Below are 56026 nucleotides of genomic sequence, written 5' to 3'. Positions count from 1 at the left end.
CAGAACCCGCCGAATGCCTTCGTGGCTTCGTTCCTCGGCAACTCGAACTTCCTCCGTGCCCGTGCCCATGGCAACGCCGCGGCGGAATTCGAAGGCCGCGCCCTGGCCATCCGCCCGACTGCGAACCTGCGCGAAGGCCAGGACATCCTGCTGATGGTGCGCCCGGAAAAAGCCCAGGTCCTGAGCCCTGCGCAAGCCTCCGCCACGCAGCTGGCAGCCGGCTGGAACGAGATTCCGGCGAAGGTGGCCGAGACGGTGTTCCTCGGCGAGAGCCTGACCTGCAGCGTGGTCACCGCCAGCGGCGCGACCCTGACGCTGAAGGAGCTGTCCGGCAACACCCAGCCACTGGCCCCCGGCAGCGAAGTCCGCGTGCGCTGGGCCGCCGCCGATGCGTGCGTGTATGACCAGTGGAACGAGAGCGACCTGACCAAGGGCGCGCATTGATTCGATTCTGACGTTTCATCCCTTGAACCCCCGGTTTCCCTCGTGGAGCCGGGGGGCTTTTTTTGCCCGGTTTTTTTTCTGGTGGGGGTGGCGTCTGTATTGACCGTCGGCCCTGCCGACGGATCGCGGGCATGGCCCGCTCCTACAGGTTGGAATCGGGTGACGGGTTTGTTGTTCGCCGCAGCGTTGGGCGTTAGCGGATGAAGTGCACCTTGCCGGTGTCGTCGTTGCCCATGTAGATGCCGTACACCCCCGCCTGGCGCTCCTCGATGTAGCGTTCGAGGATCTGCCGGATCGCCGGGTAGTAGATGCACTCCCAGGGGATTTCTTCCGGGGCGAAGAATTTCACCTGCAGGGTCTCGGGGCCGTGTTCGCCGGTCTCCTCGATCACGCTGGCGCGGAAGATGATGTAGACCTCGCTGATGGTCGGCACGCTGAAGATGGAGTAGGGCGAGACGATGTCGGCGCGTACGCCGGTCTCTTCCCAGACTTCGCGCAGGGCCGCCTGCTCGGTGGTTTCGCCGTTTTCCATGAAGCCGGCCGGCAGCGTCCAGGTGCCCGGGCGCGGGGGAATGCCTCGCTGGCAGAGCAGGTACTTGCCGTCGCGCTCGATGATGCAGCCGGCGATGACCTTGGGGTTCTCGTAATGGATGTAGCCGCAGCCCGCACAGGTGAGGCGCTCGTGGGTATCCCCCGGCGGGCACTGGCGGCTGAGGCCGCCACTGCCGCAGGCGGGACAGAAGCGCGGGGCGGGCATGGCGTCAGCGCCCTATGCGCGGCTCTTTGAGCGCGATGGGGGTGGCGATGTCGCGCACCTTGCCGGCGCCGTCCTGCTTGGAGCGCAGGTAGTCCAGGGCGACCTTGGCGGCGGCACGTACGTGGTCGACCGAGGCCTGGTGAGCCGCGACCGGGTCGCCGCTCTTGATCGCCTCGACCATGCGTTCCATTTCCTGGTTACTGGCGGCGCGGCGGTTTTCCTGGGACACGGAAGTCGCCCGCAGGTAGCTGATGCGCGCCTGCAGCTGGCGCAGCTGGGTGGCGGCGGTGCGGTTGCCCGAGCCTTCGAGCAGCACGTCGTAGAAGCCCTGCACCGATTCGATCACCTGCTGCAGTTCACCGTCTTCCAGCGCCTGGCGGTTCTCTTCCAGCGCGCGCTCCAGGTTGCGGATGTCGCGGGCCTTGGCGTTGAGGGTGAAGAGCTGGACGATCAGGCCTTCGAGCACGCAGCGCAGCTCGTAGATGTCGACGGCGTCTTCCAGGGTAATGATGGCGACGCGCGGACCCTTGGCATCGGCGAACTCCACCAGGCCCTCGGACTCCAGGTGGCGCAGCGCTTCGCGCACGGAGGTGCGGCTGACGCCCAGGCGATCGCACAGATCGCGCTCCACCAGGCGGTCACCCGGCAGCAGCTGGAAGTTGAGGATGGCGCCGCGCAGCTTGTCGAGGACGATTTCGCGCAGGGTGACGGGGTTGCGATTGACCTTGAAGCTATCGTCGAGTGGCAGGCGTTTCATGGGGTCCGCTCTGTGTTCAGGCTGTCCATAGGAAGAACGATGGAGCACCCTGGGGTACCCCATCGTCAAGTCGGGCCAGCAATCAACCACGTTCCTCGGCGTCGGCCTCGGCGAAGGCTTCGCGGGCGAGGCGGAAACTGTCCACCGCCGCGGGAACCCCGCAATAGATGCCGACCTGCAGGAGGATCTCGCGGATCTGCTCGCGGGATAAGCCGTTACGCAGAGCGCCGCGCACGTGCAGCTTGAGTTCGTGGGGGCGGTTGAGTGCCGAAATCATCGCCAAGTTTATCATGCTGCGTTCCTTGAGCGATAAGCCGTCCCGGCCCCAGACATGGCCCCAGCAGTACTCGGTGACCAGCTCCTGGAGCGGGCGGGTGAAGTCGTCGGCGTTCTGGATCGACTTGTTCACGTAGGCCTCGCCCAGCACCTGAGTGCGGATCGCCAGGCCTTTCTCGTATTTCTCGTTGCTCATCGGTAGCTCCTTTCTGTTCCTGTAGGGGCGAGGGGGACGCCATCGTTATTGCTCGCGAACCCGCCCAGCTTCGGAGTCGCCGGGTAATCTGTTCGCGAGCAAGCTCGCTCCTACAAAAGACAGTCGTGCATGCGTACAAATAAAAAAGGCCGCTGCCGAGGGTGATGGCGAGCGGCCTTGGAAAGCGTCAGCTGGCTATCTCCGGCAGCGCGCCGAGCTTGCCGCGGTGATAGACCATCGGGGTGACTTCCTGATCGGGCAGGATCAGGTTCTTCACCGCGCCGACGATGATCGCGTGGTCACCGCCGTCGTATTCGCGCCACAGCTCGCACTCGATGATCGCCGTGGCCTTGGTCAGCAGCGGGTTGCCCAGCTCGCTCAGGCGCCACTCGATGCCCTTGGCCTTGTCCTGGCCCTTCTTGGCAAAGGCGTAGGCCTCGGCCTGCTGGTCGGAACACAGCAGGTGGATGGCGAACTGCTTGCTGTCACGCAGAACCGGGTAGGTGTCCGATTCGTAGTTGGGGCAGAACAGCACCAGCGCCGGGTCGATGGACAGCGCGCTGAACGCGCTGGCGGTGATGCCGACGATCTTGCCGTCGGCATCCAGGGTGGTGACCACGGTGACGCCGGACGGGAAGGAGCCCATCACTTCTTTGTAGATGCCAGGTTCGATCATCTCGTCGCTCCTCTTTAGCGCATCACGAAGGGATCGGGCATGGGCGCCTGCGAGAGGTTGATCCACACCGTCTTCAGCTCGGTGTAGGCCAGCACCGAATCGATGCCGCTCTCGCGGCCGTAGCCGCTGTTGTGGAAGCCGCCGATGGGCGCCATGGCGGACACCGCGCGGTAGGTATTGACCCAGATGATCCCGCTGCGAACGCCGCGGGCCATGCGGTGGGCGCGGCCCAGGTCGCGGGTCCAGATGCCGGCGGCGAGGCCGAACTGGGAGTCGTTGGCCATGGCCAGGGCTTCGGCCTCGTCCTTGAAGCGAATGACCGAGGCGACCGGGCCGAAGACTTCTTCCTGCATGATCTTCATCGAGTGGCTGTCGCACTCGAACAGGGTCGGCTCGTAGAACCAGCCCTCGGAGTCGATCGACGGACGCTTGCCGCCCAGGCGCAGGCGGGCGCCTTCGGCGAGGGCGTCGGCGACCAGGCCTTCGACCACGGCGAGCTGCTGCGCGGTGGCCATGGGGCCCATCTCGCTCTGCTCGTCCTGCGGGTTGCCGATGCGGATGCGCTGGGCGCGCTCCACCAGGCGGGCGACGAACTCGTCGTAGATCTCGTCCTGCACCAGCAGGCGCGAACCGGCGACGCAGCTCTGCCCGGAGGCGGCGTAGATGCCGGCCACGGCGCCGTTGATGGCGCTGTCCAGGTCAGCGTCGGCGAAGATGATGTTGGGCGACTTGCCGCCCAGCTCCAGCGACAGCTTGGCGAAGTTCTCCGCACTACTGCGCACCACGTGGCGTGCGGTGGCGGCGCCGCCGGTGAAGGCGATCTTGCGCACCAGTGGGTGGCGGGTCAGTGCCGCGCCGGTGCTCGGGCCGAAGCCGGTGACCACGTTGACCACACCAGCCGGGATGCCGGCCTCGGTGGCCAGGCGGGCCAGTTCGAGGATGGTCGCCGAGGCGTGTTCCGAGGGCTTGAGCACGATGGTGTTGCCGGCGGCCAGGGCCGGGGCCAGCTTGATCGCGGTCAGGTACAGCGGGCTGTTCCACGGGATGATCCCGGCGACCACGCCCAGCGGCTCGTGCACGGTGTAGGCGAACAGGTCGGGCTTATCCAGCGGCAGGGTGCCGCCTTCGAGCTTGTCCGCCAGGCCCGCGGTGTAGTGGAAGAACTCCGGCAGGTAGCCGACCTGGCCGCGGGTCTCGCGGATCAGCTTGCCGTTGTCGCGGCTTTCCAGCTGCGCCAGGTGTTCCTTGTTCTCAGCGATCAGGTCGCCCAGGCGGCGCAGCAGCTTGCCGCGGGCGGTGGCGGTGAGGCCACGCCAGGCCGGGTCGTTGAAGGCACGCTGGGCGGCCTGCACGGCGCGCTCGACGTCGGCTTCATCGGCATCGGGCAGTTCGGCCCAGGCTTGTGCGCGGGCCGGGTCGAGGCTCTCGAAGGTCTTGCCGGAGACGGCGTCGACCCACTGGCCATCGATGAACATCTGGAAGCGTGCGAGGGTCATGCGACATTTCCCTGAACGTGATTCTTGGAAACCTGTGCCTGTTGCAGGAAGTCGAGCAGCATCTGGTTGACCAGTCGCGGCGACTCCACCGGCATCATGTGGCGCTGTTCTTCGAGCACCGTTGCCTTGGCGCCCGGAATGCGCTCGGCCAGCTCGGTGGCCATCTTCGGCGTCGAGCCCGGGTCCAGCTCACCGGTGGCGACCAGGGTCGGCACCTTGATGCTGCCCAGGTCGTCCACGCGGTACATGTCCTGCGTGGCGAACAGTGTGTAAGTAGTCAGATAGCCCTGCGGATCGTTGCTGGCAAGGGTCTGGCGAATCGCGGCGATCTGCGCCGGGTTGGCAGCCTGGTATTCGCGGCTGAACCAGCGCGACAGGGCGGCCTCGGCGTTGGCGTCCGGGCCGTGCTCGGCGGCCTGGCGGGTCCGCTCGATCACGCCGGCGCGCTGTTCGGCGCTGCGGTTGAACACGCTGTTCAACACCACAAGGCCGTCCAGGCGCTCGGGATGGTGCAGGGCGAAGGCCCGCGCCACCAGACCACCCATGGAGAAGCCGATGACCATGGCACTGGTCACGCCCAGGTGGTCGAGCAGCTCGCGCAACTGGTCGGCATAACCGACCAGCCCACAGTCCGGCTGCGGCAGCTGACTCGCGCCATGGCCAAGCATGTCATAGGCGATGACCTGGAAATGCGGGGCCAGACCGACGATCTGGCCGCCCCACATTTCCTTGTTCAGGCCGACGCCGTGGATCAGTACCACGGGGCGGCCCTGGCCGGTCGCCAGGTAACTGGTGCCGGCCGGTGTGCGTTCAGCGGTGAGCCGAATCATGGAGCGCTCCTGCACGGTGTGGATCACTGCGCCTGTTCGGCGGCCAGCTCTTCCAGGTCGATGTAACGGTTGCCGATGCGCGGGTGCAGACGGCCACCGTCGGCGGCGCCCAGAACCACGACGATCTCGTCGGCGCGCGGCGAATCTTCGATCTGCATTTCCAGGGTGATGTAGTGCGAACGCAGGCCTTCGTCGTCCTTGTGCATCATCGGAATCTGGATCGAAGTGCCCGGGCCGCCACGCTTGTTGGTGAAGCTCAGGTAGCTCTTGGCATCCACCGCCTGGCGGTAGTGGTTGCCGAAACGCAGGGTGTGGATGACGGCGGAGGCGTGCTCGATCTCGCCGTCAGCGCCGACCACGGCAGCCTTGCCGTAGGCCTGGATCTTGTCAGCGCCACCGATGGCGGCGGTCAGGCGCTCGACCATCAGCGCGCCCAGCTCGGAGCAGTTGGCCTTGATCTCGGGCTTCAAGTCTTCGACGAAGCCGCGACCGGCCCACGGGTTCTTGATCACCACGGCCAGGCCGACCATGGTCACCGGGGTGTCGGTGGCCTTGCCGGCTTCGATGAAGGTCTGCTCGCTGTAGGTGACGATCTTGCGAATCTCGAAACTCATGGGTCGCTCCAGTTGTGACTTCGGCTGGGTTGGGGAAGGGATTCGGTATCATGGTATACCATAATACAGTTTGCGCAAGGCGTATTTGCCGTGGGGATGCAGTGCCCGGAGCCAGCAATGGCGGGTGGTGCGCGGGGTAGTGGGGAGCTCAGGCGACCAGCGGTCGCGAGGCAAAACCGCCGTTTCGGTGGCTTCGGCGGCGCGGTATCCTTGGTGCCATCAGCCGGCGCGCTTGGCGCCGGAGCCTTGTTGGAGAGTCTTCGAGCATGAAACAGGAAATCGCCACCGTGACCGTCAGCGCCGAGCACTGGGGCCGCGAGGCCGAAGCGGTGGACAACGCCCGCGTGACGGTGACCCTCAGCGCGCCTCAGGAGGGTGTGATCGAGGTGAGCTTCAAGGGGCAGCTGGATGCGCCGGAAGAGCCGACCCACGTCTGTGTGACGCTGGAGAATGGGCTCTCTTATTACGGCGAGATCCAGGGCGGTGAGGCGAATGCGGAGGGTGGGTCGATTCGCTTCGAGGGCGAGCTGATCGATCTGGAAGGGTTCTGAGCCCGTCGTCTGCGATCGGGCTAATAATGTAGGAGCGGGCCATGCCCGCGATCCGTCGGCAGGGCCGGCGCCTTCCTTCGTTCCGATGTTGGTCCTGTATTGCTGCGTTGGCTTGGAGATTTCTGCGCCGCTTCGGCGTGCGCTCAGATTCCTGGTTTCGCCCCCTCGGGCGAGTTACTTTTCCAAACGCCGAAAAGTAACCAAAAGGCTTGCCCCGAACATCCGGTTTTTCGCTTAGGCGAAAAATTCCCTCGTTGAAGCGAAGTTTCAGGGGCACGCTGCGAAGGGCCATCCTTGGCCCATCGCAGCTCTCGCGGCATCCATGTCGCTCAACCCCTGAAACTCCGCTTCAACGAGGCCTCCTGAACGGGGCAGTCGGAGTGCGCTGGTATTTCTCTGGAAGTCTTAAGAGCCAGAGCCAGAGCCAGAGCTGGAGCTGGAGCGGGTGTCCGGCTCTTCGTAGGAGCGAGCTTGCTCGCGAACAGCTCTTGGCTCTTGCCCTTTCTTTTGAAGTCTTCCAGCGAACTATCCGCACGCGCCGAAGTGCCCCTTTCAGGAACCGAGGGTACTTTTCGCGAAGCGAAAAGCCGGATGTAGGGGCGAGACCTTTGCCTCCTTTGGGTGGGGCGGCCATCCGTCGTTTGCCAAAGGAGGTCGCCCGAGGGGGCGAAACCTCAGAGTCCGCGCGTACGCCAATGCGGCGCTGGAACACACGGGCCGAAGCAACAAATCTTGAGCACCGGAGCAGGGGCAGGCGCCGGCCCAGCCGGCGGATCGCAGGCATGGCCCGTTCCTACAGGTTGGCTCTGTGCTTGCCCAATAAAAAACCGGCCTCATGGGCCGGTTTTTCATTGCCTGTGGATAACCCTCACTGCTGCGGGACCATCCCCTCGATGCGCTTGGCGAAGGCATTCGCCAGCGGGCCGTCGGCGAGCAGCAGCAGGTAGTCGTGGTCGGACTTGGCCGCCGGGGCAATCTGGTATTTCAGGGTGCCCGAGGCGACCTGGCCGACTACCGGCACGGTCAGGGTGCCGACGCATTCCAGCACGCCGCTGTCCGGGTCCTTGTCGATGATCGCCACGTCCTTCAGCTCGGCCTTGCTCAGGGCGTCGGACTGGGCGGAAAGCGCGCCGGACAGGAAGATCTTCACCAGCTGATTCTTCACATCGTCCGAACCGCAGACCTTGGCCTGGTTGCCCCCGCAGGCGCTCAGCAGCGCGGCGGCGGCCAGCACGGCCGACAATTTCAATACGTTCATCTATCCACCCTGTGGCGTTCCATGATGGCCATTGGATAGGAAAAGGCCGGAAAAATTCCCCGTCCAACCTTCCCGTTTCGCCAAGCAGTTGGCGAAACGGGAGTAGGGCAGGAGAACGTCAGACCACGAAGCGCGCCACCATGCCGTTCAGGCCCACGGCCAGGCGCGACAGCTCCTGGCTCGCCGAGCTGGTCTGGGTCGCGCCGGCCGAGGTCTGGGTGGCCAGGTCGCGGATGGTCAGCAGGTTGCGGTCCACTTCACGGGCGACCTGGGCCTGTTCCTCGGTAGCGCTGGCAATCACCAGGTTGCGCTCGTTGATCAGCGACATGCGCTCGAGGATCACCTGCAGCGAAGCACCGGCCTCGCCGGTACGGCTGACAGTGCGTTCGGCGTGGGAGGTGCTGCTGAGCAGGGCGGCGACCGTGCGGTCGCTACCGTTCTGGATCGCCGAAACCAGCTCCTCGATCTCGCGGGTCGAGCTCTGGGTGCGCTGGGCCAGCGAACGTACCTCGTCGGCGACCACCGCGAAGCCGCGGCCGGCCTCGCCGGCGCGGGCGGCTTCGATGGCGGCATTGAGCGCCAGCAGGTTGGTCTGCTCGGCCACGCTGCGGATCACCTCCAGCACCTTGCCGATGTCCTGTGCCTGGTTGGCCAGGACCTCGGCCTGTTGCGAGGCCTGGCCCACTTCGCCGGCCAGGGTGCCGATGGCGTTGGAGGTTTCGTCCACCCGCTCGCTGCCGCTGCGCGCCGCGTCGATGGCCTCGCGGGAGGCGGCGGAGGTGGAAGCGGCGTTGCTGGCCACTTCTTCCACGGCGCTGGTCATCTGGTTGACGGCGGTGGCGGCCATCTCGATCTGGTCGCTCTGTTGCTGCAGCGCGCGGCTGCTTTGTGCCATGACGTTGTGCATTTCCTCGGCGGCCGAAGCCAGCTGACTGGCCGAGTTGCCGATGCCGCGGAGGGTCTCGCGCAGGCTGTTCTGCATGTCCGCCAGGGCATGGAGCAACTGCGCCGGTTCGTCGCGGCCCTCGACGGTGAAGCGCTGGCTGAGGTCGCCGCTGGCGATGGTCTGTGCCACGCGCACCGCTTGGCTGAGCGGCGCGACGATGCTGCGGGTGAGTTGCCAGGCCAGCAGCAGGGTGAGGCCGACGCTGATCAGCATGACCGCGCCGATCACCAGCCGGCCGCTCTGGAACTGCTCCACGGCGCGGTCGGCCGCGGCGGTGGCGCCATTGCGGTTGAGGTCGATCAGTGCGGTAAGGCGTTTGTTCAGCTCGGCGCCCTGCCGGGCGATGTCGTTGTTGAGGATGTGCAGCGCGCCCTCATCGTCGTTCTGGCGGATCCTTGCCACCATCTGGTCGACGAAACCGAGGTAGCCGTCCAGCGTCTCGCGCAGGGCGTCGGTGTCCTGCTGCTCTTCGGCGCTGAGGATCAGTCGGCGGTAGTCGGCCAGCACCTTGTCCTTGTCCTGCCGCGCTTCGGCGATCAGGCCCAGGCTGTGCTCACGGGCGGCGTTGTCGCGGTTGACCAGCAGGCGCATGGATTCCAGGCGGATCCGGGCGATATCGCCCGACAGCTGGTTCATGTGGTTGATGCTCAGCAGCCAGTTGCTGTCGATTTCTTCGGAAGCGGCGCGCAGGGTCGAGAGCTTGTACAGCGAGAACAACCCGAGAAACACCAGGAGCAGGCCTATGACGGCAAAACCCAGGGACGCGCGGCGGCCAATACTCATGCTTCTGAACATCGTGAAATTCCCTTTTCTTCATCCAGTGTATGGAGCCCTTGGGCTCCGCCATGTGCGGTAATGGCTCGGTGATATTACTTGGCGCCATTTTTTTGCAGCAGTGGCAAAACAGGACTAGCCGACGAAAAGCCTGTCCGCTTTTGGAAGGGGAATGATTCAGACGAGCGTCAGCCAGGCGAGCACCGCATAGCGCCCGACCTTGGCCAGCGTCACCAGCAGCACGAAACGCCAGAGTGGCTCGCGCATGACGCCGGCAATCAGCGTCAGCGGGTCGCCGATCACCGGCGCCCAGCTCAGCAACAGCGACCAACTGCCGAAGCGGCGGTAGTGGCGCTGGGCCTTTTCCAGGGCGGCATCGCTCAGCGGGAACCAGCGGCTGCCGTGCCAGCGCTCTATTCCACGCCCCAGCACCCAGTTCACCAGGGAGCCGAGAACATTGCCCAGGCTCGCCGCCAGCAGCAGCGACCACAACGGGTACTGGCCGCCCAGCAGCAGGCCGACCAGCACGGCTTCCGATTGCAGTGGCAGCAGGGTGGCAGCACCAAAGGCGGAGAGGAACAGACCTGCATGGGCGGCGAGGGCGAGGCTGAGCATCGGGTTGATCGTGAGGCGGGTATGGGCCGGCAGAATGACAAGAACCGGCGTGCTAAAAATTCGGAATAAAGAGATGAGGTTCCGGTATGTCCGGATACTATATGTCCTATCTTGCTGAAGACTTGGTAGGAATTTGCATTCGAGACGTGTCGCGTCTGAATGAAAAGTCTGTCGGCACGCCACAACTCTTCTGGGGAACGCTGTGAAGAACTGGACTCTACGCCAACGCATCCTGGCCAGCTTTGCCGTCGTCATCGCGATCATGCTGCTGATGGTGGTGATTTCCTACACCCGCCTGCTGCGCGTCGAAGCCAGCACCCAACGGGTCAATGAAGACGCCATGCCCGGCACCTACGCCCTGACCCAGGTGCGTTCGACCTGGACCGACAGCATCCTGCTGACCCAGGTGCTGGTCGGCCTCTCCAATGGCCAGGCGCTGGACGAGAAGCATCGCCAGGAATTCCGCGCCAACCACGACACGCTGATCGAGCGCATCGCCCAGTACGAGCGCACCGTCAGCGATGCCCGCGATGCCGAGATGCTCAGCCACTTCAAGCAGCAGGTGGGCCAGTACGACTCGCTGCTGGCCGATGTGCTGCAGCTCTACACCACCGACCGCGAAGGCGCGCGCAAGCTGCTGCTGGAACGCCTGGAGCCGCTGTGGGAAGACGGCCGCAAGACGCTGACCCAGCTCATCAGCCTGAACAAGGAAATTGCCGACGCCGCCGCCGGGAGCATCGTCAGCGAGGTCGCCACCGCCAAGGCGATCATGCTGATTTCCCTGCTGCTGGCCATCGTCGCGGCGGCGGTCTGCGGGCTGCTGCTGATGCGCGCCATCACCGAGCCGGTGCGGCAGGTGGTGAAGGGCCTGCAGGTCATGGGCGGCGGTGACTTCACCACGCGCCTGGCGATGGAGCGCAACGACGAATTCGCGGTGATCGAGACCGGCTTCAACGGCATGGCCGAGGAACTCAAGGGCCTGGTGTCGCAGGCGCAGCGCTCGGCCATCCAGGTGACCACCTCGGTGACCGAGATCGCCGCCACCTCCAAGCAGCAGCAGGCCACCGCCACCGAAACCGCCGCCACTACCACCGAGATCGGCGCCACCTCGCGGGAAATCGCCGCCACCTCGCGCGACCTGGTGCGCACCATGACCGAGGTGTCCTCGGCCGCCGAGCAGACCTCCACCCTGGCCGGCTCCGGCCAGCTGGGCCTGGCGCGCATGGAAGAGACCATGCACCACGTGATGGGCGCCGCCGAGCTGGTCAACGCCAAGCTGGCGATCCTCAACGAGCGCGCCGGCAACATCAACCAGGTGGTCACCACCATCGTCAAGGTGGCCGACCAGACCAACCTGCTCTCGCTCAACGCCGCCATCGAGGCGGAGAAGGCCGGCGAGTACGGCCGCGGCTTCGCCGTGGTCGCCACTGAAGTGCGCCGCCTGGCCGACCAGACGGCCGTGGCCACCTACGACATCGAGCAGATGGTCCGCGAGATCCAGTCCGCCGTGTCCGCCGGCGTGATGGGCATGGACAAGTTCTCCGAGGAGGTGCGTCGCGGCATCTCGGAAGTCGGCCAGGTCGGCGAGCAGCTCTCGCAGATCATCCAGCAGGTGCAGGCGCTGGCGCCGCGCGTGCAGATGGTCAACGAAGGCATGCAGGCCCAGGCCACCGGCGCCGAGCAGATCAACCAGGCGCTGGTGCAGCTCGGCGAGGCCACCGGGCAGACCGTGGAATCCCTGCGCCAGGCCAGCTTTGCCATCGACGAGCTGAACCTCGTGGCCAACGGACTGCGCAATGGCGTCTCCCGCTTCAAGGTCTGACGCCGCCGCGGCGGGCAGGCTGTACCTGCAGTTCCGCCTGGGCGCGGACCGCTACGCGCTGGACGTCCACGACGTCATCGAGGTGCTGCCGGTGCCGGCGCTCAAGCGCGTGCCGGAAGCGCCCGCCTGGGTCGCCGGACTGTTCCCGCTCCGCGGCGAACTGCTGCCGGTGCTCGACCTCTGCCAGATGGCCTTCGGCTACAGCGCGCCACGCCGCACCAGCACGCGCCTGGTGCTGGTGCGCTACCGCGCCGAGGGCGAAGGTCCGGAGCAGCGCCTCGGGCTGATCCTCGAACAGGCCACCCATACCCTGCGCCGCGATCCGGCGGCGTTCCGCGACTATGAGCTGGACAATGGCCGCGCCCGCTACCTCGGCCCCGTGCTGGAGGACGAGCAGGGCCTGCTGCAGCGCGTAGGCGTCGACCAGTTGCTCAGCGACGAAGCCCGCGCACGCCTGCTGCGTGATGCGGGGGGAGCGCCGGCATGACCGATCCGCGCTTCGCCCAGCTGCTCAAGGAACGCATCGGCCTGGATGCCGAGTCGGTCGGTGACGCCGTGATCGAACGTGCCGTGCGCCAGCGCTGCAACAAGGTCAGCGGTGGCAACGCCGAGCATTACTGGATGCAGCTGCAGGGCTCTGCCGAGGAAGTGCAGGCGCTGATCGAGGCGGTGATCGTCCCGGAAACCTGGTTCTTCCGTTACCCCGAATCCTTCGGCGCCCTGGCGGACCTCGCGTCACGTCGCGTGCTGGAACTGGCGGGCACCCGGCCGCTGCGTATCCTCAGCCTGCCGTGCTCCACCGGCGAGGAGCCGTACTCCATCGTCATGGCGTTGCTGGATGCGGGGCTCGCACCCGCTGCCTTCCAGGTCGACGCGCTGGACGTCAGCCGCGCGGTGCTGGAGCGGGCGGAAGAAGGGCGCTACGGGCGCAACTCCTTCCGTGGTTCCAGCCTGAGCTTCCGTGACCGCCACTTCAGCGCCGACGGCAACGACTACCAGCTCAGCGAGACGGTGCGCCGCAAGGTGCGCCTGCGCACCGGCAACCTGCTGGCGCCGGGCCTGCTGGCCGGCGAGGCACCCTACGACTACGTGTTCTGCCGCAACCTGCTGATCTATTTCGACCGACCGACCCAGGAGCAGGTGGTGCATGTGCTGCGCCGGCTGGCGCGCACCGACGGCGTGCTGTTCATCGGTCCGGCCGAGGCCAGCCTGATGTCCCGAGTCGGCCTGCGCCCGCTGGGCGTGCCGCAATCCTTCGCCTTCCCGCTGGAAGGGACCGAAGCGGCGCCGCGAGCGGCACCGCTGAACTGGACCGCGCCAGCACCGATTCCCCGGCCGGCGCCGCCCAAGCCTGCACCGGTGCCCCCGCGCGTGGTCGCCAGGCCCGAGAAGCCGGCTGCTGCGCCTGCCGGCAACGCACTGGCGGAAATCGCCCGCCTGGCCAACTCCGGCCAGTCCGCGGAGGCCCGTCGGCACTGCGAGGCGCTGCTGGCGGAGAAGGGCCCGAACGCCGAAGCCTTCTACTGGCTCGGCCTGCTGGCCGACGCCCAGGGCCAGAGCGGCGAGGCCCAGGCCTTCTACCGCAAGGCCCTGTACCTGCAACCCGATCACCAGGAAAGCCTGCAACACCTGGCCGCGTTGCTCGCGGCCCAGGGCGATGCAGCCGGCGCCCGCCGCTTGCAGGAGCGCGCCGCGCGAGGAGTGAAGCGCAATGGTTGAATCTGGCTATTCCTCCTTCGACGGCGACCTGCCGACAGTGGACGACTGCTGGAACCGCATCGGCGTGCGCGGCGACCGCAGCTGCCCGCAGCTGGCCGAGTACATCCATTGCCGCAATTGCCCGGTGCATGCTGCCGCCGCCATCAGCCTGCTGGACCGTTACGCGCTGGGCAGCGAAGGTGCGCACCTGGCGCCCGTCGAAGCCACCGAAGCGGCGGTCGAGGAAGGCCGCCCGCACCTGATCTTCCGCCTTGGCGAGGAATGGCTGGGCCTGCCCACCCGTGCCCTGGCCGAGGTCGCCCCGGCCTGCGTGGTGCATTCATTGCCGCACCAGCGCTCGCCCGCGCTGCTGGGCGTGGCGAACGTGCGCGGCACGCTGGTGGCCTGTATTTCCCTGGGCGAACTGCTCGGCCTCGACAGCCGCGCGGCCGCCCGTGACGACGCCCGCATCGTGCCGCGCATGCTGATCCTGGCGGCGGTCGGTGGGCCGATCATCTCGCCGGTGGACGAGGTGGACGGCATCCATGAGCTGGACGACAAGGCCATCGTCGAAGCCTCGTCGCAGAGCCACGCCGCCAACGACCGCTTCACCCGTGGCGTGATGCAGTGGCGCCAGCGCAGCATCCGCCTGCTCGACCAGGAAGCCCTGCTCGACGCCGCCACCCGGAGCCTCGCATGACCCCGGACCAGATGAAGGACGCGTCGATGCTGGAGCTGTTCTGCCTGGAGGCGGAGGCCCAGACGCAGGTGCTGGTGCACGGCCTGATGGCGCTGGAGCGTAACCCGACCCAGGCCGACCAGCTCGAAGCCTGTATGCGCGCCGCGCACTCGCTCAAGGGCGCGGCACGGATCGTCGGTCTGGATGCCGGCGTACAGGTCGCGCACGTCATGGAGGATTGCCTGGTCGGCGCGCAGGAGGGGCGACTGCTGCTGACTTCCGGGCACATCGACGCGCTGCTGGCCGGCACCGATATCCTCCTGCATATCGCCGACGCCCAGCCCGAGCGCGCCGAACAGGCCCAGCAGGGCGTGCCGGCCATGGTCGAGCGCCTGCAGGCGCTGGTGTCCGGCAAGGCGCCGGCCCGGCCTGCACCAGCCGTGCCCGCGCCAGTCGAAGCCGCCCCGGTGCTGGCTGAGCAGGCGGCACCGGAGCCTGCCCCGACGCCAGTACCCGCTGCACCCGCCGAACCCACGCCGCGTCGCCGCTCCAGCGACAGCGATGAAGCCGGCGAGCGCGTGCTGCGGGTCACTGCCGAGCGCCTCAACCAGCTGCTCGACTACTCCAGCAAGTCGCTGGTGGAGTCCCAGCGGCTGAAGCCGCTGCTCGATTCGCTGCAACGCCTCAAACGCATCCAGGCCAGCGCCAGCCGTGTGCTCGACGGCGCCCGCGATGCCGCCAGCACGGCGAATCTGGACGCCGAGGCGCAAGCCTATCTGGCCGACGCTCGTCGTCTGGTCGGCGAGTGCCAGCAACTGCTCAGCGAGCAGATCGCCGAGCTCGACGAATTCAGTTTCAAGGCCGGCCAGCGCGCCCAGTCGCTCTACGACACCGCGCTGTCCTGCCGTATGCGGCCATTCTCCGACGTGCTCTCCGGGCAGGCGCGGATGGTCCGCGACCTCGGCCGCTCGCTGGGCAAGACCGTGCGCCTGGACGTGCAGGGCGCCACCACCCAGGTCGACCGCGATGTGCTGGAGAAGCTCGAAGCGCCGCTTACCCACCTGCTGCGCAATGCCGTCGACCATGGCATCGAGTCCGCCGAAGTGCGCGCCCGCAGCGGCAAGCCGGAGGAGGGCACGATCCAGCTGCTGGCCCGTCACCACGCCGGCATGCTGGTGCTGGAACTGCAGGATGACGGCGGCGGCGTCGATCTCGACCGCCTGCGCTCGGCCATCGTGCGTCGCCAGCTGTCCACCGAGGAAACCGTGGCGCGCCTCACCGAGGAAGAGCTGCTGAGCTTCCTGTTCCTGCCCGGTTTCAGCATGCGCGAACAGGTCACCGAAGTATCCGGCCGCGGCGTTGGCCTGGACGCCGTGCAGCACATGGTGCGCCAGCTGCGTGGCGGCATCCGCATGGAGCAGGTGAGCGGGCAGGGCGCGCGCTTCCACCTGGAAGTGCCGCTGACGCTGTCGGTGGTGCGCAGCCTGGTCGTCAGCATCGGCGGTGAAGCCTACGCCTTCCCGCTGGCGCACATCGAGCGCATGCGCCGCCTGGCGCCGGACGAGATCGTCCAGCTCGAAGGCCGTCAGCAGTTCTGGCACGAGGGCCGGCATGTCGGCCTGGTGTCCGCCAGCCAGTTGTTGCAGCGCCCGGACGGCGAGGCCACGCCGGACGAGATTCCGGTGGTGGTGATCCGCGAGCGGGAAAGCGCCTACGGCGTGGCGGTGGAGAAGTTCATCGGCGAGCGCACCCTGGTGGTGGTGCCGCTGGATGCCCGGCTGGGCAAGGTGCAGGACGTGTCCGCCGGGGCGCTGCTGGACGACGGCACCCCGGTGCTGATCCTCGATGTCGAGGACATGCTGCGCTCCGTGGAAAAACTCCTGGCCACCGGCCGCCTGGAACGCATCGACCCCACCGGCCGCCTCAGCGGCCCGGCGCGCAAGCGTGTGCTGGTGGTGGACGACTCGCTCACCGTGCGCGAGCTGGAGCGCAAGCTGCTGCTCGGGCGCGGCTATGATGTCGCCGTGGCAGTGGATGGCATGGACGGCTGGAACGCCCTGCGCTCGGAGCATTTCGACCTGGTCATCACCGACATCGACATGCCGCGCATGGACGGCATCGAGCTGGTGACCCTGATCCGCCGCGATACCCGCCTGCAGTCGCTGCCGGTGATGGTGGTGTCCTACAAGGACCGCGAAGAAGACCGGCGGCGCGGGCTCGATGCCGGCGCCGACTATTATCTGGCCAAGGCCAGCTTCCATGACGAGGCCCTGCTGGATGCGGTGGTCGACCTGATCGGGGGGGCTCAGGGATGAAGATAGGGATAGTCAACGACATGCCCCTGGCGGTGGAGGCGATGCGCCGGGCGCTGGCTTATGAGCCGGCGCACCGCATCGTCTGGGTTGCCGCCAACGGCGCGGAAGCGCTGGAGATGTGTGCCGCGCAGAAGCCCGACGTGATCCTCATGGACCTGCTGATGCCGGTGATGGATGGCGTCGAGGCGACCCGCCGGATCATGGCCCAGAGCCCCTGCGCGATCATCGTCGTCACCGTCGATCTGGAACAGAACATGAGTCGCGTGTTCGACGCCATGGGCAATGGCGCTGTCGACGCGGTGAATACACCGACGATGGGCGCCGGCGATCCCGCCGAAGCGGCCCGCCCGCTGCTGCGCAAGCTGCAGAACCTGGCCTGGCTGAATGCCCCGCGCGACAGCCGCCCGGCCATCAGTGCGGTGCCGGCACGCAAGGGCAGCGGCGCGCGCAAGCTCATCGCCATCGGCTCCTCGGCCGGCGGTCCGGCGGCGCTGGCCGATCTGTTCGCCCGCCTGCCAGAAGATTTTCCCGCCGCCATCGTGGTGGTCCAGCATGTCGACGAGGTCTTTGCCGCCGGCATGGCCGAGTGGCTCTCGACCCAGTCGAAGATTCCCGTACGCCTGGCACGCAACGGCGAGCCGCCGCAGCCGGGCTGTGTGCTGCTGGCCGGCACCAACCACCATATCCGCCTGCTCAAGGGCGGCGAGCTGGCCTACACCGCCGAGCCCAGCGGCCACATCTACCGGCCATCCATCGACGTATTCTTCGACAGCGTGGTCGAGTACTGGGTCGGCGACGCCATCGGCGTACTGCTCACCGGCATGGGCCGGGACGGCGCCGAAGGCCTGAAACACATGCGCGAACGAGGTTTCCTGACCCTTGCCCAGGATCAGGAGAGCAGTGCCGTGTACGGTATGCCCAAGGCCGCTGCCGCCATCGGCGCCGCGGTGGAGATTCGCGCGCTGGGCGACATCGCCCGACGACTCGCTGAGGTCTGCGCCTGAGCGCGGGCTACGGAGCTGATTGCATGAACCCCTCACCCATGAACTCAAATCAGAGTGACTACCCCGTGAACACCCCAGGCGATTCTGCGGTCATGGTGCTGCTGGTCGATGACCAGCCGATGATCGGCGAAGCCGTACGCCGCGCGCTGGCGGACGATCCCAGCATCGACTTCCATTTCTGCTCCGACCCCCACCAGGCCATTGCCCTGGCGATCCAGATCAAGCCCACGGTGATCCTCCAGGACCTGGTGATGCCCGGCGCCGACGGCCTCTCGCTGGTGCGTGAGTACCGCGCCAACCCGGCGACCCGCGACCTGCCGATCATCGTCCTGTCGACCAAGGAAGACCCGGCGGTGAAGAGCGCGGCGTTCAGCGCCGGCGCCAACGACTACCTGGTCAAGCTGCCCGACGCCATCGAACTGATCGCCCGGGTGCGCTACCACTCGCGTTCCTACCTCGCGCTGCTGCAGCGCGACGAGGCCTACCGGGCCCTGCGCGAGAGCCAGCAGCAGCTGCTGGAAACCAACCTGGTACTGCAACGGCTGATGAACTCCGATGGCCTCACCGGGCTGTCCAACCGCCGGCACTTCGACGAATACCTGGAAATGGAGTGGCGCCGCGGCCTGCGCGAGCAGACTCAGCTGTCGATCCTGTTGATCGACGTCGACCACTTCAAGGCCTACAACGACACCTTCGGCCATGTGCAGGGCGACGAGGCGCTGCGTCAGGTGGCCGGGGCCATCCGCGCCAGCGCCAGCCGCCCGTCCGACCTGCCGGCGCGCTATGGCGGCGAGGAGTTCGTCATGGTCCTGCCCAATACCTCGCCCGGCGGCGCGCGCCTGCTGGCAGAGAAGCTGCGGCGCCTGGTGCAGGAGCTGAACATCCGTCACGAACTGCCCATCCCGGGCTCGTCGCTGACCATCAGCATCGGCGTGGCGACCCTGATTCCCCAGGCCGGGCAGGCCTGCCGCCAGCTCATCGAACTGGCCGACCAGGCGCTCTACAACGCCAAGCACGGCGGGCGCAACCAGGTGGCCATCGCCGGCTGAAGCGGCGGGGAGGGCGCGGAAACGGTGAGCGTGCTTTGTCGTAAAGCCTGAAAGGGCGGCGAAAAATCACGTATACTTGGCGGCTTTTCTACGCCCTTTACCCGTGAGAGCTTCCCGCCATGGAAATCCAACCGATCCTCAACAGCATCAAGGACCTCTCCGACCGTACCCATTCGATTCGGGGGTATCTTTGACTACGATCTGAAACATGATCGTCTGATCGAAGTAAACCGCGAACTGGAAGACCCGGCGGTCTGGAACAAGCCCGAATACGCCCAGAACCTGGGCCGCGAGCGCGCCATGCTGGCGCAGATCGTCGAGACCCTCGACGAGCTCACCGGCGGTCTGGCCGATTCCCGCGACCTGCTCGACATGGCGGTCGAGGAGAAGGACGAAGGCGCCGTCGGCGACGTCGAGGCCGAAGTCCAGCGCCTGCGTGAAATCCTCGAGAAGCTCGAGTTCCGCCGCATGTTCAGCGGCGAGATGGACCCCAACAACGCCTACCTGGACATCCAGGCCGGCTCCGGCGGCACCGAGGCCCAGGACTGGGCCAACATGCTGCTGCGCATGTACCTGCGCTGGGCCGACAAGAACGGCTTCAGCGCCGAGATCGTCGAACTCTCCGAAGGCGAAGTCGCCGGCATCAAGGGCGCCACCGTGCACATCAAGGGCGAGTACGCCTTTGGCTGGCTGCGCACCGAGATCGGCGTGCACCGTCTGGTGCGCAAGAGCCCGTTCGACTCCGGCAACCGTCGCCACACCTCGTTCACCGCGGTGTTCGTGTCGCCGGAAATCGACGACAACATCGAGATCGAGATCAACCCGGCCGACCTGCGCATCGACACCTACCGCTCCTCCGGCGCGGGCGGTCAGCACGTGAACACCACCGACTCCGCGGTGCGTATCACCCACGTGCCGACCAACACCGTGGTGGCGTGCCAGAACGAACGCTCCCAGCACGCCAACAAGGACACCGCCATGAAGATGCTGCGGGCCCGGTTGTACGAGCAGGAGATGCAGAAACGCAACGCCGCCTCGCAGGCGCTGGAAGAGACCAAGTCCGATATCGGCTGGGGTCACCAGATCCGCTCCTACGTGCTCGACCAGTCGCGCATCAAGGACCTGCGGACCGGCGTGGAACGCAGCGATTGCGACAAGGTGCTCGACGGCGACCTCAACGAATACCTGGAAGCCAGCCTGAAACAAGGCCTGTAAACAGCACCGCCGCGGGGCGGGCCGCACGGCCCGTTCCCGCCAGTAACCCCTATTGATCAAGACGCCAGGCAGATAGACGACCATGAGCGACCAACAACTCGACGCTACCGAACTGCAACAGGAAGAAAACAAGCTGATCGCCCAGCGCAAGGAAAAGCTTGCCGCCGTGCGTGAAGCCAAGGCCATCGCCTTCCCGAACGACTTCCGCCGCGAGAACTACTTCGCGGACCTGCAGAAACAGTACGAAACCGCGACCAAGGAAGAGCTGGAAGCAGCCGCCATCCCGGTCAAGGTTGCCGGTCGCATCATGCTCAACCGCGGCTCGTTCATCGTCCTGCAGGACAGCAGCGGCCGCCTGCAGGCCTACGTGAACCGCAAGACCCTGCCCGAAGAGACCCTGGCCGAGATCAAGACCTGGGACCTGGGCGACATCATCGGCGCCGAAGGCACCCTGGCCCGTTCCGGCAAGGGCGACCTGTACGTCGAGATGACCAGCGTGCGCCTGCTGACCAAGTCGCTGCGCCCGCTGCCGGACAAGCACCACGGCCTGACCGACACCGAGCAGCGCTACCGCCAGCGCTACGTCGACCTGATCGTCAACGAGGAAACCCGCCACACCTTCCGTGTGCGTTCCCAGGTGATCGCCCACATCCGTCGTTTCCTCTCCGATCGCGGCTTCCTCGAAGTGGAAACCCCGATGCTGCAGACCATCCCCGGCGGCGCGGCGGCCAAGCCCTTCGAAACCCACCACAACGCGCTGGACATGGCCATGTTCCTGCGTATCGCCCCGGAGCTGTACCTCAAGCGCCTGGTGGTCGGTGGCTTCGAGAAGGTCTTCGAGATCAACCGCAACTTCCGTAACGAAGGCGTCTCGACCCGGCACAACCCCGAGTTCACCATGCTCGAGTTCTACCAGGCCTATGCCGACTACGAAGACAACATGGACCTGACCGAGGAGCTGTTCCGCGAGCTGGCCCAGGCCGTGCTCGGCAGCACCGACGTGCCCTACGGCGACAAGGTCTTCCACTTCGGCGAGCCGTTCGCCCGCCTGTCGGTGTTCGACGCCATCCTCAAGTACAACCCGGAACTCACCGCGGCTGACCTGACCGACCTGGAGAAGGCCCGCGCCATCGCCAAGAAGGCCGGCGCCAAGGTCCTCGGCCACGAAGGCCTGGGCAAGCTGCAGGTGATGATTTTCGAAGAGCTGGTCGAGCACAAGCTGGAGCAGCCGCACTTCATCACCCAGTACCCGTTCGAAGTGTCGCCGCTGGCGCGCCGCAACGACAACGACCCGAGCGTCACCGACCGCTTCGAGCTGTTCATCGGTGGCCGTGAGATTGCCAACGCTTACTCCGAGCTCAACGACGCCGAAGACCAGGCCGAGCGCTTCATGCTGCAGGTCAAGGAGAAGGACGCTGGTGACGACGAGGCGATGCACTTCGACGCCGACTTCGTCAACGCGCTCGAATACGGCATGCCGCCCACCGCCGGCGAAGGCATCGGCATCGACCGCCTGGTGATGCTGCTGACCAACTCGCCGTCGATCCGCGACGTGATCCTGTTCCCGCACATGCGCCCGCAGGCGTAAGCGCAGGATCAGGAGAAAAAGGCCGCCCCCCGGGCGGCCTTTTTCGTTTCCGCGGCTTGGGGCACCTACGCTCGCCAAACGCCGGACACCCCTGTAGGAGCGCGCCATGCGCGCCATGCGCGCCATGCGCGCGATCGCGGGCATGGCCCGCTCCTACAGGTTGAACTACGCGCGTCCCGGCTGGCGTAGGAGTGGACTCTGTCCGCGATCGACTCGCCGCCGCTCCGACCCACCGATTGGCACCTGGCCCACCCATCGTTTTTTCGGTTCCGCAGCGGGCTGCTCTTCGTAGGAGCGAGCTTGCTCGCGAACCGATCCGCTCCGGTGCTGCCGGGTACTCTGTTCGCGGGCTGCTCGCTCCTACAGAATCTCTGGAATCCGGCGGTATACCATCCGACGAAATGCACCTCACGGCCGTGGCTCGGGCACTCTGTGGCACGTCTCACTCCCAGGCCTGATTCCCAGCCGCCTGCTCTGCCTCGCGGCTCGCTCTGTGCGCCGGCGTCGCAGCTGCAAAGCGGCAATTGTTTTCCCACAGAAAAGCTCGAACAATGCGCCATCAGGCCGCGCCGCCGGAGGTAATGCCAGTGACCCAAGTGTCCCCGCGAGACAGCGCAGCGCAAGTCGCCAGCGCCATCGCAGAAAGTGTCAAATACCAGGGCCGCAAGGCCAGCCGCCAGGGCAGCGAGCAGCGCCGCCAGGCGATCCTCGACGCCGCCCTGCGGATCATCGTGCGTGATGGCGTCCGCGCCGTGCGCCACCGCGCAGTAGCCGCCGAGGCCGGTGTGCCGCTGTCGGCCACCACCTACTACTTCAAGGACATCCAGGACCTCATTACCGACACTTTCGCGCTCTTCGTCGAACGCAGCGCCGAAGCCCTGTCGACCTTCTGGAGCAGCGTCGAGGGCGATCTGCAGGCCATGGCCGCCGGCCTCGCCCAGGACGACCCGCAGGCGCGCCGCGAGCTGACGGCCAATATCGTCGAGCTGGCGATCCAGTACGTCATGGTCCAGCTCAACGAACGCCGCGAGCACCTGCTGGCCGAACAGGCCTTCCGCCAGGAGGCGCTGCTCAACCCCAGCCTCAGCGATCTGGCCCAGCGTCATCGGCGGATTCTCTCCCTGGGCGTGGTGCATTTCTTCGAAGTGCTCGGTTCCAGACAGCCCGAGCAGGATGCCCGGGTGTTGACGGCCATCATCCTGCAGATGGAGTATCAGGGCCTGCTGGACGGGGCCGACCATCTGCAGACCGAGGAAATGCGTGCCATCCTTAGCCGCTATCTCGATCTGGTGATGGGCCTGTAGCCCCGGCTGCTGCATTCCAACCCCGCCATCCGGCGGGGTTTTCGTGTCGGAACTCCGGACGCCTTCGCGCATCGCATGCACAGGCATCCGGACCTAAGGAGGGCGTGATGAAAGTCTGGCGTGCACTGCTGCTGTTGAGCATCGGCCTGCTCAGTGGCTGTCTGGTGACGTTCAAGGACCCGATTCCGGCCAACGAGCCCGCGCCGGCTCACCTGCTGGGCCAGTGGTCGCGTGTGGACGAGTACGGCGAGGAGCAGATCCTCGAAGTCACCCGTTCCGGCTCCAACCTCTACCGCGCGGTCAGCTACGTCGACAGCAAGGACAACACCGACAGCGTCGAGGACTTCGGCTTCACTGTCGCCCACCACGGCAAGCGCTGGTACCTGTCGGCGGGCTTGCCGAAGAGCATGGGCGGCAACTTCGCCCTGGCCGGTTTCGAGATCACCGACAAGGACGAACTGGTGATCTATAACCTGGATGTCGAGCACATCCTGCAGGACATGAAGGAAGGCGCGCTCAAGGGCGAGAAGGTCGACACCGAACAGGGTGCCGCCGCGCTGGTGACCAGCCAGTTGCCCCAGGTGATCGCCTACCTCAACGATCCGGCCAATTCCGACGTGTTCGTCGAAGCGCTGCGCTTTTCGCGCGTGACCCCGGGAGACAAGCCATGACCCCAAGGCGCAGGAAGTCCACGCCCAACGAATACCAGCAGATCATCCGCGGCCTGTCCGACCGCATCGTCGAGGCGCAGACGCCGATCCGCGTGCTCGACGCCATCAAGTGGGACGACGGCGTTCGCGACGACTTCCTCAAGGGCCGCGGCAAGCACGCGCCCAAGGTCGACCGCGCCTACTACGACAGCCGCCCGCTGTCCTTCGACAGCAGCGCGAAGAAGCAGGAATTCCAGAACATCGAGCGTGACATCACCCGTCACCTGGGCCAGTTCAACCCCGTCGGGCAGATCATGCGGCGCATGTGCAAGGAATACCGCATGGTCATCCGCATGCTCGAAGCGCGCGGCACCCAGGACTTCGGCCTGATCTCCCAGGAGCTCTACGGCTCGGCCTCCGATGCCTTCCATGCCGGCGACCCGACCCTGGCGGACCTCGGCCTGATGCTCTCGGACTACCTGAACAACATCGCCGACCGTGGCGACCTCAAGGACGAGCCCAAGACCCTCACCGCCAGCGACGCGGTGAAGATGCTGCAGGAGCGCCTGAACAAGGTGTTCGACGGCAAGGAAGACACCATCCGCGTCTTCGAGTCCGACGGCATCGTCGCCGACGCCGCGGCTGGCGCCGACTACATCAAGGTGCGCGCCGACGCCATGTTCAACGAGCGCGACGTGCGCGCGCTGGAAGTCCATGAAGGCCTGGTGCATGTCGGCACCACGCTCAACGGCCTCAACCAGCCGATCTGCACCTTCCTCGCCAAGGGCCCGCCGTCCTCCACCGTGACCCAGGAAGGCCTGGCGATCCTGATGGAAGTGATCGCCTTCGCCTCTTACCCGACGCGCCTGCGCAAGCTCACCAACCGCACCCGCGCCATCCACATGGCCGAAGAGGGCGCGGACTTCCTCGAGGTGTTCCACTTCTACCGCGAGCAGAACTACAGCGTGGAAAGCAGCTACCAGAACGCCAGCCGCGTGTTCCGTGGCTCGACCCCGGTCGGCCTGCCGTTCACCAAGGACCTGTCGTACCTCAAGGGCTTCATCCTGATCTACAACTACATCCAGCTCGCCGTGCGCAAGGGCAAGCTGGAGCAGATCCCGCTGCTGTTCTGCGGCAAGGCAACCCTGGAAGACATGCGTACCCTGCGCCAGCTGGTGGACGAAGGCCTGGTGGTGCCGCCCAAGTACCTGCCGCCGCAGTTCCGCGACCTCAACGCGCTGTCGGCGTGGATGTGCTTCTCCAACTTCCTCAACCACCTCAGCCTCGACCGCATCGAGGCGGATTACGCCAATATCCTCTAATGACGGGAAGGCGTGTGCGGCTGGACGCGCCCTCTTCCTAACCCTCTCCCTGAAGGGAGAGGGGACCGTTCGCTGCAGGATGAAACCCTAGCGTCAGCCGGCACGGACAGCTCCCTCTCCCTTCGGAGCGGGGCGCGCAGCCAGGGCGGGGGAGAGGGGCTTTGATACCGCGCTATTGCCGATCCATTTGAAGGATGGCCCCAAGGATGACTAGCCTATGATCCGTTGCTTCAAGGCCGCCGCTCTCACGCTGCTGTTCGCACTCGGGGGCTGCAGTTCGCTGCTGTTCTATCCCAGCGACGATGTCGCCATCACCCCGGCCCGCGCCAAGCTCGACTACCGCGACGTCACCCTGACCACCGCCGACGGCGTGAAGCTCGCCGGCTGGTGGCTGCCGGCGAAGGCGGGCGTGCCGGTGAAGGGCACCGTGCTGCACCTGCACGGCAATGGCGGCAACATGGCCTGGCACCTGGGCGGCGCCTACTGGCTGCCGGAGCAGGGCTACCAGGTGCTGATGATCGACTACCGCGGCTACGGGCATTCCGAGGGTTCGCCGAGCCTGCCGGCGATCTACCAGGACATCGACGCCGCCTTTGCCTGGCTGGACAAGGCGCCGGAGGTGCAAGGCAAGCCGGTGGTCCTGCTCGGCCAGAGCCTGGGTGGCGCCATGGCCGTGCACTACCTGGGCCTGCATCCGGAGCGACAGAAGCAGCTGCACGCCGTGGTGCTCGATGGCGTGCCGGCCAGCTACCGCGACGTGGCGCAGTACACCCTGTCCACCAGCTGGCTGACCTGGCCGCTGCAGGTGCCGCTGTCCTGGCTGGTGCCCGACGGCGACAGCGCCATCCGCTCCATGCCGCGACTTTCTGGCGCACCCGTGCTGTTCTTCCACAGCATCGACGATACCATTGTGCCCCTGGACAACGGCCTCGCCCTCTACAAGGCCAGGCGGCCGCCCAAGGTCTTCCAGCTGACCCGCGGCAACCACGTGGAAACCTTCGGCGAATCCGTGTGGCGCGAAGTGATGCTGCGCTTCCTCGACGACCCGCAGCACTTCACTGGTTTGCGGCGCCTGGCTGAAGTCCCGAACTATCCCTCTCCGGCGAAGCCACAGGAATCGCAGGCGGACCCGAAACAACAAGGCAACCCATGAACGACCGCAACCCGATCTCCTACATCCTCACCGTCATCGCCACCATCTTCGTCTCGGTCGGCACGCTCTGGTACTACGGCTACCTGCACTTCGCCAAGCCCGAGGACGCGCTGGAGCTGACCCAGTTCACCATGCTGAAAAGCATCCCCGGCCAAGACAGCACCAAGCTTTCCCTGGACCCGGCCGACCAGCAGGCGCAGTGCATCGATGGCGTGCTGGTGATGTTCGACATGAGCCAGAAGGGCCTGACCGGCGTGCTGGTCGACGGCCGCAAGCGCGCCGTGCGCTGCATGGGTGAAGAGACCCCGCAAGAGGTCAAGTGACGGCGAGCCCGCCGTCGCAGGCCAAGGGAGCCAGTCACATGAGCCATCCCGAAATCCGCGTCTGGCAGGGCGATATCACCCGTCTCGACGTCGATGCCATCGTCAATGCCGCCAACAGCTCTCTGCTGGGCGGCGGTGGCGTCGACGGCGCCATCCACCGGGCCGCCGGCCCGGATCTGGTCCACGCCTGTCGCCCGCTGGGTGGCTGCAAGACCGGCCAGGCGAAGCTCACCCCCGGCTTCCGCCTGCCGGCGCGCTTCGTTATCCACACCGTCGGGCCGGTCTGGCGCGGCGGTGAGCACGGCGAGCCGGAGCTGCTCGCCCAGTGCTACGGCAACAGTCTGCAACTGGCCGAGGACAAGGGCCTCGCCAGCATCGCCTTTCCCGCCATCAGCACCGGCATCTACGGCTATCCCGCCGAGGCGGCGGCGCAGGTTGCCGTGGACGAGCTGCGTCGTCCGCGTGGCGAGGGGAGTTCGTTGAAGGAGTTGGTGCTGGTGCCTTTCTCGGCAGAGATGGCGGAGCTCTACCGCCGCCTGCTCGCCTGACCGACGGAGCTGCTTTTGTAGGAGCGAGCTTGCTCGCGAACCAGGGCTCGCCTCCGGGCCGTAGGCCTCTCCCACCCCGGAGGGGTGCCTAAGGAGGACTCCTGCGCGGCAATGGGTTCGCGAGCAAGCTCGCTCCTACGAAGAGCCACTTCGCAGGAGCGAGCCGTTTTGCCGGGTCAGTAGGTGCCGCTCACCGAAGAGCGCGGCTGCACCGGATTGGCGTCGTTGGAGATGGTCACTTCGACACGGCGGTTCATGGCGCGACCCGCCGCAGTGCCGTTGCTCGATACCGGGTATTCCTTGCCGTAGCCGCGGGCGACGACGCGTTCCGGCGTCACGCCCTGGCTGAGCAGCGCCAGGCGGATGGCGTCGGCGCGGCGTTCGGACAGGCCCTGGTTGTAGGTCGACGAGCCACTGCTGTCGGTGTAGCCCTCGACTATGACCTTGCGCTCCGGATTCTGCTGCAGGTAGCCCGCGAGGTTCTGCACGTTGCTCATGGCGCCGGGCTTGAGTTCGGCGCGGTCGAGATCGAACAGCACGTCACCGAAGGACACCATGGTCCCGCGTGAGGTCTGCTTGGCGTTCAGCTCGCCCTTGAGCTTGTTCAACTGCGCGGTACGGGCATCGAGGCGGGCCTGGGCGCGCTGGGCGGAGGTGTTCTTCAACTGATCCTCGGCGTCGCGCAGGGCCACGGTCTGGTTGGCCAGCTCGATGCGCTGCTGGGTCAGGTAGGCCAGCTGGTCCACTTCCTTCGGGTTGGCGCCGTCGCGGTAGGCCTGGTCGGCCTTGGCCAGCCAGTCACCGGCGTCCTTGGTTTCCAGGGCCGCCTGCTGGGTGGCCTGGGGCTCTGCCTGCAGGGCCTGGAAGTCGCCGCGGGCTTTCTCCAGGTTCGCATTCGGCGGCGTGGAGCAGGCGGCCAGAGCCAGGGCGAGGGTCGAGAGGGCGGGCAGTACGATGAATTTGTTCATGTCGAATTCCTTATATGACCGGGCGTAAGGGCGGGATCACTGGGCCTGCTGCAGGCCTTCCTGACGCAACTCCATCACGCCCTGCTGGGCGTCCTTCACCGCGTTCTGGGCCTTCACGGCCTGGGATTTGCGCTCGGCCACGCGGGCGTCCCACTCGGCCTGCTGGGCCAGGTTGCGGGCCTGGTCGTATTCCTTGTCGTTCAGGGCGATACGCGCCTGGGCGAGCTTGTCCTGGGCGTTCTTGGTTTCCACGGGGGCGAATTCCGGTCCGCCGTTGCTGACTGCCGCGTTCACCGCCGATTCGGTGACGGCCATCTGCTCGCTGGGCGGGTTGCCGGCGCAGCCGGCCAGCAGCACGGCGCTGCCCAGGGCGAGCAGCCCCAGGCGCCAGCTGCGCAGCGGGGCACGGGTGGAAAGGGCAGGGACGGTTCGAGCGCTCTGAGATTTCAGTTCCATTGGGTGAATCCTCTGACGTTTGGTAGGGGGTTCCCTCGGCGTTTCGATGCCGGCGGATGCGCGCCGTTCTCCGGCGCGGTTCTGCGCCATCGATAGCGGGCATCTGTTTAGGGGACTAAGTGTTTTGCCAGGGGGTTCAAAAAAAATGCCCGCCGTGCAGGCGGGCATTCTTCGGCAAACGGCGTCGATCAGCCGCGATGGCGCAACAACCGCAGGCCGTTGAACACCACCAGCAGGCTGGCGCCCATGTCGGCGAAAACCGCCATCCACAGAGTGCCTTCGCCGGCCAGGGTGAGGGCGAGGAACACCGCCTTGATGCCCAGCGCCAGGGTGATGTTCTGGATCAGCACGCGGTGGGTCTGGCGCGACAGGCGAATGAAGGACGGCAGCTTGCGCAGGTCGTCGTCCATCAGCGCGACACCGGCGGTTTCAATGGCCGTGTCAGTACCCGCCGCGCCCATGGCGAAGCCGATGTCGGCACGGGCCAATGCTGGGGCGTCGTTGATACCGTCGCCCACCATGCCGACGCGCTTGCCGCCCTCCTGACGCTGCTTCACTTCGCGCAGCTTGTCCTCGGGCAGCAGGTTGCCCAGCGCCACATCGATACCCACCTGGGCGCCGATGGCATTGGCGGTGTGCGGGTTGTCGCCGGTCAGCATCAGCGTCTTCACGTCCAGTTCGTGCAACTGGGCGATCGCTTCACGGCTGGTTTCCTTGACGCCATCGGCCACCGCGAACAGCGCCAGCGGCCCCTCGGCATCGAGCAGCACGATGACCGTCTTGCCCTGTTGTTCGAGGGCATCGAGCCGGGCCTCCAGCTCCTTCGAGCACAGCTGCAACTCTTCAACCAGGCGGTGGTTGCCCAGGTGGTAGGTGCGGCCGTCGATCGCGCCCTTCACACCACGGCCGGGCAGGGCGGTCAGCTCGCCGACGCTGTACAGCGCGATGTTGTCGGCCTCGGCGGCCCGGGCCACGGCGTGGGACACCGGGTGATCCGAGCGTGCGGCAAGGCTGGCGGCCAGGGTGCGGACGTCGCCGGCGGCGGTTTCGCGCAGGGCGGTGAAGTCGGTCTGGCGCGGGCGGCCTTCGGTCAGGGTGCCGGTCTTGTCCAGGGCGATCCATTCCAGCGAACGGCCCATCTCCAGGAACACCCCGCCCTTGATCAGGATGCCCAGGCGCGCTGCCGCCGACAGGCCGCTGACGATGGTCACCGGCGTGGAGATCACCAGGGCGCAGGGGCAGGCGATCACCAGCAGGACCAGCGCGCGGTACACCCAGTCGAGCCAGGCGCCACTGAAGAACAGCGGCGGCAGCAGTGCGGTGGCGATGGCGATGAGGAATACCGCCGGGGTGTAGATGCGCGAGAATTGGTCGACGAAGCGCTGGGTTGGCGCGCGCGAACCCTGGGCTTCTTCCACGGCGTGGATGATGCGCGCCAGGGTGCTGTCATCGGCCACTCGGGTGACGCGATATTCCAGCGCGCTTTCGCCGTTGATGGTGCCGGCGAACAGGGTGTCGCCGGCCTGCTTTTCCACCGGCAGGCTCTCGCCGGTGATGGGCGCCTGGTTGACACTGGAGCGGCCGTCGAGCACCTCGCCGTCCAGAGCGATGCGCTCGCCGGGGCGCACCCGCACCCGCGCACCGAGGTCGACGGACTTGGCGGAGACCTCCTGCCACTGCCCGTCCATCTGCACCGTGGCCTGCTCCGGAGCCAGTTGCAGCAGACCGCGAATGGCATTGCGCGCACGGTCCAGCGACTTGGCCTCGATCAGTTCGGCGATGGCGAACAACACCGCCACCATGGCCGCTTCCGGCCACTGGCCGATCAGCATGGCGCCGGTCACGGCGATGCTCATCAGGGCGTTGATGTTGAGGTTGCGGTTCTTCAGGGCGATCCAGCCCTTGCGGTAGGTCGGCAGGCCGGCGCCGAGAATCGCCGCGATGGCCAGTGCGGCCACCAGCCAGTGCGGGCCGATGGCGAACCACTCGAAGAACTCCGCGCCTGCCGCCGCCACACCGGCCAGCGCCAGCGGCCACCAGGGCTTCTGCCGGGCGGGCTGGGCGGAGGCGGGGGCGTTTTCGTCCAGCGGTTCGGCCTGCATGCCGAGGGAGGCCACCAGCTTCTGCAGCGGCTCGATGCTGTCGAAGCGATGCTGCACGCGCAGCAGTCGCTGCATCAGGTTGAAGTCCAGGTCTTCCACGGCAGGCACGCGGCCCAGCGCATCACGCAGCAGGCGTTCCTCGGTGGGGCAGTCCATGGCTTCGATGCGCAGGCTGGTCCAGCGCAGCTCGCCGCTGGCCGAACCGGCGGCGGCAGTGGCGGCGCTTTCGGCGCGCGCGCTGCGATCCTCACCATGTCCGTGATCGTGATCGTGATCGTGATCGTGGGCATGGCCGTGATCGTGGGCATGGCCGTGGCCGTGCGAGTGCGGGGCCGGTCCGGCCGCCGGGGCGCGCAGCAGTGCGCCCTTGTCGCAGCCGCAGCAGCCGGCGTCCTGCTCTTTGCGGTCGTGAACGGGGCCGCGGATGATCGGGCCCTCGGGCTTGGCAGTCATGTCGTCCGTTCCTGTTTGACGAGTTGCTGCTGATTGCACACCCTGTAGCAACTACAGAGTCAAGCGTCCGTTGGCGAGGAGTCGCAAATGAAGATCGGTGAACTGGCGAAACTGACCGGCTGCCCGGTGGAAACCATCCGCTACTACGAGCGCGAAGGCCTGCTGCCCGCGCCGTCGCGCAGCGAAGGCAACTACCGGCAGTACGACGCCAGCCACGTCGAACGACTGTCGTTCATCCGCCATTGCCGTTCGCTGGACATGACCCAGGAGGAGATCCGCATCCTCCTCGGCCTGCGCGACCGCCCCGAATCCGACTGCGGCACCGCCAACCGGCTGATCGACGAGCACCTGCACCATGTCGAGGTGCGCATCGCCGAGCTGCAGTCGCTCAGCCAGCAACTGCGCGACCTGCGCGCGCAGTGCCAGGGCGAGGGCAGCAGCGAGGATTGCGGCATCCTGCGCGAGCTGGAGCAGCCGGCGGAGCCGTCGGTGATTCCCGAGGCCTGTGCCGAGGCGGGGCATCTGCATGTCCCCGGCGTGCACGGCCGGCACTGAGCAAGCTCGCTCCTACAGGTAATGCAAGCGCCCCCGGCAACCCGTAGGGCGCATAACGCACCAGCGTTATCCGCCGCTGTTCCGCTGCGCCGGTGACGTGAACGGCGGATAACCTGTTCCAGGTTATCCGCCCTACGGAAAACCAAACGCCCCGGCAATTGCCGGGGCGTTTTCGTTCAGGAGTGCTCCGCCTCCGTCAGCTCACGCAGGTACTTGCGCGATAGCGCGAGGAAACGCGGCGTCGGGCCGGTGTCCTCGTAGATCGGGTCGCCCTGTTCATCCTGGGCCACCACCTTGTTGCCCTGCACGTAGGGGAAGCTCGCCTCCAGCTCCTCCAGCGCCGCACTGACCAGCTCTCCCAGCAGCTCCTCGACACTGCGCTTGGGGTACATGTCATGCAGCGCAGCCAGACGCGCGGCGGTCTCGACGTCCAGCGGAATGCTGTACTGGTGGTGGGTCATGCGCCCCCTGGCGTTCTTTTCCCAATGGCGTACCAGCTCGCGGATTTTCATGTTCACCTCTAGGGTCGTTACGTGGCGGTCGGCCCTCGTGAGGTCGCCGCAGGTTTTCCCATCGATGGGGATAACTTTCAGCCTAGACGTTGTCCGAGCAGGATTGCGGGCGTTCGTCGCACCCTTGCCAGCCAGCGCACCGGGCGCCACTGTGAAGTGCCAAGCGACGCCTTTTTCAATCAAGGACTCTCACACCAAGGAGACCGTGATGCCGGATATCGACGCGCGCCTGCGCGAGGACGTTCACCTGCTCGGCGAGCTGCTCGGGCAGACCATCCGCGCCCAGTACGGGCAAGGCTTCCTCGACAAGATCGAGCTGATCCGCACCGGCGCCAAGGCCGCCCGGCGCGGCTCCGCCGAAGGCGCCAAACAGCTCACCGCGACCCTCGACGGTCTGGGCGAGGACGAACTGCTGCCGGTGGCGCGCGCCTTCAACCAGTTCCTCAACCTGGCGAACATCGCCGAGCAGTACCACCGCATCCGCCGCCGCACGCCCAAGGAGCCGGAGCCCTTCGAGAACCGCGTGCTGGCAGAATTGCTGGGCCGCCTGCGCAAGTCGGGCCTGGGCGCTGAAGGCCTGGCGCGGCAGGTGGCGGACCTGGAGATCGAGCTGGTGCTGACTGCGCACCCTACTGAGGTGGCGCGCCGCACGCTGATCCAGAAGTACGACGCCATCACCGCTCAACTGGCCGCCGGCGACCACTCCGACCTGCTGCCCGAGGAGCGCCAGGCGGTGCAGGAAAAACTCCAGCGGCTGATCGCCGAGGCCTGGCACACCGACGAAATCCGCCGCACCCGGCCGACCCCGGTGGACGAGGCGAAATGGGGCTTTGCGGTGATCGAGCATTCCCTCTGGCATGCGCTGCCGGACTTCCTCCGTCATGTCGACCGCACGCTGCAGGAAACCCTCGGCGAGCGCCTGCCGCTGAGCGCCGCACCGATCCGCTTCGCCTCCTGGATGGGCGGCGATCGCGACGGCAACCCCAACGTCACCGCCGCCATCACCCGCGAGGTATTGCTGCTGGCGCGCTGGATGGCGGCCGACCTCTATCTGCGCGACGTCGACAGCCTCGCCGCCGAACTCTCCATGCAGCAGGCCAGCGACGAACTGCGCGCTGAAGTCGGCGACCTCGCCGAGCCCTACCGCGCGCTGCTCAAGCAGTTGCGCGAACGCCTGCGCGCCACCCGCGCCTGGGCCGAGCGCGCCATCCATACCGGCGAGGAGCCGGGCGCCGAGGTACTGCAGGACAACCGCGAACTGCTGGAACCGCTGCAGCTCTGCTATCGCTCGCTGCAGGCCTGCGGCATGGGCGTGATCGCCGAGGGCGACCTGCTCGATACCCTGCGCCGCGCCGCCACTTTCGGGCTGTTCCTGGCGCGCCTGGACGTGCGCCAGGACTCCACGCGCCACGCCAGCGCCATGGCCGAAATCACCGAGCACCTGGACCTGGGCAACTACACCGAGTGGGACGAAAGCGTGCGTCAGGAGTTCCTCCTGGAAGAACTCGCCAGCCGCCGCCCGCTGTTGCCCGCCAATTACCAGGCCTCGGCCGAGACCGCCGAAGTCCTCGCTACCTGCCGCGTGGTGGCTCAGGCGCCGGCGGCGTCGCTGGGCTCCTACGTCATCTCCATGGCCGGCCAGCCGTCCGATGTACTGGCCGTGCAATTGCTGCTCAAGGAGTGCGGGCTGGAACGGCCGATGCGTGTGGTGCCGCTGTTCGAGACGCTGGATGACCTGGACAACGCCGGCCCCTGCATCGATCGCCTGCTCAGCCTGGACAGCTACCGCACCCGTCTGGCCGGCCCGCAGGAAGTGATGATCGGCTACTCCGACTCGGCCAAGGACGCCGGCACCCTGGCCGCCGCCTGGGCGCAGTACCGCGCGCAGGAGGCGCTGGTGGACATCTGTCGCAATCATGGCGTCGAGCTGCTGCTGTTCCATGGTCGCGGTGGCACCGTCGGCCGGGGCGGCGGCCCGGCCCACGCGGCGATCCTCTCGCAGCCGCCGGGCTCGGTGGCCGGGCGTTTCCGCACCACCGAGCAGGGCGAGATGATCCGCTTCAAGTTCGGCCTGCCGGATATCGCCGAGCAGAACCTCAACCTTTATCTGGCCGCCGTGCTGGAGGCTACCCTGCAGCCGCCACCGGTGCCCGAGCCGGCCTGGCGCGAGGAGATGGACCGCCTGGCCGCCGATGGCGTGCTCGCCTACCGCGCGGTGGTGCGGGAGAACCCGCAGTTCGTCGACTACTTCCGCGAAGCCACGCCCGAGCAGGAGCTGGGCCGTCTGCCGCTGGGCAGTCGCCCGGCCAAGCGCCGCGAGGGCGGGGTGGAAAGCCTGCGGGCGATCCCCTGGATCTTCGCCTGGACCCAGACGCGGCTGATGTTGCCGGCCTGGCTGGGCTGGGAAGACGCCCTGTTCAAGGCCATCGAGCGCGGCGAAGGTGCACTGCTGGGGCGCATGCGCAAGGAATGGCCGTTCTTCACCACGCGCATCGACATGCTGGAGATGGTGCTGGCCAAGGCCGACCGGGAAATTGCCCAACTCTACGACGAGCGACTGGTGCAATCGGAACTGCGACCATTAGGTGCGCATTTACGCGACCTATTGTCGCAGTCGGTGCGCGTGGTGCTGGGACTCACAGGGCAATCGCAGCTGCTCGCCCACGCCGCCGAGACGCGCGAATCCATCGGCGTGCGCAACACCTACCTGGACCCGCTGCACCTGCTCCAGGCCGAGCTGCTGGCGCGCTCGCGGCGCTGCACGGGCGATGCCTGCGGCGGTCTGGAGCAAGCCATGCTGGTGACGGTGGCGGGCATTGCGGCGGGGCTGCGCAACACCGGCTGAGGTATCGCCACCCCCCACCAAAGGTGGATTGCCGAGCGGCTGGATAAGATTAATTTGATGGCTGATCCGGGTGTAGGAATACGCCCGGAAGCGCCGTGCGCAGTCCCCATGGCCGGCTTGTGTGGTGGGGGACCGCTGTGTATCGTGAGCAACCTTTCGGCGCGTATTTGCGCCATTCCAGCACGATGAGATTGGCCCCACGAGGCGGATCCGTGATTTCGCTTAACAAGTATTTAGGAGCATATCGATGCGTGTGATTCTGCTCGGGGCGCCCGGTGCCGGCAAAGGTACCCAGGCTCGCTTCATCACTGAGAAGTTTGGCATTCCGCAGATTTCCACCGGCGACATGCTGCGTGCAGCGGTCAAGGCTGGCACCGAGCTCGGCCTGCAGGCCAAGAGCGTGATGGACGCCGGCGGCCTGGTTTCCGATGACCTGATCATCAACCTGGTCAAGGAACGTATCGCCCAGCCCGACTGCGCCAAGGGCTTCCTGTTCGATGGCTTCCCGCGCACCATTCCCCAGGCCGAGGCCATGAAGGAAGCGGGTGTCTCCATCGACCACGTGGTCGAGATCGCCGTGGACGACGAGGAGATCGTCGGCCGTATCGCCGGTCGCCGCGTTCACCCGGCCTCGGGCCGCGTCTACCACGTCGAGCACAACCCGCCGAAAGTGGCTGGCAAGGACGACGAGACCGGCGAAGACCTGATCCAGCGCGAAGACGACAAGGAAGCCACCGTGCGTCACCGCCTGTCGGTCTACCACTCGCAGACCAAGCCGCTGGTCGACTTCTACCAGAAGCTGTCCGCCGCCCAGGGTACTCCGAAGTACACCTGCGTCGCCGGTGTCGGCTCGGTAGAGCAGATCACTGCCAAGGTGCTCGGCGCTCTGAGCTGATCCACCTTCGGCATCACCCAAGGCCCGCACACGCGGGCCTTTGGCGTTTATAATGCCCGCCCTTTTTTCCACACCCTATGGATAACACCATGCCCACGCTGCTGGCCCTGGATACCTCGACCGAAGCCTGTTCCGTCGCCCTGCTGCATGACGGCCGCCGGTTCGTGCGCCACGAGGTGATCCCGCGCCTGCATGCCCAGCGGCTGCTGCCCATGGTCCAGGACATCCTCGGCGAGGCCGGCATCGCGCTGTCCGCCATCGATGCCATCGCCTTCGGCCGCGGCCCCGGTGCCTTTACCGGTGTTCGTATCGCCATCGGCGTAGTGCAGGGCCTGGCGTTCGCGCTGCAAAAGCCGGTGCTGCCGATCTCCGATCTTGCGGTACTGGCCCAGCGCGCCCATCGCGAGCACGGCGTCAGCCAGGTCGCGGCGGCCATCGATGCGCGCATGGACGAGGTCTACTGGGGTTGCTACCGCCTGGAACAGGGCGAGATGCGTCTGGCTGGCGCCGAGGCGGTACTGCCGCCCGAGCGCGTCGAACTGCCGCGCGATGCCCAGGGCGAATGGTTCGGTTCCGGCACCGGCTGGGGCTTCGCAGAGCGCCTGGCGGTGAAGGTTGCCGCCCATGACGCCAGCCTGCTGCCGCACTCCGAAGACCTGCTGACCCTGGCCGAATTCGCCTGGTCGCGCGGCGATGCGGTTGACGCAGAGCAGGCCCAGCCCGTCTACCTGCGTGACAACGTGGCGACACCGAAGAAAGCCTGACCTGTGCCAATTGACCGCAGTCGAGCGCGGTCGCTAGAGTGATGGGCATTCCCACCGAGTTTTCGCCATGCGTATCGACGGTTTCACCTCCACATCCCAGACCACGGAGCGCAGTCCCCGCACGGGCACGGCTGTCACTCCGTTCCGGGAAGTGCAGCGTGACGTCGAGACCCGCCGCGAGCAGCCCGCGCCGACCTCGGCCAGCCAGGGGCTCGACGCGCAGTCGCAGACCCGTCGCGTGGAGTCCTCCAACGCCAGCAGCTACAACCTGCCGGCGACCCTGCGCGACAACCTCGACTACCAGCGCCCGCTGACCTCCCGCGCAGCCCAGGCCCTGGCCAGCTACACCAGCACCGCCAGCATGGCGTCCCAGTACGAAGGCCAGGAAGTCGTCGGTCTCGACCTCTACGCCTGATGCAACTGCCGTATTTCCTTGGCTGCCCTTCGTGGAACGAGCCCGCCTGGCGCGGCACTTTCTATCCGTCCGACCTGCGCCCCGCCGAAACGCTGTCCTTCTACTCCCAGGTGTTCAACGCGGTAGAGGGCAATACCACCTTCTATGCCCGCCCCAGCGCCGAGACTGTGGCCCGCTGGGCGCAGACCATGCCGGAGACCTTCCGCTTCTGCGCCAAGCTGCCACGCGACATCAGCCACGAAGGCGACCTGCGCGGCCAGCTGGAAAACACCCGTGACTTCCTCGATCTGCTCGCACCGCTGGGTCAGCGCGTGGCGCCGCTGTGGCTGCAGGTATCCGCCAGCTTCGGCCCTGATCGTCTGGGCGAGCTGGCTGCCTGGCTGGATGAGTTCTCCGAGCGACGCATCGCCGTGGAGGTGCGCCACCCGGCGTTCTTCGCCAAGGGCGACGAGGAGCGGGCGCTGAACCGCCTGCTGCTGGAGCGTGGCGTCGAACGCATCTGCCTGGACTCGCGGGCGTTGTTCGCCGTGCAGTCCGATGATCCGGCCGTGCTCCATGCCCAGTCGAAGAAGCCCAGGGTGCCGGTGCGCCCGGCAGCCTTCAGCGACAGCCCGCAGGTGCGCTTCATCGGCGGGCCGGACCTGGACGCCAATCTCGTCCATCTCACGCCCTGGATCGGCAAGGTCGCCGAGTGGATCGAACAGGGCCTGACGCCCCATGTTTTCCTCCATACCCCGGACAACCACCGGGCCGCCGAGCAGGCGCAGCGCTTCCATGCGCAGCTGCGCGAGCGCTTGCCGGGGCTGCCGCCGCTGTTCGAACCCAAGCCCGAGGTGGAACAGCTCGGTCTGCTCTGACCCGGCAACTGCGCATGGCGCCCGGCAGGCGAGGGGGCTAACCTGCTCCTTCCCTCGTTTGGCAAGGAGTCCGCCATGACCACTCAACAGCAACGCGGCGAAGCCTTCCGCGCGCTGCACCAGCGCGACGGCCTGTTCGTCCTGCCCAATCCCTGGGACGCCGGCTCGGCGAAGATGCTCGCCCATCAGGGCTTCGAAGCCCTGGCGACTACCAGCGCGGGCCTGGCCTTCGCCCTCGGTCGGCGTGACGCCGAAGGCGCGGTGAGCCGTGACGAAGCCCTGGCCAATGCGCGCGAGATAGTCGAGGCGACGCCATTGCCGGTCGCCGCCGATCTGGAAAACGGCTATGGCGATACGCCCGACGACTGCGTGGAAACCATTCGCCTGGCCGCCGCCTGCGGGCTGGTCGGCGGCTCCATCGAAGACGCCACCGGCCGCCCGGACACTCCGATCTATCCGCTGGAGCTGGCTGTCGAGCGCGTCGCTGCCGCGGTGCAGGCGGCGCGCGCATTGCCGTTCACCTTCACCCTGGCGGCACGGGCGGAGAACTTCCTGCACGGTCGCGTCGATCTGGACGACACCATCCGCCGCCTGGTGGCCTTCGCCGAAGCCGGCGCCGATGTGCTCTACGCGCCGGGCCTGAAGACCCGCGAAGAAATCGCCGCCGTGGTCAGCGCCGTGGCGCCGCGCCCGGTCAACGTGCTGGTGGGCTCGCCGGCGCTGCAGCTGAGCCTGGATGAGCTGGCCGAACTGGGCGTGAAGCGCGTCAGCGTCGGCTCCTGCCTGGCGCGGGCAGCCTACGGGGCCTTCTTCAGCGCTTCCGAGGCGTTGGCCAAGGGCGACCTGATGCCGATGCACGGCGCCATGCCGTTCGACCGCATCAACGGATTGTTCCGGGGCTGAGTCTTGCGCTGGTGGCTGCTCGGCTTCGTCGTTGCCGGCGCAGGCTTTGCCCTGGCAGTGCAGCAGCAATGGCTGGGGCTACCCGGCCGCTGGAATCCCTGGGCGCCGCTGGATGTGCGCGACGAGCCGAACCTGCTGACGCGCTACAAGCTCTGGCGCCTGCGCGATGATGCCGAGTTGTGCCGGCTGGCGCTGCAAAGCTCCGATCTCAAGGCGCAGCCCATGGCCGACAGCGAACCCGTCGCTGGCTGCCCGCTGCACAACGTCTGGCGGGTGCAGGCGGCCGAGGTGAAGCTGAGCAGCAGCTTCCTCGCCAGTTGCCCGCTGGCGGTGAGCTTTGCGCTGTTCGAGCGCCACTCCCTGCAACCGGCCGCGCGGGAAATCTATGGCCAGCCGGTGGCGGCGGTGGAGCACCTGGGCAGCTTCGCCTGCCGCAATATCTACGGCCGCACCGACGCCCGACGCAGCCAGCACGCCACGGCCAATGCGCTGGATATAGCCGCCTTTCGCCTGACCGACGGCCGGCGCATCGTGGTGGCGAAGGACTGGGGCGGGGAGGGTGATGCCGCGCGCTTCCTGCGATCCGTGCGCGACCGTGCGTGCAGCCACTTCGACGGCGTGCTCGGGCCGGATTACAACCGCGCGCACCACGACCATTTTCACCTCGATCTGGGCGGCTGGCAGATCTGCCGTTGAGCCCGCCGGCTGCGCGCTGCGGTAGAATCGCGGTTTTTCCCAGGATCACCGCACCATGACCGAAGCCCTCACCCCGTCGCGCATCGTCGTCCAGGCGCTGGCGCCTGCCTGGCAGAGTGCCGCCGAGCAGTGGGCGCAGCGGCTTGGGTTGCCGCTGGGCGATGGCGAGGCGGACTTCGCCCTGCAACTGGGCGACGACGGCTTGCAGTTGCTGCAACTGGGCCCGGATTCCCCCGGCCCGGTGCGCGTGGACTTCCTCGAAGGCTCCGCCGCACACCGCCGCCAGTTCGGCGGCGGCGCCGGGCAGATGATCGCCAAGGCCGTCGGCATCCAGCAGGGCGTGCGTCCCCATGTGCTGGACGCCACCGCCGGGTTGGGCAAGGACGCCTTCGTGCTGGCAACCCTGGGTTGCGAGATGGACCTGACCGAGCGCCAGCCGATCATCGCTGCGCTGCTGGAAGACGGTCTATCCCGGGCGGTGGGGGATTTCGAGGTGGGCGCCATCGTTGCGCGCATGCGCCTGCTGCAGGGCAACTCCATCGAGCGCATGGCCGCGTGGGAAGGGACGGCACCGCAGGTGATCTATCTCGACCCGATGTTCCCGCACCGCGACAAGAGTGCGCTGGTGAAGAAGGAAATGCGCCTGTTCCGCCCGCTGGTGGGGGATGATCTCGACGCTCCGGCGCTGCTCGAAGCCGCGCTGAAACTGGCCAGCCACCGAGTGGTGGTCAAGCGCCCGCGCAAGGCGCCGATCATCGAGGGGCAGAAGCCCAGCTACAGCCTGGAAGGCAAGTCCAGCCGGTATGACATCTATCCGCTGAAAAGCCTGAAGGGCTGAGTTTTCGGCCTTCTGCAGGAGAGCTGGTGCTCGGGCGTTTGCCCTCTCCCTAACCCTCTCCCTGAAGGGAGAGGGGACTGGATCGGTGCAGATTGAATCTGATGTATCAGCCGGCACGAATAGCTCCCTCTCCCTTCAGGGAGAGGGCGGGGGGAGAGGGTTAGCCCTCGCGCCGGGCTCAATCTTCAGGAGCGGGCCATGCCCGCGATCTGCCGGTCACGGCTGCTTCAGGGCGCAAAGGCCCTGAGGAACAACGCCACCACTTCCCGCACATGGGCTTCGGATTCCGCCACCGTCGGCGGCGTTTCACAACCGATCATCAGGCGGAAGTGCACGCAGCCCTGCACCAGCATCAGGAAGTGTTCGGCGGCCCGCCGCGGGCTGTCCATCTGCAGCTTGCCCTGCTGACGGGCCTGCTCCAGCAGGCGCTCCATCTGGTCCAGCACGCGCTGCGGGCCGGCCTCGAAGAACAGTTGCGACAGGTGCGGGTTGCCCGCGCCCTGGGCAATCATCAGCCGGCTCAGGGCTATCGCCTCGGGGCTGTTGATCAGCTGATTGAAGCCCAGCCCCAGGGTCAGCAGCAGGCTTTCAAGCGACGCATCGGCCGGCGGCTCGGCGAACAGCTCGGGCATGCGTTCGGCGCACTTGGCCTGCACGGCCTCGACGAACAGGGTCTCCTTGTCCGTGAAGTGGCTGTACACGGTGAGCTTGGACACTCCGGCCTCGGCGGCGATGGCTTCCATGCTGCTGCCGTCGTAGCCATGGCTGACGAACAGCTCCTTGGCAGCCTCGAGAATGGCCCTGCGCTTGGCCGGATCCTTGGGACGACCCGGTCCGTTCGATGAGTTCGATGAGTTCGATGGTGACATGTCTTTACATTTCTAATACTGGACTGATGGGTTCTGTATTTTTACTATACCGGGGAGTATAAGAATTCCAACCGCGTTTTGCGAAAGGTCACACATCATGTTCCGCCATGCTCTGTCTGTCGCGCTGCCTGCTGCCTTCATCCTTTCCCTTTCTGCCTGCGGTAACGGCGAACCGCCGAAGCCCGCGGTGCGCCCGGCCATCGTGGTGCAGCCGCTGCCGGCGCGCGATATCACCGAGGCCTATCCCGGCGAAGTGCATGCTCGCCACGAGCCGGAACTGGCCTTCCGCATCGGCGGCAAGGTCAGCAAGCGCCTGGTGGAAACCGGCGAACGGGTGAAGAAGGACCAGCCGCTGGCGGAACTCGATCCTGAAGACGTTCGCTTGCAGCTCGAAGCCACGCGCGCCCAGGTGGCCGCCGCCGAAGCCAACCTGCAGACCGTTCGCTCCGAATACACCCGCTACAAGACCCTGCTGGAGCGCCAGCTGGTCAGCCAGTCGCAATTCGACAACATCGAGAATACCTACCGCGCCGGCGAGGCGCGGGTGAAACAGATCCGCGCCGAATACGACGTGGCCAGCAACCAGGCCGGCTATGCGGTGCTGCGTGCGCCCCAGGATGGCGTGATCGCCACGCGCCGGGTGGAAGTGGGGCAGGTAGTCGCCGCCGGGCAGACCGTCTTCACCCTGGCTGCCGACGGTGATCGCGAGGTACTCATCAGCATCCCCGAACACTCCTTCGAACGCTTCCGTGTCGGCGAGGCGGTGAGCGTCGAACTCTGGTCGCAGCGTGACAAACGCTTCAGCGGCAAGATCCGCGAACTGTCGCCTGCGGCCGATCCGCAGTCGCGCACCTTCGCCGCGCGCGTCGCCTTCGACGACGCCAAGGTGCCGGCCGAGCTGGGCCAGAGCGCCCGCGTCTATATCCATGCCGAAGGCGCGGTGCCGCTGGCTGTGCCGCTCGCCGCGCTGACCTCGGAAGCCGGCCAGCCGTTCGTCTGGGTGGTCGATCCGAAAACCTCCACCCTGCATCGCCGCCCGGTGCGCATCGGCCCTTATGCCGAGGACCGCGTGCCGGTGCTCGAAGGCCTGAAGGATGGCGACTGGGTGGTGGCAGCGGGTGTCCAGGTGCTGCGTGAAGGGCAGGAGGTACGGCCTGTCGACCGGGAGAACCGGTCGATCAAGCTGGTGGCGAAGGAGTAACGCCCGATGCAATTCAACCTTTCCGCCTGGGCGCTGCAGAACCGCTCCATCGTCCTCTACCTCATGCTCCTGCTGGGCATAGTCGGGGCGCTGTCCTACACCAAGCTGGGGCAGAGCGAAGACCCGCCGTTCACCTTCAAGGCCATGGTGGTAAAGACCAACTGGCCGGGCGCGACCGCCGAGGAAGTCTCGCGCCAGGTCACCGAGCGCATCGAGAAGAAGCTGATGGAGACCGGCGATTTCGACCGCATCATCTCCTTCTCCCGCCCCGGTGAATCCCAGGTGACCTTCGTCGCCCGCGAGGACTTCCATTCCCGCGACATTCCCGAGCTCTGGTACCAGATCCGCAAGAAGGTCAACGACATCCGCTACACCCTGCCGCAGGGCATCCAGGGGCCGTTCTTCAACGACGAGTTCGGCACCACCTTCGGCAATATCTACGCACTGTCGGGCAAGGGCTTCGACTACGCGGTGCTCAAGGACTATGCCGACCGCCTGCAGCTGCAATTGCAGCGGATCAAGGATGTCGGCAAGGTCGAGCTGGTCGGCCTGCAGGACGAGAAAATCTGGATCGACCTGTCCAACACCAAGCTCGCCACCCTCGGCCTGCCGCTGGCGGCCGTGCAGAAGGCGCTGGAAGAACAGAACGCGGTGACCGCCACCGGCTTCTTCGAGACCGCGACCGATCGCGTGCAGCTGCGCGTTTCCGGCCGCTTCGACTCAGTGGAAGACATCCGTTCCTTCCCGATCCGCGTCGGCGACCGCACCTTCCGTATCGGTGACGTGGCCGAGGTGCACCGTGGCTTCAACGATCCGCCCGCACCGCGCATGCGCTTCATGGGCGAGGACGCCATCGGCATTGCCGTGGCCATGAAGGACGGCGGCGACATCCTGGTGCTGGGCAAGAAGCTCGACACCGAGTTCGAGCGTCTGCAGCAGACGCTGCCGGCGGGCATGGAGCTGCGCAAGGTATCCGACCAGCCGGCCGCCGTGCGTGAAGGCGTGGGCGAGTTCGTCCGCGTGCTGGCCGAGGCGCTGATCATCGTGCTGCTGGTGAGCTTCTTCTCCCTCGGCCTGCGCACCGGTCTGGTGGTGGCGCTGTCGATCCCGCTGGTGCTGGCGATGACCTTCGCCTGCATGTATTACTTCGGCATCGGTCTGCACAAGATTTCCCTCGGTGCGCTGGTGCTGGCGCTGGGCTTGCTGGTGGACGACGCGATCATCGCCGTGGAGATGATGGCGGTGAAGATGGAGCAGGGCTACGACCGGCTCAAGGCGGCGAGCTACGCCTGGACCAGCACGGCCTTCCCGATGCTCACCGGCACCCTGGTCACCGCCGCCGGCTTCCTGCCCATCGCCACCGCGCAGTCCGGTACCGGCGAGTACACCCGCTCGCTGTTCCAGGTGGTGACCATCGCGCTGCTGGTTTCCTGGATCGCCGCCGTGGTCTTCGTGCCCTACCTGGGCGAGAAGCTGCTGCCCGATCTCGCCAAGCGCCATGCGGAAAAACATGGCGGCAGCGACAAGGGCCATGACCCGTATTCGACGCCTTTCTACCAGCGCTTCCGGCGCGTGGTGGAGTGGTGCGTGCGCTACCGCAAGACGGTGATCCTGCTGACCGTGGCGGCCTTCATCGGCTCGATCATGCTGTTCCGCCTGGTGCCGCAGCAGTTCTTCCCGCCGTCGGCACGACTGGAGCTGCTGGTCGACCTGAAACTGGCCGAAGGCGATTCGCTGACCGCCACCACCGAGCAGGTCAATCGCCTGGAGAAAATGCTCGCCGAGCATCCGGGCATCGACAACTACGTGGCCTATGTCGGTACCGGTTCGCCGCGCTTCTACCTGCCGCTGGACCAGCAACTGCCGGCCGCGAGCTTTGCGCAGTTCGTGGTCCTGGCGAAAAGCCTGGAGTCCCGCGAAGAGATTCGTCAGTGGCTGATCAAGCACATGAACGAAGACTTCCCGACCCTGCGCACGCGTATCAGCCGCCTGGAGAACGGCCCGCCGGTGGGCTACCCGGTGCAGTTCCGCGTCTCCGGCGAGCACATCCCGGAAGTCCGCGAGCTGGCGCGCAAGGTCGCCGACAAGATGCGCGAGAACCCCCATGTGGTGAACGTGCACCTGGACTGGGAAGAGCCGAGCAAGGCGATCTTCCTCGACATCGACCAGGAGCGCGCCCGCGCCCTGGGTGTGAGCACCTCGGACATCTCGCAGTTCCTGCAGAGCTCGCTGACCGGCTCCACCGTCAGCTACTACCGCGAGGACAACGAGCTGATCGAGATCCTCCTGCGTGGCGACGAGCGCGGCCGGCATGACCTGTCGCAGCTGCCCAGCCTGTCGATGCAGACCAGCAGCGGCCGCAGCGTGGCGTTGTCGCAAGTGGCGACCCTGGAATACGGCTTCGAGGAAGGCATCATCTGGCGGCGCAACCGCTTACCGACCGTGACCGTGCGCGCCGACATCTACGACGACTCGCTGCCGGCGACTTTGGTGAAACAGATCTCGCCGACCCTGGACCCGATCCGCGCCGAACTGCCCGACGGCTACCTGCTGCAGGTCGGCGGCACCGTGGAGGATTCCGCCAAGGGCCAGGACTCGGTGAACGCCGGCGTACCGCTGTTCATCGTGGTGGTGCTCAGCCTGCTGATGATCCAGCTGCGCAGCTTCTCGCGGATGATCATGGTGTTCCTCACTGCGCCTCTCGGGCTGATCGGCGTGACCCTGTTCCTGCTGGTGTTCCAGAAGCCCTTCGGCTTCGTCGCGATGCTCGGCACCATCGCCCTGGCGGGGATGATCATGCGCAACTCGGTGATCCTGGTGGACCAGATCGAGCAGGACCGCGCCCACGGCCTGGACACCTGGCACGCCATCATCGAGGCCACGGTGCGGCGCTTCCGCCCCATCGTGCTCACCGCCCTGGCCGCCGTGCTGGCGATGATCCCGCTGTCGCGCAGCGTGTTCTTCGGCCCGATGGCGGTGGCGATCATGGGCGGCCTGATCGTCGCCACGGCGCTGACCCTGCTGTTCCTGCCGGCGCTCTATGCGGCCTGGTTCCGGGTGAAGAAAGAGACCTGACGAGCACTCTTTGGCTGAGTGTAGGAGCGAGCTTGCTCGCGAACTGGCTTCCCGGCGAAACCGGCGTTGGGCGGGTTCGCGAGCAAGCTCGCTCCTACAGGTCTGTGCCGACTTCCGGTTCCGGCTCAGGGCGAATATCGGGCAACTCGTGCGGCAAGAGCGGTTGGCCCTCGCACAGCACTTCCCTTGTAGGAGCGGGCCATGCCCGCGAATCGCGCGCATGGCGCGCTCCTACAGGTCGAATCCAATATCTAACATCGGTGTAGGGCGAATAACGCGCAGCGTTATCCGCCGTCCGACGCTCTGAGGCGAATCACCCTACAGACGCGAACCCTTCGACCTGTCACCCTCGCTGTCCTTTCCTGAGCACGATTCCCAGGCCCGGATCACTCCGTCAGGCTCGGGACATTCATTCGGGAACCGCCTGACTCATCAACGGCGTTGCGGTCTTACAAAGCCACTGCTTAGCGTTCTCTCCGCCACGGAACAGCCGTGGCCAGGTGTGGAAACCTGTAGTGAATCTAGCTTTCGCCGTAGCAGGGGATGGTCTGGCCTTTTCGGAGGCCAGGCCAACTCTGGCTGTCTATGGCGGACCGTGCGAGGCGGGCTTCGGCCCGGCCGGTCTTTGGCTAGATGCACCCGGTTTTCCACCCTTGCACGGTCCGCCTCCCTTATCCGGGATGGCGGCTTTCCAGCTGTAGCCAACTGAGCTGTACAGGGAGAGACCGCATGAATCCTTCGACGATGTTTCCGACCGACAACGGCCTGAGCTTCCACACCTTCCAGCGCTACGATCGCCCCTTGCGCGGTCTGATGATTGATCGTCAGGCCTGGTTCCCCGCCCGCGACCTCGCGCGCCTGACCAATACCCACTTCGCCGCCCGTGTGCCGCGCAAGCTCGACGCCGACCAGTTCCGCTGGGAACGGCTCGAAGGCGGGAAAGAGGACGAGCTACTGGTCAGCGAAAGCGGCCTCTACACCCTGCTGCTGGTGTACTTCTACCACCCGGAAAACCGCAACCTGCGCCAGTGGCTGAGCAACGAAGTCGTGCCGGCCCTGCGTGACGCGCAGTTACCACCGGGGTGCGTCCCCCGCCACGCCGTGCGCGAGGTGCAGGGTTACCCGCTGGCGGTACTGGAATGGCAAGGCGGCGTCTGGCTGCGCTTTGGCGACGCCGCCCGCTTGCTGGGCTGAGAGACGAACGCAGGGCTCATAACCCGTTACGGGTTATGCGCCCTACGGACTGGCCGGCGGCGGTTCCGATAGCCACTCCCACTAAGCTCGACCAGCACCGATCCCCCTGTAGGAGCGGGCCATGCCCGCGATCCGTGAGCAGGGCTCACGGCGTCTATGCAACGGGCGTGCACCTTGTCCGCGTTCGTGGGCATGGCCCGCTCCTACATGACGTCCTGCGTGAGGGCATACCCCGGCGCGATATTTCAGGTAGGAGCGAGCAGGCATGAAAAAGCCCGGCAGTTGCCGGGCTTTTTCATTTGTCCTTCGGGCGAGACTCAGAGTACCCCGAACACCTTCTTCGCCAGACCGGTGGCCGCTGCGGTCGGGTTCTGGCGGATGGTCTTTTCCTGCTCGGCGATGAGCTTGAACAGGCCGTCCAGCGCTTCCTCGGTCACGTAGTTCTCGATGTTCGCGCTCTTCGCATCAACCACGCCGAACGCGGCGGCCTGGCTGGCGAAGGCGTTGTACTGCTTGGCCACGCCGACCTGGTCGGTGGCCTGCTTGATGATCGGCAGGAACTTGGCGCGCAGTTGCTCGCGGCTGCTGCGGTTCAGGTAGTCGGTGGCGGAGTGGTCGCCGCCCTGGAGGATGCCCTTGGCGTCGGTCACGCTCATCTTCTTCACTGCGTCCACCAGCAGCACCTGCGCCTGGGGCATGGCGGCCTCGGCTGCCTTGTTCATGCTTGCCTCGAGCTGGTCGACCTGGGCGCCCATGCCGAACTGCTTCATGGTCTTGGCGGCCTTGCCCAGCTTGCCGGGGAGCTCGATGCGTACGGCCGGGTCATTGCTGAAACCGCCGGGCTGGCTCAGCTGCTTCACGGCCACCTGCGCGCCCTGGGTCAGCGCATCCTTCAGGCCGCCGGTGGCGTCGCTCTGGCTGAGGTCGGAGAGGGACAGAGCGAAGGCATTGACGGACAGCAGGGCGCCGGCCAGCAGAACGGGGAATCGCAGCATCAGTACTTCCTTGGCGAAACCCGGCGGTTGGCGAACCGCCGAGGTGGAGAATGGAGGGGGGGAGATTAACGGAGGATGGCCGCCGGGGAAAACCCGGCGGCGCGGTGAATCAGCGCACGGGGTCGACGCGGACGCGCAGCGGCTGCGGATCGCTGCCATCGAGTTTCACGCTGTGGCGCTCGGTGGTGATGAACAGCAGACGCCCGCTGTCCTCGATGCGCGCGCTGACAGCGTAGCTATGGCCCGGCTTGACCTGGTTGCGGTCGTAATCCAGATGGAACGCCAGCGGCACCTGGCGGCCGGGTTCCAGTTGCTGCTGGGCCAGATCGACCGCCGGGGCATCGGCCAGCGATACGTCCTGCAGGCTGACGGTGACCTGGGCGGTCGGGGGCAGCGCCATGCGCTGCAGGTAGAACACTTCGCCGTCCAGCGACGCCTTGTCGCCGGAAGAAGTGGTACTGCAGGCGGCGAGCAGGCCGGTCATCAGCAGCAGGGAAAGGTTTTTCATGAGAGAGCTCTCCTTGGATCCAGGGCGCGTCTGACCATTGTGGGGGACTTTGGTTTCCGCGCCACGATCTGGATGAGCGTCGAGTTATTTCACGATACGTCCGAAAAGGTTCTGGAACATGACCTGATCGCGACCGTCCGTGAGGTCATACAGCGAGTAGTAGTGGTTGAGCCTTGCGCCGCCGTCGCGGGTCAGCGGGTCCCAGGACAGGTTGGCGCGGCGCATGGTGGAGCTGCTCATCAGCTCGTCGAAGGGGATCGACACGTACATGCCCTTGTCGAAGCTGCCTTCGCCGTAGGCTTCCTTGTCGGCGGTGGTCAGAGTGACCCAGGCGCCGAAGCGCACGCCGTTGCTGAACTGGCGGGACAGGTCGAGGGTGCCGCCCCAGTCACGCGCCAGGTAACGGCCGGCGCTGGCGGTCGCCAGGATGTTCTGGAAGCCGGTCTGCCAATAGAGGGTGACGAAGCCGGTGGCTGTCTGGTAATCGCGCAGACCGAAGTGTTGGTCGAACTCGCGCTGGCGAACCAGGTCGAGGTTGGCGCCCAGGGCCCAGCTCTCGCCCATCGGGCGATAGAGCAATTCGCCGCCCACACCGGCGTACATGCTTTCCAGGTAGCCGCCGTAAACCATGCCGTACAGGTCCTGGTCCAGCCGTGCGGTCTTGTTCAGCTGGAAGTCCTGCAGCATGACGTTGGAAGTGGTCATGTACTGGCGGATGTCGGTCCGCACACGCGGCAGGTTGCTTGGCGCGTCATAGGTGAAGTTGTCGAAGTTGTTGAACAGGTTGACGCTGAGCAGGCCGTTGGCCCACAGGCTCGGCGAGAAGCGGTACTCACTCTCGAGGTCGGCGGTGAACTGGTAGAGCAGGAAGTCGTTCGGCCCGCCGATGCTCTGGTTGTAGCCCAGGCCGACGTCGTAGCTGAACGGATCAGGCTGCTGCTGGTAAAGCACGGTTTCCTGCTGCGGCAGGGGTACGTTCTGCTCGGTGGTGCGGCGCAGGTCTTCCAGCGGGCGTTCGCCGTTGGCGGCGTCCTCGAACATCCGCCGCGGCACGCTGGTTTCTACGATGGGTTGGCCATAGCGGGTATCGACGACGGTGAACCACTGGACCTTGTCGTCGGTACTGTTGTCGAGAATGCGTGCCGTGCGTCCGACCGCTTCGGGCGGATAGAGATAGCGGGTCTGCTCACCGTAGACCACGACTTCGCGGTCTTTCTGCGTGATGCGCTCGACCTTGTACCCGGCGTTTTCTTCCAGGCGACGGGAGACATCGGCCCAGTCGGTTGTTCCAGCGGAGTTTGGGTCTGCTCGCTGGACCAGGGCCTCGGGAGCGGGGTCGTTCATAGGCAGCGCCCACGACCATGAAGCCGGCGGTGATGCCTGCGATCAGCCACTTGTGATCGAGCAGGGTGCCGAACAGGGCGAGCAGGTCGATTTCATCGTCATCGCTGACGGCCGGCGGAAGAGCGGGCGCTTGGGGGTATTGCATAAGGGGCTTCTTGACGTTGTCAGCGTTGAGGTTGAAGGCGCTGGGACCAGGCAGTTGCGCCTTCCTCGATCAGGGCGTAGGCGTGCTCGAAAGCTGCCGTTCCGCGCCTGTAGGGATCGGGGATATCGCGATCGCTCTGCCATTTGCCGAGCAGAAAGGTCTTGCCGCGTGATACCGGTGAAAGCCGGAAGACGTCCTGCAGGTGGCGGCGCTCCATGACCAGCACGAGGTCGGAGGCCTGCAGGATCTGCGGCGTCAGTTGCCGTGCCTGATGTTCGTTAGGCTGTTGGCCATGTCGCTGCAGGGTGTCGAGGGCGGTGCGTTCAAGCGGGTGACCCACCACAGCTGTAAGGCCAGCGGAGCTGACCCGGATGCCGCTATCGGCCAGGTTTTGTCGGAGCAGATGCTCGCCTGTCGGGCTGCGGCAGATGTTGCCTGCGCAGATAACCAGTACGTTCTTGATCACGCTGAACTACCGCCGGGTTGGTTGATCACTACCTATGGGCGGCGAAATCTAGGCCTCACGGTCGGGCGATTCAATGCGCTTTCCCCCTGTTCAAGGGGTTTGGGAATTCTCTGAGGAGGGATAAAGGGAATCCCTTCAAATACGCGATGGGGGAGGACAATTCTGGTGGCGCAATGCCGCTTCCTTCGGCTGGTTGATTGGTCGGTTTCCAGCGCCGGAGAGCAATGCAAAGGGAGCGTTGATTTGGAGAGGAAGGCGCGCCGCACCCAGTGGAGCACTCTGGAGCAGGAGGCGTAGCGGGCCTGCCGGGCAGGGCAGGCCGGGATATCAGCCCGCGGCGAGCTGATTGACGGGATGTTGCGGGGTGAAGCGGGAGTAGAGATGTTCCAGTGAAGACTGCAGCTGTTCACCGGAATGCAGGCGCTGAATGCTCTGGCTATTGCGCGCAAGCTCAGCCAGAACGGTTGGTTCTCCCTGGGCGAAGGCGATGATCTGCTGCTGGGCTTCTGCCAGATCCCGGGCGGTGGACAAGCCTTCGGCGACGAAGGGACCGATGCGCCGGAGTGCGATGGGAAGATCGAGCTTCGCCGCTTCGAGCACCGATATCGGGAAGCCGTCCCAGGCCGCGGTGTGGAAGTACAGGTCCAGCCCTTTCATGTGGGCGATGACCTCGCCGCGCGTGCGCCACCCGGTCACTTCGATGCCGGCCTGGATCATGTCCGCCATGGCCTGGGCGTCTCCCCCACCGATCCACTTGAAGTGCGCAACGTCCGCGCAGCTTTCCGCCAGCGCGCGGAAATAGTCATGGCCTTTCTGCCGGCTGATGCGCCCGACCATGCCGACCACGGGTTTGCTGGTCAGGCTGCGCACGGCCGAAACTTGCGGCAGGTCGTCGCAGACATTCACCAGTCCCAGGGTATGCGCCGGCTCGATCAGTTCCCCGGCGATGCGCTGTTCGTCCAGGCCGCAGCCCGCAATCACTGCGGTCCGTTTTGCCAGCAGCGACTCAATGGCTCGATAGGCCTTGAGCATCATCGGATGGTCGCCACGCAGGAAGGCGAAGCCGTGTGGCGTATAGACGATCTTCTGCGTGGGGATGAAGGGCAGGGCGCGGATCAGCGCGCCAGCATAGGTGCTGTGCAGATGGATGACATCCGGCTGCACACGGTCGATGTACGGCTTTACCCGAGCGAGGCTTGAAAGGCGCCGGGGCACCAGTTCCCTGTGCTTGAACAGGCCCAGGCTCTCCTCTCCGGTGGTGTCGCCCTTGCGCACCGAGGCCAGCAGATAGTGCTCATGCTGCTGGGAGTTGAGGATGTAGGAGTTGATGGCCGAGGTGACGCCGCCGCCGAAGGACTCGGTGATGTGCAGGATCTTCATAAAGCGATGTAGGCCCCTGGAAAATTACTTGTCGTAACTGGGAGACCAAACAGCTGAATATGGTCTTGCTGGGCTAGAGCGTAGCCTTTTTCAACATGGCTTTGTAAGGTTTTCTGACGCTTTTGTCGGAAGATAAATTTTCCGCCAAATTACCGGCGAATCCGTAGGCGATCGCCCCAGGGCGCTACCGCGGACTCTATCAGTGCGTAGGCACGCTCGAAGGCCTCCGGGCCTTTGCGGTAGGGGTCCGGAATCTCCTGGTCGGCTTGCCACTTGCCCAGCAGGAAGGTCTTGCCACGGGCTTCGGGGGCCAGGCGGATAACGCTCTGGATCTGCGATTGCTCCATCACCAGGACGAGGTTGGCCTCGTGGACCAGTTCGGCAGTGAGCTGGCGGGCGCGATGCGGTTGGGGGTGGTGGCCGTGGCGGCGCAGGACGGCGAGGGCGGTGCTGTCGATGGCGTGGCCGACCAGCGCGCTGAGCCCGGCAGAGGCCACGGCGATATCGCTGCCCTGCAAGGATTCGCGCAGCAGCTGTTCGGCGATGGGGCTGCGGCAGATGTTGCCGACACAGACGATCAGAATCCTGTTGAACACGAAGGAGCGTCCCTGACCGCGACCGAGGGTAGATCGTCAGAAATCTATCGGTCGCGGTGCGGGGGCGTCAAGCCGCTGGCAGGGAGGGCGGATCAGCCTTGGCTGGCCGCCGGCGGCTCGGTCGGGGTGCTCTCTTCCTGGGGCGGCCGCTCCAGGGCGACCTGGCGGATGGACAGCCGGATCTCCGCCGGCAGTACCCGCTTGGCGGCCCCTTCGGCCAGTTCGCCGAGCAGCTCGTGGTAGCTCAGCTTGCCGTGCTCGTCCTTGCGCAGGACGCCTTCGTCCAGCAGCGTCTGGATGAAGTGGCGGAACAGGCTCTTGTCGGAGAACTCCGGGGCATTGAGGCCGTGCAGGACCGACAGGCGCTGGGCCATCACGGTGCAGAGGTTTTCCAGTTCCTCGGCGGTGAGCTGCTTCTGTCCGGCGTTGAGCACCAGCGAGATGGACATGTAGAAGCGCTGCAGGGTCTGCGCGATGGCGCGGGCCAGCAGGGTCAGCAGCACGTACTGGCGCGAGCTGGGCGGCGGGCGGATGAAGGTGTCGTTCTCCTGCTTGAGCAGCTCGCTGGTGACCATGGCCTGCAGCCACTGGTCGACCACGGCGTCGAGCTCGTCCAGGCTCCAGCGGATGAACAGCTCGGCCTGCAGGTACGGGTACAGCGCGCGGGTGTAGCGCAGCAGCTGCTCGCGGCTGATCCGCCCGCTGTTCTGGAAGAAGCTGGCGATCAGCGCCGGCAAGGCGAAGATGTGCAGTACGTTGTTGCGGTAGTAGGTCATCAGCACCGCATTCTGCTCGTCGAGGTAGCAGATGCGGCCGAGGGCGTCCTTCTGCTCGCTGAGCAGGTTCATGCTCTTCACGTACTCGATCAGTTGCAGGCCATCACCCTCGGGCAGCGTGGCGCTGGGCGAGTAGGGCACCTTGCGCAGCAGGTCGAGGTAGAGATCGATCACCCGGGCCAGGGCGGTTTCGTCCAGGGCCAGGCGGGTGGTGGAGAGCAGGGCCAGTGCGACCAGGTTCACCGGATTGATCGCCGCGGCGTCGTTGAGGTGGCGGGCGACGTCGCGGGCCAGGTGATTGGTGGTTTCCGAGAGCCATTCCGGGCGGTATTCCGGGCCCAGCTCCTGCTGGCGCCAGTCCGGCTGCTGCTGGTCGAGGAAATCGTCGAGGTGGATCGGCTCGCCGAAGTTCACCCAGACCTGGCCGAAGCGCTGCTTCAGCGCGCCGATGACCTTGAAGATGTCGAAGATCGATTCCTTCTTCTTTGCCGCGCCGCGCAACTCGCCCAGGTAGGTGCGGCCTTCGAGCACGCGCTCGTAGCCGATGTACACGGGGACGAAGACGATGGGCCGGCGCGAGTCGCGCAGGAAGCTGCGCAGAGTGATCGCCAGCATCCCGGTGCGCGGGTGCAGCATGCGTCCGGTGCGCGAGCGGCCGCCTTCCACGAAGTACTCGGTGGAGAAGCCACGGCTGAACAGGGTGTGCAGGTATTCGTTGAATACCGCGGTGTACAGCTGGTTGCCCTTGAAGCTGCGGCGCATGAAGAACGCGCCGCCACGGCGCAGGATCGAGCCCACCACCGGCATGTTGAGGTTGATGCCGGCGGCGATGTGCGGCGGGGTCAGGCCATTGCGGAACAGCAGGTAGGACAGCAGCAGATAGTCGATATGGCTGCGGTGGCAGGGCACGTAGACGATCTCGTGGCCCTGGGCGACTTCCTGCACGCGCTCGATGTGGTTGACCTTCACGCCCTCGTAGAGCTTGTTCCAGAACCAGGTCAGGGTCACTTCGAGGAAACGGATCACCGGGTAGGAAACGTCGGCGGCGATCTCGTTGGCGTAGCGCAGGGCGGCAGCCTCGGCCTTGTCCTGGGAGATTTTCTGGGTCTCGCATTCTTCCTGGATGGCCTGACGCACCAGCGGCGCGCGCAGCAGGCCCTTGACCAGGGTGCGGCGGTGGGAAAGGTCCGGGCCGATCACCGCGGTCTTCTGGTTGCGGAAGTGCACGCGGAGAATGCGCTGGACCATACGCAGGGTGCGTTCGTGGCCCTTGTTTTGCTCCACCAGCTCGCGCAGGTGGATGGGTGCGGAGAACTGCACGCGGGTCTTGCGGCCGAGGATGAGGATGCGCGCGAGTTTGCGCAGGCGGCCGGTAACGGCCCAGTTGTCGGCGAACAGCAGCTTCCAGGCGCTCTTCTCGCTGTCCGGGGATTGGCCCCAGAACACGCTGACCGGGACTATCTGTGCGTCGTCGATACCGTTCTGGCCGATGGCGCCAAGCATGCGTACCAGCGCTGGCGGCGCGCCGCGCTTGTCCTGGCGGCCGAGCCAGTCCGGCTCCGGGGTCAGGTAGAAGAAGGCCGCCGGTTCGATGGACTCACCCACTGCCACCGGCATCACCGGGCGCGGCAGGCCGGCCTTGCGGCACTCGGTATCGACCACGGCGAGGTCGGTCACCGAGGGCTGCTGCAGGACGTAGAGGACCGGTTTGCTGCGGTCGATCTTCAGGCTGAAGGCCGACTGGTTGATGGTTTCCGAGCGCACCCAGAGGTACAGCAGGCGGCGCAGGGCACCAAAACCGAAGCGGCGGAACGGGTAACGAGGCATACAGGCCCTATGGCTGGCGTAGGTAAAACGAGCGATTGCTCAGGCCGGCTAGTTTGCCGGATTAGGCCCCCGCCAGCAAAGCCACGAGCGCTTGGTCGGCGCGGGCGGACGCCCCGTGGACTGCGGCTATCCTGCCATTTAGGGGATGACATTCTAAGGAGGTTCCGCGATGCGTACGTTCACCTGGGGATGCCTGCTCGCCTTGTCGGTTGCGCTGCCCGCCGGGGCCCAGACCGTCGTCCCGCTCAAGGGCCAGAGCAGCCAGCAGATGCAGCAGGACATGACTGAGTGCAACAGCGTTGCCGCCAATGCAGCGAGCAGCGCCACCACCAGCTCCGACCCGAAGACCGGTGGACGGGTCCGCGGAGCGGCCAAGGGCGCGGCGGCGGGCGCGGTCGCTGCCGAAGTTCGCGGGCAGCAACATGAAGAGTTGTATGACCGAGCGAGTGACGACGCCAAGCAGCAGTACCGGCAGAACCGCGCGGGCGAGGTTGCGGCGGCGGGAGCTGCGGTGGGCGCTTCGCGCCAGCGTCAGGATCGTCGGCAGGACCGTCGTGCTCAGGGTGAGGCGCAGAGCTCGGCCAGTGCCAGTGCTTACAGCGGTTGCCTGCAGGGACGGGGGTATCAGGTCAGCCCCTGAGCGTGCGAGTCCTTTGATGGTGCACGACTGACCGCGCATGAGGCGCGGTCAGGGGATGTTCTATGGCCGTTATTCATCGGATGCAATGGATTGGCAGACTATGAATTCAGCAGATAAATGATTGGGCATATTGCCACAGCAGAAACTGCAGGGCGCATTCCGGCTGCCTCTGAAAGACATTTCCGGAGGCCGCCGAAAACGGATGAACGGGAACGAAACTACCCGCCATAACTGCGCGAAAGTGCGAAAGGGTCCACGTTCGAAACACTTTCGTTACGCAGGGTAACGAGCACCAAAATGGCTCTGCAGGCCCCGAAAAATGGCACTTTGGCCTGATTGGTCATAGGGCCGGGGAGTTGATGAAAAAGTGCTTTTCAGCTGTAACTTTTGATTTATATACTCGGGAGCGCTGTCGCCCTTGGGCGTTATTCGAATTACCTTCCTACGTGCCTGTCGGCGCGGGTTGGATGATAAGGAAAGCGTTCACCCGGCGACTGCCGAAGTCCTCATTCCAGGGGGCCATCCAAAAATAATAGGCAAGTTGGAGAGTGTAGTAATGGCTGATCGTGAGGTCGGAACCGTCAAGTGGTTCAATGACGCCAAAGGTTATGGATTCATTCAACGCGATAGCGGTCCGGACGTTTTCGTTCACTACCGTGCCATTCGTGGCGATGGTCACCGCTCCCTGGTCGAAGGCCAGAAAGTGGAGTTCTCGGTGATCCAGGGTCAGAAAGGCCTCCAGGCAGAAGACGTGTCGAAGGTCTGAGCCCCCGAAATCAAAGGCCCGTCCAATGGACGGGCCTTTGATTTTCACACTCTGCCGGCGGCGGTTTCAGCCCGTGCGCCAGGTAATCTCTTCGACGCCCGCGGCGGTCACTTTCAGCCAGCGGT

General features: G+C 66.0%; 53 protein-coding genes and 2 pseudogenes (2 of these 55 only partly in view). 31 read left to right on the top strand and 24 right to left on the bottom strand.

The features are described 5' to 3' along the window. A protein-coding gene (locus J2T47_RS06105) for an ABC transporter ATP-binding protein (protein WP_253443409.1) crosses the window boundary here: on the top strand, positions 1 to 444 show its 3' portion. 699 nt of this gene lie to the left of the window's left edge; the window shows 444 of its 1143 coding nt (coding positions 700-1143); the start codon falls outside the window, past its left edge; the stop codon is at positions 442 to 444. A 193-nt stretch (positions 445 to 637) separates the two neighbouring features. Here the strand turns inward: J2T47_RS06105 and J2T47_RS06100 are convergent, their stop codons facing one another. The 7 genes from J2T47_RS06100 to J2T47_RS06070 form a co-directional block, all read right to left on the bottom strand. Continuing rightward, positions 638 to 1201, bottom strand: coding sequence for an NUDIX hydrolase (locus J2T47_RS06100; protein ID WP_253443408.1), 564 nt, complete (start codon positions 1199 to 1201; stop codon positions 638 to 640). 4 nt (positions 1202 to 1205) lie between these two features. Next, on the bottom strand, positions 1206 to 1958 hold the full coding sequence (locus J2T47_RS06095) for a GntR family transcriptional regulator (RefSeq protein ID WP_253443407.1): 753 nt from the start codon (positions 1956 to 1958) through the stop codon (positions 1206 to 1208). A gap of 82 nt (positions 1959 to 2040) precedes the next feature. Then, positions 2041 to 2430 carry a carboxymuconolactone decarboxylase family protein gene (locus tag J2T47_RS06090; RefSeq protein WP_243808704.1) on the bottom strand — a complete coding sequence of 130 codons (390 nt, stop codon included), beginning with the start codon at positions 2428 to 2430 and terminating at the stop codon, positions 2041 to 2043. A gap of 187 nt (positions 2431 to 2617) precedes the next feature. After that, entirely contained in the window at positions 2618 to 3106 is a 489-nt protein-coding gene (locus J2T47_RS06085; protein ID WP_253443406.1) for a flavin reductase family protein, read from the bottom strand. 14 nt (positions 3107 to 3120) lie between these two features. Then, positions 3121 to 4602, bottom strand: coding sequence for an aldehyde dehydrogenase (locus tag J2T47_RS06080; RefSeq protein WP_253443405.1), 1482 nt, complete (start codon positions 4600 to 4602; stop codon positions 3121 to 3123). Beyond that, positions 4599 to 5432: an alpha/beta fold hydrolase gene (locus J2T47_RS06075; protein ID WP_253443404.1), complete on the bottom strand. Its 834-nt coding sequence runs from the start codon at positions 5430 to 5432 to the stop codon at positions 4599 to 4601. Before J2T47_RS06075 ends, J2T47_RS06080 begins: the two co-directional genes overlap by 4 nt. A 23-nt stretch (positions 5433 to 5455) precedes the next feature. Next, a complete protein-coding gene (locus tag J2T47_RS06070) occupies positions 5456 to 6046 on the bottom strand; it encodes an amino acid synthesis family protein (protein WP_192289464.1) in 591 nt (196 codons plus the stop codon). Positions 6047 to 6312: 266 nt separating this feature from the next. Between J2T47_RS06070 and J2T47_RS06065 the strand changes: the two genes are divergently transcribed. Then, the gene (locus tag J2T47_RS06065; protein ID WP_138212611.1) at positions 6313 to 6597 is read left to right on the top strand and encodes a hypothetical protein; all 285 of its coding nucleotides are present in this window, start codon (positions 6313 to 6315) and stop codon (positions 6595 to 6597) included. A gap of 868 nt (positions 6598 to 7465) precedes the next feature. Here the strand turns inward: J2T47_RS06065 and J2T47_RS06060 are convergent. From J2T47_RS06060 to J2T47_RS06050, 3 genes are all read right to left on the bottom strand, one after another. Beyond that, entirely contained in the window at positions 7466 to 7855 is a 390-nt protein-coding gene (locus J2T47_RS06060) for a hypothetical protein (protein ID WP_253443403.1), read from the bottom strand. A 118-nt stretch (positions 7856 to 7973) separates the two neighbouring features. Then, positions 7974 to 9584 carry a methyl-accepting chemotaxis protein gene (locus J2T47_RS06055; protein ID WP_253443401.1) on the bottom strand — a complete coding sequence of 537 codons (1611 nt, stop codon included), beginning with the start codon at positions 9582 to 9584 and terminating at the stop codon, positions 7974 to 7976. Between the two features lie 168 nt (positions 9585 to 9752). Next, positions 9753 to 10190 carry a YqaA family protein gene (locus J2T47_RS06050; protein WP_253443399.1) on the bottom strand — a complete coding sequence of 146 codons (438 nt, stop codon included), beginning with the start codon at positions 10188 to 10190 and terminating at the stop codon, positions 9753 to 9755. A 202-nt stretch (positions 10191 to 10392) separates the two neighbouring features. On the opposite strand from J2T47_RS06050, the gene J2T47_RS06045 reads away from it, so the two are divergent. From J2T47_RS06045 to J2T47_RS05975, 15 genes are all read left to right on the top strand, one after another. Then, complete coding sequence (locus J2T47_RS06045; protein WP_253443396.1) at positions 10393 to 12012, top strand: methyl-accepting chemotaxis protein; 1620 nt, start codon at positions 10393 to 10395, stop codon at positions 12010 to 12012. Beyond that, positions 11987 to 12499, top strand: coding sequence for a chemotaxis protein CheW (locus J2T47_RS06040; protein ID WP_253443394.1), 513 nt, complete (start codon positions 11987 to 11989; stop codon positions 12497 to 12499). The genes J2T47_RS06045 and J2T47_RS06040 overlap by 26 nt, the downstream gene beginning before the upstream one ends. Then, on the top strand, positions 12496 to 13731 hold the full coding sequence (locus J2T47_RS06035) for a CheR family methyltransferase (RefSeq protein ID WP_253443392.1): 1236 nt from the start codon (positions 12496 to 12498) through the stop codon (positions 13729 to 13731). The genes J2T47_RS06040 and J2T47_RS06035 overlap by 4 nt, the downstream gene beginning before the upstream one ends. After that, on the top strand, positions 13724 to 14410 hold the full coding sequence (locus J2T47_RS06030) for a chemotaxis protein CheW (RefSeq protein ID WP_253443391.1): 687 nt from the start codon (positions 13724 to 13726) through the stop codon (positions 14408 to 14410). The genes J2T47_RS06035 and J2T47_RS06030 overlap by 8 nt, the downstream gene beginning before the upstream one ends. Further along, a complete protein-coding gene (locus J2T47_RS06025; protein WP_253443389.1) occupies positions 14407 to 16704 on the top strand; it encodes a hybrid sensor histidine kinase/response regulator in 2298 nt (765 codons plus the stop codon). The genes J2T47_RS06030 and J2T47_RS06025 overlap by 4 nt, the downstream gene beginning before the upstream one ends. After that, on the top strand, positions 16701 to 17708 hold the full coding sequence (locus J2T47_RS06020) for a chemotaxis response regulator protein-glutamate methylesterase (protein WP_253443387.1): 1008 nt from the start codon (positions 16701 to 16703) through the stop codon (positions 17706 to 17708). The genes J2T47_RS06025 and J2T47_RS06020 overlap by 4 nt, the downstream gene beginning before the upstream one ends. A 38-nt stretch (positions 17709 to 17746) precedes the next feature. Further along, positions 17747 to 18757: a response regulator gene (locus J2T47_RS06015; protein ID WP_253443385.1), complete on the top strand. Its 1011-nt coding sequence runs from the start codon at positions 17747 to 17749 to the stop codon at positions 18755 to 18757. 119 nt (positions 18758 to 18876) lie between these two features. Beyond that, a protein-coding gene (gene prfB / locus J2T47_RS06010; RefSeq protein WP_253443383.1) for a peptide chain release factor 2 occupies positions 18877 to 19972 on the top strand; the annotation gives its coding sequence in 2 pieces (ribosomal slippage) (positions 18877 to 18948 and positions 18950 to 19972; 1095 coding nt in all). An 82-nt stretch (positions 19973 to 20054) separates the two neighbouring features. Next, positions 20055 to 21560, top strand: coding sequence for a lysine--tRNA ligase (gene lysS / locus J2T47_RS06005; protein ID WP_253443381.1), 1506 nt, complete (start codon positions 20055 to 20057; stop codon positions 21558 to 21560). 587 nt (positions 21561 to 22147) lie between these two features. Then, positions 22148 to 22864 carry a TetR/AcrR family transcriptional regulator gene (locus tag J2T47_RS06000; protein ID WP_253443379.1) on the top strand — a complete coding sequence of 239 codons (717 nt, stop codon included), beginning with the start codon at positions 22148 to 22150 and terminating at the stop codon, positions 22862 to 22864. Between the two features lie 107 nt (positions 22865 to 22971). Next, positions 22972 to 23535, top strand: a complete 564-nt coding sequence (locus tag J2T47_RS05995) for a hypothetical protein (RefSeq protein WP_253443378.1) — start codon at positions 22972 to 22974, stop codon at positions 23533 to 23535. Continuing rightward, positions 23532 to 24836 (top strand): flavohemoglobin expression-modulating QEGLA motif protein, encoded by a 1305-nt coding sequence (locus J2T47_RS05990; protein WP_253443377.1) that lies wholly within the window; start codon positions 23532 to 23534, stop codon positions 24834 to 24836. The genes J2T47_RS05995 and J2T47_RS05990 overlap by 4 nt, the downstream gene beginning before the upstream one ends. 217 nt (positions 24837 to 25053) lie before the next feature. Next, the gene (locus J2T47_RS05985; protein ID WP_253443376.1) at positions 25054 to 25989 is read left to right on the top strand and encodes an alpha/beta hydrolase; all 936 of its coding nucleotides are present in this window, start codon (positions 25054 to 25056) and stop codon (positions 25987 to 25989) included. Next, entirely contained in the window at positions 25986 to 26312 is a 327-nt protein-coding gene (locus tag J2T47_RS05980; protein ID WP_253443375.1) for a hypothetical protein, read from the top strand. Before J2T47_RS05985 ends, J2T47_RS05980 begins: the two co-directional genes overlap by 4 nt. Before the next feature lie 38 nt (positions 26313 to 26350). Then, the gene (locus J2T47_RS05975) at positions 26351 to 26860 is read left to right on the top strand and encodes an O-acetyl-ADP-ribose deacetylase (protein WP_253443374.1); all 510 of its coding nucleotides are present in this window, start codon (positions 26351 to 26353) and stop codon (positions 26858 to 26860) included. Positions 26861 to 27036: 176 nt separating this feature from the next. Here the strand turns inward: J2T47_RS05975 and J2T47_RS05970 are convergent, their stop codons facing one another. The 3 genes from J2T47_RS05970 to J2T47_RS05960 all read right to left on the bottom strand — a co-directional run bounded on the left by J2T47_RS05970 (position 27037) and on the right by J2T47_RS05960 (position 30839). After that, the gene (locus J2T47_RS05970) at positions 27037 to 27828 is read right to left on the bottom strand and encodes an OmpA family protein (RefSeq protein WP_253443373.1); all 792 of its coding nucleotides are present in this window, start codon (positions 27826 to 27828) and stop codon (positions 27037 to 27039) included. Between the two features lie 36 nt (positions 27829 to 27864). After that, positions 27865 to 28284 carry a DUF4398 domain-containing protein gene (locus J2T47_RS05965; protein ID WP_253443372.1) on the bottom strand — a complete coding sequence of 140 codons (420 nt, stop codon included), beginning with the start codon at positions 28282 to 28284 and terminating at the stop codon, positions 27865 to 27867. A 188-nt stretch (positions 28285 to 28472) separates the two neighbouring features. Continuing rightward, positions 28473 to 30839 carry a heavy metal translocating P-type ATPase gene (locus J2T47_RS05960; protein ID WP_253443371.1) on the bottom strand — a complete coding sequence of 789 codons (2367 nt, stop codon included), beginning with the start codon at positions 30837 to 30839 and terminating at the stop codon, positions 28473 to 28475. Positions 30840 to 30926: 87 nt separating this feature from the next. Between J2T47_RS05960 and cadR the strand changes: the two genes are divergently transcribed. Next, positions 30927 to 31394: a Cd(II)/Pb(II)-responsive transcriptional regulator gene (cadR, locus tag J2T47_RS05955; protein ID WP_088417911.1), complete on the top strand. Its 468-nt coding sequence runs from the start codon at positions 30927 to 30929 to the stop codon at positions 31392 to 31394. A 176-nt stretch (positions 31395 to 31570) separates the two neighbouring features. Here cadR and J2T47_RS05950 read toward each other — a convergent pair whose 3' ends face one another. Continuing rightward, positions 31571 to 31906, bottom strand: a complete 336-nt coding sequence (locus J2T47_RS05950; protein ID WP_253443369.1) for a pilin assembly protein — start codon at positions 31904 to 31906, stop codon at positions 31571 to 31573. A 208-nt stretch (positions 31907 to 32114) separates the two neighbouring features. Between J2T47_RS05950 and ppc the strand changes: the two genes are divergently transcribed. The 8 genes from ppc (at position 32115) to J2T47_RS05910 (ending at position 40119) form a co-directional block, all read left to right on the top strand. Beyond that, complete coding sequence (gene ppc, locus J2T47_RS05945; RefSeq protein ID WP_253443367.1) at positions 32115 to 34751, top strand: phosphoenolpyruvate carboxylase; 2637 nt, start codon at positions 32115 to 32117, stop codon at positions 34749 to 34751. A gap of 247 nt (positions 34752 to 34998) precedes the next feature. Beyond that, positions 34999 to 35646, top strand: coding sequence for an adenylate kinase (gene adk, locus J2T47_RS05940; protein ID WP_253443365.1), 648 nt, complete (start codon positions 34999 to 35001; stop codon positions 35644 to 35646). Between the two features lie 89 nt (positions 35647 to 35735). After that, a complete protein-coding gene (gene tsaB, locus J2T47_RS05935; RefSeq protein WP_253443363.1) occupies positions 35736 to 36410 on the top strand; it encodes a tRNA (adenosine(37)-N6)-threonylcarbamoyltransferase complex dimerization subunit type 1 TsaB in 675 nt (224 codons plus the stop codon). 67 nt (positions 36411 to 36477) lie between these two features. Beyond that, a complete protein-coding gene (locus J2T47_RS05930) occupies positions 36478 to 36825 on the top strand; it encodes a hypothetical protein (protein WP_253443361.1) in 348 nt (115 codons plus the stop codon). Further along, positions 36822 to 37682, top strand: coding sequence for a DUF72 domain-containing protein (locus J2T47_RS05925; RefSeq protein WP_253443799.1), 861 nt, complete (start codon positions 36822 to 36824; stop codon positions 37680 to 37682). Before J2T47_RS05930 ends, J2T47_RS05925 begins: the two co-directional genes overlap by 4 nt. A 75-nt stretch (positions 37683 to 37757) precedes the next feature. Next, entirely contained in the window at positions 37758 to 38585 is an 828-nt protein-coding gene (locus tag J2T47_RS05920) for an isocitrate lyase/PEP mutase family protein (protein ID WP_253443359.1), read from the top strand. A gap of 3 nt (positions 38586 to 38588) precedes the next feature. Continuing rightward, on the top strand, positions 38589 to 39281 hold the full coding sequence (locus J2T47_RS05915) for an extensin-like domain-containing protein (RefSeq protein ID WP_253443357.1): 693 nt from the start codon (positions 38589 to 38591) through the stop codon (positions 39279 to 39281). 55 nt (positions 39282 to 39336) lie between these two features. Then, positions 39337 to 40119: a class I SAM-dependent methyltransferase gene (locus tag J2T47_RS05910; RefSeq protein WP_253443356.1), complete on the top strand. Its 783-nt coding sequence runs from the start codon at positions 39337 to 39339 to the stop codon at positions 40117 to 40119. 227 nt (positions 40120 to 40346) lie between these two features. Here J2T47_RS05910 and J2T47_RS05905 read toward each other — a convergent pair whose 3' ends face one another. Continuing rightward, complete coding sequence (locus J2T47_RS05905; RefSeq protein WP_253443354.1) at positions 40347 to 40988, bottom strand: TetR/AcrR family transcriptional regulator; 642 nt, start codon at positions 40986 to 40988, stop codon at positions 40347 to 40349. A gap of 97 nt (positions 40989 to 41085) precedes the next feature. On the opposite strand from J2T47_RS05905, the gene J2T47_RS05900 reads away from it, so the two are divergent. The 3 genes from J2T47_RS05900 to J2T47_RS05890 all read left to right on the top strand — a co-directional run bounded on the left by J2T47_RS05900 (position 41086) and on the right by J2T47_RS05890 (position 46458). Continuing rightward, positions 41086 to 42189, top strand: coding sequence for an efflux RND transporter periplasmic adaptor subunit (locus J2T47_RS05900; RefSeq protein ID WP_253443352.1), 1104 nt, complete (start codon positions 41086 to 41088; stop codon positions 42187 to 42189). 6 nt (positions 42190 to 42195) lie between these two features. Further along, positions 42196 to 45264: an efflux RND transporter permease subunit gene (locus J2T47_RS05895; protein ID WP_253443350.1), complete on the top strand. Its 3069-nt coding sequence runs from the start codon at positions 42196 to 42198 to the stop codon at positions 45262 to 45264. Between the two features lie 729 nt (positions 45265 to 45993). After that, on the top strand, positions 45994 to 46458 hold the full coding sequence (locus J2T47_RS05890) for a BRO-N domain-containing protein (protein ID WP_253443348.1): 465 nt from the start codon (positions 45994 to 45996) through the stop codon (positions 46456 to 46458). Positions 46459 to 46775: 317 nt separating this feature from the next. On the opposite strand, the gene J2T47_RS05885 is transcribed toward J2T47_RS05890, so the two are convergent. From J2T47_RS05885 to plsB, 8 genes and pseudogenes are all read right to left on the bottom strand, one after another. After that, positions 46776 to 47453: a DUF4197 domain-containing protein gene (locus tag J2T47_RS05885; RefSeq protein WP_253443346.1), complete on the bottom strand. Its 678-nt coding sequence runs from the start codon at positions 47451 to 47453 to the stop codon at positions 46776 to 46778. Positions 47454 to 47562: 109 nt separating this feature from the next. Further along, the gene (locus J2T47_RS05880; protein ID WP_253443344.1) at positions 47563 to 47961 is read right to left on the bottom strand and encodes a YbaY family lipoprotein; all 399 of its coding nucleotides are present in this window, start codon (positions 47959 to 47961) and stop codon (positions 47563 to 47565) included. Positions 47962 to 48045: 84 nt separating this feature from the next. Beyond that, positions 48046 to 49299, bottom strand: a pseudogene (locus J2T47_RS05875) (YjbH domain-containing protein); the annotation flags it as partial. Between the two features lie 4 nt (positions 49300 to 49303). Continuing rightward, positions 49304 to 49450 (bottom strand): annotated as a pseudogene (locus tag J2T47_RS05870) (Wzz/FepE/Etk N-terminal domain-containing protein); the annotation flags it as partial. 19 nt (positions 49451 to 49469) lie between these two features. Further along, the gene (locus tag J2T47_RS05865) at positions 49470 to 49916 is read right to left on the bottom strand and encodes a low molecular weight protein-tyrosine-phosphatase (RefSeq protein WP_253443342.1); all 447 of its coding nucleotides are present in this window, start codon (positions 49914 to 49916) and stop codon (positions 49470 to 49472) included. Positions 49917 to 50243: 327 nt separating this feature from the next. Beyond that, a complete protein-coding gene (locus J2T47_RS05860) occupies positions 50244 to 51296 on the bottom strand; it encodes a glycosyltransferase family 4 protein (RefSeq protein ID WP_253443340.1) in 1053 nt (350 codons plus the stop codon). A 149-nt stretch (positions 51297 to 51445) separates the two neighbouring features. Further along, positions 51446 to 51892, bottom strand: coding sequence for a low molecular weight protein-tyrosine-phosphatase (locus J2T47_RS05855; RefSeq protein WP_253443338.1), 447 nt, complete (start codon positions 51890 to 51892; stop codon positions 51446 to 51448). 92 nt (positions 51893 to 51984) lie between these two features. Continuing rightward, positions 51985 to 54495: a glycerol-3-phosphate 1-O-acyltransferase PlsB gene (gene plsB / locus J2T47_RS05850; protein WP_253443336.1), complete on the bottom strand. Its 2511-nt coding sequence runs from the start codon at positions 54493 to 54495 to the stop codon at positions 51985 to 51987. A gap of 169 nt (positions 54496 to 54664) precedes the next feature. Between plsB and J2T47_RS05845 the strand changes: the two genes are divergently transcribed. Beyond that, on the top strand, positions 54665 to 55135 hold the full coding sequence (locus J2T47_RS05845; protein ID WP_253443334.1) for a YMGG-like glycine zipper-containing protein: 471 nt from the start codon (positions 54665 to 54667) through the stop codon (positions 55133 to 55135). Positions 55136 to 55691: 556 nt separating this feature from the next. After that, positions 55692 to 55901 carry a cold-shock protein gene (locus J2T47_RS05840; RefSeq protein ID WP_045209986.1) on the top strand — a complete coding sequence of 70 codons (210 nt, stop codon included), beginning with the start codon at positions 55692 to 55694 and terminating at the stop codon, positions 55899 to 55901. Positions 55902 to 55967: 66 nt separating this feature from the next. Here J2T47_RS05840 and J2T47_RS05835 read toward each other — a convergent pair whose 3' ends face one another. Then, a protein-coding gene (locus J2T47_RS05835) for a hypothetical protein (protein ID WP_253443332.1) crosses the window boundary here: on the bottom strand, positions 55968 to 56026 show its final stretch. The gene runs 313 nt beyond the window's last position; the window shows 59 of its 372 coding nt (coding positions 314-372); its start codon lies beyond the right edge, outside the window; its stop codon occupies positions 55968 to 55970.

This window comes from Pseudomonas nitroreducens (assembly GCF_024170165.1).
GTDB classification, from domain to species: domain Bacteria; phylum Pseudomonadota; class Gammaproteobacteria; order Pseudomonadales; family Pseudomonadaceae; genus Pseudomonas; species Pseudomonas nitroreducens_C.
The sequence above is the reverse complement of the archived record's forward strand: the minus strand, read 5'-3'. Positions and strand labels throughout refer to the sequence as shown.

Coding starts and splice junctions, on each gene's coding strand:
- J2T47_RS06100 (WP_253443408.1), bottom strand. CDS start 1,201: ATGCCCGCCCCGCGCTTCTGTCCCGCCTGCGGCAGTGGCGGCCTCAGC.
- J2T47_RS06095 (WP_253443407.1), bottom strand. CDS start 1,958: ATGAAACGCCTGCCACTCGACGATAGCTTCAAGGTCAATCGCAACCCC.
- J2T47_RS06090 (WP_243808704.1), bottom strand. CDS start 2,430: ATGAGCAACGAGAAATACGAGAAAGGCCTGGCGATCCGCACTCAGGTG.
- J2T47_RS06085 (WP_253443406.1), bottom strand. CDS start 3,106: ATGATCGAACCTGGCATCTACAAAGAAGTGATGGGCTCCTTCCCGTCC.
- J2T47_RS06080 (WP_253443405.1), bottom strand. CDS start 4,602: ATGACCCTCGCACGCTTCCAGATGTTCATCGATGGCCAGTGGGTCGAC.
- J2T47_RS06075 (WP_253443404.1), bottom strand. CDS start 5,432: ATGATTCGGCTCACCGCTGAACGCACACCGGCCGGCACCAGTTACCTG.
- J2T47_RS06070 (WP_192289464.1), bottom strand. CDS start 6,046: ATGAGTTTCGAGATTCGCAAGATCGTCACCTACAGCGAGCAGACCTTC.
- J2T47_RS06065 (WP_138212611.1), top strand. CDS start 6,313: ATGAAACAGGAAATCGCCACCGTGACCGTCAGCGCCGAGCACTGGGGC.
- J2T47_RS06060 (WP_253443403.1), bottom strand. CDS start 7,855: ATGAACGTATTGAAATTGTCGGCCGTGCTGGCCGCCGCCGCGCTGCTG.
- J2T47_RS06055 (WP_253443401.1), bottom strand. CDS start 9,584: ATGAGTATTGGCCGCCGCGCGTCCCTGGGTTTTGCCGTCATAGGCCTG.
- J2T47_RS06050 (WP_253443399.1), bottom strand. CDS start 10,190: ATGCTCAGCCTCGCCCTCGCCGCCCATGCAGGTCTGTTCCTCTCCGCC.
- J2T47_RS06040 (WP_253443394.1), top strand. CDS start 11,987: ATGGCGTCTCCCGCTTCAAGGTCTGACGCCGCCGCGGCGGGCAGGCTG.
- J2T47_RS06035 (WP_253443392.1), top strand. CDS start 12,496: ATGACCGATCCGCGCTTCGCCCAGCTGCTCAAGGAACGCATCGGCCTG.
- J2T47_RS06030 (WP_253443391.1), top strand. CDS start 13,724: ATGGTTGAATCTGGCTATTCCTCCTTCGACGGCGACCTGCCGACAGTG.
- J2T47_RS06025 (WP_253443389.1), top strand. CDS start 14,407: ATGACCCCGGACCAGATGAAGGACGCGTCGATGCTGGAGCTGTTCTGC.
- J2T47_RS06020 (WP_253443387.1), top strand. CDS start 16,701: ATGAAGATAGGGATAGTCAACGACATGCCCCTGGCGGTGGAGGCGATG.
- J2T47_RS06015 (WP_253443385.1), top strand. CDS start 17,747: ATGAACTCAAATCAGAGTGACTACCCCGTGAACACCCCAGGCGATTCT.
- lysS (WP_253443381.1), top strand. CDS start 20,055: ATGAGCGACCAACAACTCGACGCTACCGAACTGCAACAGGAAGAAAAC.
- J2T47_RS05995 (WP_253443378.1), top strand. CDS start 22,972: ATGAAAGTCTGGCGTGCACTGCTGCTGTTGAGCATCGGCCTGCTCAGT.
- J2T47_RS05990 (WP_253443377.1), top strand. CDS start 23,532: ATGACCCCAAGGCGCAGGAAGTCCACGCCCAACGAATACCAGCAGATC.
- J2T47_RS05985 (WP_253443376.1), top strand. CDS start 25,054: ATGATCCGTTGCTTCAAGGCCGCCGCTCTCACGCTGCTGTTCGCACTC.
- J2T47_RS05980 (WP_253443375.1), top strand. CDS start 25,986: ATGAACGACCGCAACCCGATCTCCTACATCCTCACCGTCATCGCCACC.
- J2T47_RS05975 (WP_253443374.1), top strand. CDS start 26,351: ATGAGCCATCCCGAAATCCGCGTCTGGCAGGGCGATATCACCCGTCTC.
- J2T47_RS05970 (WP_253443373.1), bottom strand. CDS start 27,828: ATGAACAAATTCATCGTACTGCCCGCCCTCTCGACCCTCGCCCTGGCT.
- J2T47_RS05965 (WP_253443372.1), bottom strand. CDS start 28,284: ATGGAACTGAAATCTCAGAGCGCTCGAACCGTCCCTGCCCTTTCCACC.
- J2T47_RS05960 (WP_253443371.1), bottom strand. CDS start 30,839: ATGACTGCCAAGCCCGAGGGCCCGATCATCCGCGGCCCCGTTCACGAC.
- cadR (WP_088417911.1), top strand. CDS start 30,927: ATGAAGATCGGTGAACTGGCGAAACTGACCGGCTGCCCGGTGGAAACC.
- J2T47_RS05950 (WP_253443369.1), bottom strand. CDS start 31,906: ATGAAAATCCGCGAGCTGGTACGCCATTGGGAAAAGAACGCCAGGGGG.
- ppc (WP_253443367.1), top strand. CDS start 32,115: ATGCCGGATATCGACGCGCGCCTGCGCGAGGACGTTCACCTGCTCGGC.
- adk (WP_253443365.1), top strand. CDS start 34,999: ATGCGTGTGATTCTGCTCGGGGCGCCCGGTGCCGGCAAAGGTACCCAG.
- tsaB (WP_253443363.1), top strand. CDS start 35,736: ATGCCCACGCTGCTGGCCCTGGATACCTCGACCGAAGCCTGTTCCGTC.
- J2T47_RS05930 (WP_253443361.1), top strand. CDS start 36,478: ATGCGTATCGACGGTTTCACCTCCACATCCCAGACCACGGAGCGCAGT.
- J2T47_RS05920 (WP_253443359.1), top strand. CDS start 37,758: ATGACCACTCAACAGCAACGCGGCGAAGCCTTCCGCGCGCTGCACCAG.
- J2T47_RS05910 (WP_253443356.1), top strand. CDS start 39,337: ATGACCGAAGCCCTCACCCCGTCGCGCATCGTCGTCCAGGCGCTGGCG.
- J2T47_RS05905 (WP_253443354.1), bottom strand. CDS start 40,988: ATGTCACCATCGAACTCATCGAACTCATCGAACGGACCGGGTCGTCCC.
- J2T47_RS05900 (WP_253443352.1), top strand. CDS start 41,086: ATGTTCCGCCATGCTCTGTCTGTCGCGCTGCCTGCTGCCTTCATCCTT.
- J2T47_RS05895 (WP_253443350.1), top strand. CDS start 42,196: ATGCAATTCAACCTTTCCGCCTGGGCGCTGCAGAACCGCTCCATCGTC.
- J2T47_RS05890 (WP_253443348.1), top strand. CDS start 45,994: ATGAATCCTTCGACGATGTTTCCGACCGACAACGGCCTGAGCTTCCAC.
- J2T47_RS05885 (WP_253443346.1), bottom strand. CDS start 47,453: ATGCTGCGATTCCCCGTTCTGCTGGCCGGCGCCCTGCTGTCCGTCAAT.
- J2T47_RS05880 (WP_253443344.1), bottom strand. CDS start 47,961: ATGAAAAACCTTTCCCTGCTGCTGATGACCGGCCTGCTCGCCGCCTGC.
- J2T47_RS05860 (WP_253443340.1), bottom strand. CDS start 51,296: ATGAAGATCCTGCACATCACCGAGTCCTTCGGCGGCGGCGTCACCTCG.
- plsB (WP_253443336.1), bottom strand. CDS start 54,495: ATGCCTCGTTACCCGTTCCGCCGCTTCGGTTTTGGTGCCCTGCGCCGC.
- J2T47_RS05845 (WP_253443334.1), top strand. CDS start 54,665: ATGCGTACGTTCACCTGGGGATGCCTGCTCGCCTTGTCGGTTGCGCTG.
- J2T47_RS05840 (WP_045209986.1), top strand. CDS start 55,692: ATGGCTGATCGTGAGGTCGGAACCGTCAAGTGGTTCAATGACGCCAAA.